This is a genomic window from uncultured Idiomarina sp. (assembly GCF_964010655.1).
Classification (GTDB): domain Bacteria; phylum Pseudomonadota; class Gammaproteobacteria; order Enterobacterales; family Alteromonadaceae; genus Idiomarina; species Idiomarina baltica.
Genome location: NZ_CAXGLS010000020.1, coordinates 1 through 41,936, shown reverse-complemented (window position 1 = coordinate 41,936; position 41,936 = coordinate 1). Strand labels below are relative to the sequence as shown.

34 protein-coding genes are annotated in these 41,936 nt (G+C 46.9%); 17 read left to right on the top strand and 17 right to left on the bottom strand.

The features are described from left to right. From ABNS04_RS06800 to ABNS04_RS06790, 3 genes are all read left to right on the top strand, one after another. Nucleotides 1-481 (top strand): ATP-binding protein (locus ABNS04_RS06800; protein ID WP_272977481.1); only part of this gene is annotated, 481 nt, incomplete at its 5' end. After that, nucleotides 478-1,098 (top strand): hypothetical protein, encoded by a 621-nt coding sequence (locus ABNS04_RS06795; RefSeq protein WP_006955436.1) that lies wholly within the window; start codon nucleotides 478-480, stop codon nucleotides 1,096-1,098. The genes ABNS04_RS06800 and ABNS04_RS06795, both read left to right, overlap by 4 nt. After that, a complete protein-coding gene (locus ABNS04_RS06790; RefSeq protein ID WP_272977482.1) occupies nucleotides 1,099-2,358 on the top strand; it encodes a hypothetical protein in 1,260 nt (419 codons plus the stop codon). Nucleotides 2,359-2,370: 12 nt separating this feature from the next. On the opposite strand, the gene ABNS04_RS06785 is transcribed toward ABNS04_RS06790, so the two are convergent. The 5 genes from ABNS04_RS06785 to ABNS04_RS06765 all read right to left on the bottom strand — a co-directional run bounded on the left by ABNS04_RS06785 (nucleotide 2,371) and on the right by ABNS04_RS06765 (nucleotide 7,925). Then, on the bottom strand, nucleotides 2,371-3,105 hold the full coding sequence (locus ABNS04_RS06785; RefSeq protein WP_272977483.1) for a 3'-5' exonuclease: 735 nt from the start codon (nucleotides 3,103-3,105) through the stop codon (nucleotides 2,371-2,373). Nucleotides 3,106-3,111: 6 nt separating this feature from the next. Continuing rightward, nucleotides 3,112-4,965, bottom strand: a complete 1,854-nt coding sequence (locus ABNS04_RS06780; RefSeq protein WP_272977484.1) for a DUF294 nucleotidyltransferase-like domain-containing protein — start codon at nucleotides 4,963-4,965, stop codon at nucleotides 3,112-3,114. 68 nt (nucleotides 4,966-5,033) lie between these two features. After that, entirely contained in the window at nucleotides 5,034-6,698 is a 1,665-nt protein-coding gene (locus ABNS04_RS06775; RefSeq protein ID WP_006955432.1) for a BCCT family transporter, read from the bottom strand. 147 nt (nucleotides 6,699-6,845) lie between these two features. Beyond that, nucleotides 6,846-7,223 (bottom strand): YchJ family metal-binding protein, encoded by a 378-nt coding sequence (locus ABNS04_RS06770; protein WP_116287543.1) that lies wholly within the window; start codon nucleotides 7,221-7,223, stop codon nucleotides 6,846-6,848. 57 nt (nucleotides 7,224-7,280) lie between these two features. Continuing rightward, nucleotides 7,281-7,925 carry an outer membrane beta-barrel protein gene (locus ABNS04_RS06765; protein WP_272977485.1) on the bottom strand — a complete coding sequence of 215 codons (645 nt, stop codon included), beginning with the start codon at nucleotides 7,923-7,925 and terminating at the stop codon, nucleotides 7,281-7,283. A gap of 181 nt (nucleotides 7,926-8,106) precedes the next feature. Here ABNS04_RS06765 and ABNS04_RS06760 point away from each other — a divergent pair, with 181 nt between their 5' ends. Continuing rightward, nucleotides 8,107-8,514: a DUF393 domain-containing protein gene (locus ABNS04_RS06760; protein WP_272977486.1), complete on the top strand. Its 408-nt coding sequence runs from the start codon at nucleotides 8,107-8,109 to the stop codon at nucleotides 8,512-8,514. Between the two features lie 7 nt (nucleotides 8,515-8,521). Here ABNS04_RS06760 and ABNS04_RS06755 read toward each other — a convergent pair whose 3' ends face one another. Next, nucleotides 8,522-9,127, bottom strand: a complete 606-nt coding sequence (locus ABNS04_RS06755) for a methyltransferase (RefSeq protein ID WP_006955428.1) — start codon at nucleotides 9,125-9,127, stop codon at nucleotides 8,522-8,524. A gap of 171 nt (nucleotides 9,128-9,298) precedes the next feature. Here ABNS04_RS06755 and ABNS04_RS06750 point away from each other — a divergent pair, with 171 nt between their 5' ends. Continuing rightward, the gene (locus tag ABNS04_RS06750; RefSeq protein WP_272977487.1) at nucleotides 9,299-10,510 is read left to right on the top strand and encodes a Xaa-Pro peptidase family protein; all 1,212 of its coding nucleotides are present in this window, start codon (nucleotides 9,299-9,301) and stop codon (nucleotides 10,508-10,510) included. Here ABNS04_RS06750 and ABNS04_RS06745 read toward each other — a convergent pair whose 3' ends face one another. Further along, the gene (locus tag ABNS04_RS06745; protein ID WP_272977488.1) at nucleotides 10,511-12,139 is read right to left on the bottom strand and encodes a serine hydrolase domain-containing protein; all 1,629 of its coding nucleotides are present in this window, start codon (nucleotides 12,137-12,139) and stop codon (nucleotides 10,511-10,513) included. It lies immediately after the preceding gene. A 214-nt stretch (nucleotides 12,140-12,353) separates the two neighbouring features. Between ABNS04_RS06745 and katG the strand changes: the two genes are divergently transcribed. Beyond that, entirely contained in the window at nucleotides 12,354-14,528 is a 2,175-nt protein-coding gene (gene katG / locus ABNS04_RS06740; RefSeq protein WP_348671256.1) for a catalase/peroxidase HPI, read from the top strand. 62 nt (nucleotides 14,529-14,590) lie between these two features. On the opposite strand, the gene ABNS04_RS06735 is transcribed toward katG, so the two are convergent. Genes ABNS04_RS06735 through ABNS04_RS06725 form a run of 3 tightly spaced genes read right to left on the bottom strand, consistent with a single transcriptional unit; the run spans nucleotide 14,591 to nucleotide 18,301 of the window. After that, nucleotides 14,591-15,589 carry a LacI family DNA-binding transcriptional regulator gene (locus ABNS04_RS06735; RefSeq protein ID WP_272977491.1) on the bottom strand — a complete coding sequence of 333 codons (999 nt, stop codon included), beginning with the start codon at nucleotides 15,587-15,589 and terminating at the stop codon, nucleotides 14,591-14,593. A gap of 1 nt (nucleotide 15,590) precedes the next feature. After that, nucleotides 15,591-16,916: an MFS transporter gene (locus ABNS04_RS06730; protein ID WP_006955423.1), complete on the bottom strand. Its 1,326-nt coding sequence runs from the start codon at nucleotides 16,914-16,916 to the stop codon at nucleotides 15,591-15,593. Continuing rightward, complete coding sequence (locus ABNS04_RS06725; protein ID WP_272977492.1) at nucleotides 16,910-18,301, bottom strand: GH1 family beta-glucosidase; 1,392 nt, start codon at nucleotides 18,299-18,301, stop codon at nucleotides 16,910-16,912. The genes ABNS04_RS06730 and ABNS04_RS06725 overlap by 7 nt, the downstream gene beginning before the upstream one ends. Nucleotides 18,302-18,423: 122 nt before the next feature. Here ABNS04_RS06725 and ABNS04_RS06720 point away from each other — a divergent pair, with 122 nt between their 5' ends. Beyond that, entirely contained in the window at nucleotides 18,424-19,698 is a 1,275-nt protein-coding gene (locus tag ABNS04_RS06720; RefSeq protein ID WP_272977493.1) for a sugar MFS transporter, read from the top strand. Continuing rightward, nucleotides 19,698-22,217, top strand: a complete 2,520-nt coding sequence (locus ABNS04_RS06715) for an exo 1,3/1,4-beta-D-glucan glucohydrolase (RefSeq protein ID WP_272977494.1) — start codon at nucleotides 19,698-19,700, stop codon at nucleotides 22,215-22,217. Before ABNS04_RS06720 ends, ABNS04_RS06715 begins: the two co-directional genes overlap by 1 nt. A gap of 118 nt (nucleotides 22,218-22,335) precedes the next feature. Here the strand turns inward: ABNS04_RS06715 and ABNS04_RS06710 are convergent, their stop codons facing one another. The 4 genes from ABNS04_RS06710 to hexR form a co-directional block, all read right to left on the bottom strand. Next, nucleotides 22,336-25,299: a TonB-dependent receptor gene (locus ABNS04_RS06710; protein ID WP_272977495.1), complete on the bottom strand. Its 2,964-nt coding sequence runs from the start codon at nucleotides 25,297-25,299 to the stop codon at nucleotides 22,336-22,338. A 30-nt stretch (nucleotides 25,300-25,329) separates the two neighbouring features. Next, complete coding sequence (locus tag ABNS04_RS06705) at nucleotides 25,330-27,966, bottom strand: glycoside hydrolase family 16 protein (RefSeq protein WP_272977496.1); 2,637 nt, start codon at nucleotides 27,964-27,966, stop codon at nucleotides 25,330-25,332. A gap of 87 nt (nucleotides 27,967-28,053) precedes the next feature. Then, entirely contained in the window at nucleotides 28,054-29,112 is a 1,059-nt protein-coding gene (gene gap, locus ABNS04_RS06700; RefSeq protein WP_272977497.1) for a type I glyceraldehyde-3-phosphate dehydrogenase, read from the bottom strand. Nucleotides 29,113-29,124: 12 nt separating this feature from the next. Continuing rightward, nucleotides 29,125-29,985 (bottom strand): transcriptional regulator HexR, encoded by an 861-nt coding sequence (gene hexR / locus ABNS04_RS06695; protein WP_006955416.1) that lies wholly within the window; start codon nucleotides 29,983-29,985, stop codon nucleotides 29,125-29,127. 128 nt (nucleotides 29,986-30,113) lie between these two features. Here hexR and zwf point away from each other — a divergent pair, with 128 nt between their 5' ends. The 6 genes from zwf to ABNS04_RS06665 all read left to right on the top strand — a co-directional run bounded on the left by zwf (nucleotide 30,114) and on the right by ABNS04_RS06665 (nucleotide 36,521). Next, nucleotides 30,114-31,577, top strand: a complete 1,464-nt coding sequence (gene zwf / locus ABNS04_RS06690; RefSeq protein ID WP_272977498.1) for a glucose-6-phosphate dehydrogenase — start codon at nucleotides 30,114-30,116, stop codon at nucleotides 31,575-31,577. After that, a complete protein-coding gene (pgl, locus tag ABNS04_RS06685; RefSeq protein WP_272977499.1) occupies nucleotides 31,570-32,274 on the top strand; it encodes a 6-phosphogluconolactonase in 705 nt (234 codons plus the stop codon). The genes zwf and pgl overlap by 8 nt, the downstream gene beginning before the upstream one ends. 9 nt (nucleotides 32,275-32,283) lie before the next feature. Continuing rightward, entirely contained in the window at nucleotides 32,284-34,107 is a 1,824-nt protein-coding gene (gene edd / locus ABNS04_RS06680) for a phosphogluconate dehydratase (RefSeq protein WP_272977500.1), read from the top strand. Next, the gene (gene glk, locus ABNS04_RS06675) at nucleotides 34,108-35,124 is read left to right on the top strand and encodes a glucokinase (RefSeq protein ID WP_272977501.1); all 1,017 of its coding nucleotides are present in this window, start codon (nucleotides 34,108-34,110) and stop codon (nucleotides 35,122-35,124) included. It abuts the gene before it with no gap. 8 nt (nucleotides 35,125-35,132) lie between these two features. Further along, nucleotides 35,133-35,693 carry a bifunctional 4-hydroxy-2-oxoglutarate aldolase/2-dehydro-3-deoxy-phosphogluconate aldolase gene (locus tag ABNS04_RS06670; protein ID WP_272977502.1) on the top strand — a complete coding sequence of 187 codons (561 nt, stop codon included), beginning with the start codon at nucleotides 35,133-35,135 and terminating at the stop codon, nucleotides 35,691-35,693. Nucleotides 35,694-35,819: 126 nt separating this feature from the next. Next, nucleotides 35,820-36,521 carry a dUTPase gene (locus ABNS04_RS06665; protein ID WP_272977503.1) on the top strand — a complete coding sequence of 234 codons (702 nt, stop codon included), beginning with the start codon at nucleotides 35,820-35,822 and terminating at the stop codon, nucleotides 36,519-36,521. Nucleotides 36,522-36,550: 29 nt separating this feature from the next. On the opposite strand, the gene ABNS04_RS06660 is transcribed toward ABNS04_RS06665, so the two are convergent. After that, the gene (locus ABNS04_RS06660) at nucleotides 36,551-37,393 is read right to left on the bottom strand and encodes a restriction endonuclease (RefSeq protein ID WP_272977504.1); all 843 of its coding nucleotides are present in this window, start codon (nucleotides 37,391-37,393) and stop codon (nucleotides 36,551-36,553) included. Nucleotides 37,394-37,654: 261 nt separating this feature from the next. On the opposite strand from ABNS04_RS06660, the gene ABNS04_RS06655 reads away from it, so the two are divergent. The 3 genes from ABNS04_RS06655 to ABNS04_RS06645 all read left to right on the top strand — a co-directional run bounded on the left by ABNS04_RS06655 (nucleotide 37,655) and on the right by ABNS04_RS06645 (nucleotide 39,563). Then, entirely contained in the window at nucleotides 37,655-38,839 is a 1,185-nt protein-coding gene (locus tag ABNS04_RS06655; protein WP_272977506.1) for a GGDEF domain-containing protein, read from the top strand. 128 nt (nucleotides 38,840-38,967) lie between these two features. Continuing rightward, entirely contained in the window at nucleotides 38,968-39,375 is a 408-nt protein-coding gene (locus ABNS04_RS06650; protein WP_006955407.1) for a hypothetical protein, read from the top strand. Further along, nucleotides 39,372-39,563, top strand: a complete 192-nt coding sequence (locus ABNS04_RS06645; RefSeq protein WP_272977507.1) for a helix-turn-helix transcriptional regulator — start codon at nucleotides 39,372-39,374, stop codon at nucleotides 39,561-39,563. Before ABNS04_RS06650 ends, ABNS04_RS06645 begins: the two co-directional genes overlap by 4 nt. A 44-nt stretch (nucleotides 39,564-39,607) precedes the next feature. Here ABNS04_RS06645 and ABNS04_RS06640 read toward each other — a convergent pair whose 3' ends face one another. Continuing rightward, nucleotides 39,608-40,606 carry an NADP-dependent oxidoreductase gene (locus ABNS04_RS06640; RefSeq protein WP_272977508.1) on the bottom strand — a complete coding sequence of 333 codons (999 nt, stop codon included), beginning with the start codon at nucleotides 40,604-40,606 and terminating at the stop codon, nucleotides 39,608-39,610. A 782-nt stretch (nucleotides 40,607-41,388) separates the two neighbouring features. Then, entirely contained in the window at nucleotides 41,389-41,556 is a 168-nt protein-coding gene (locus ABNS04_RS06635; RefSeq protein ID WP_272977509.1) for a hypothetical protein, read from the bottom strand. Nucleotides 41,557-41,936 lie beyond the last annotated feature (380 nt).

Below are 41,936 nucleotides of genomic sequence, written 5' to 3'. Positions count from 1 at the left end.
GGGAATGGTCGCCGATATTTTGCGAGCCGATCAAAAATACAGTATCGAATCATTATTGAAGATTGAGTTGTTCTTAACCGAAGCAGGCAATGAGCTTGTGATTCGGAATGATCGCCAACTCGCTGAATCGTCGAGCCATGGAATGGCTTATCTGATCTTGTGTAAATTCTTATTAGCCTTCACACGTTTGTTACGCACGGATAGCGAGGCGATAACGCTCCATTGGCCGATTGACGAAATCGGTACGTTGGCCTATCACAACGTCGAGAAACTTTTTGATGCGTGTGATAGCAATCACATTCAAATTGTAGGCGCCTTTCCTAATCCTGAGTCTGATGTTTTGATGCTATTTAAGCATCGTTACTTAATTGAGGCACATCCAGACAAGGTGGGAAAAGGACAGTTGAAACGCATTCAACCAAAGGTTTCTGGATTATCTGAGAAGCTGGCTCACCTTGTTCAACAGGAGCACCACGTATGATGACATTTGGTCCCATTATCGAGACGCTACTGGCTGGCGAGTTTATTTGTAGTCAACGTTTCCCAGAGTATCATCGACAGTTACAAGATGAGACATTACAAAATCAGATAAATGATTATTTGCGTCCGTTAAATCGCACCGTGAGCCAGGCGGCTGACGGGAGCGTTTTTTTCTTAAGCTATCAGACGCTTGATAAATCGGGTCGTGAGCATTTACGTCAACAGTTTATTCAGACCCTTGCTACACTGATGCCGTTACTCGAATGGCTCACTCTGACACAAGAAGCGCTCGGCCACGATAGTACATTGGTGCCTGGCGACACGATTAAGCTTCCCGAGTGGGTTGTTGCCTGTGAGGACAACCCAAGTCTAAAACAACGCCTAGCAAATTTAGCACGTGACCGCTTTTTTAACTCGCAAGCCGAAACTGTCGATGCCCAAATAAAGCAAATTGCTAAGCGGTTGGTAGAGCATGGTTATTTTATCCAGCCTCACACGGACAGACCGTATTTTATTGTGACAGGAAAAGTGGATTATTTGATGGACGTGATCCGCTTTATTCGCGACGAAGAAAACCTTCCCGTTGAGGAGACACCTGAGCAAGAGGCGTTATTGTAGATGACTGATGAGCAACTCAATGTTTCCGATCAGCGGCTTGAGCAAGGTGAAAAGCGACTCAACCTGATAGGTCGACATGCAGGTATTTTGATGCAGGCGTATCAAACGGGGGAGCTTGATGCTTTGTCTGTTAATGAAGGAATACTGCGTAACCTCTTAAATGCACGGATTATTTATCAGCCGGAGCACGGTCAAGGGTATCGTTTGCGAGCGCCTATTGCACAACTCATTGCTAATTTAGTTGTGGATGAACGGCGACGGTCGATCCAAGCCGATGTTGCGGACAAGCTGGACTCTATTCGCAACCAGGTCGATGTGTTCAGAAAGGCGCACCAGCGCAGTGATATGTATCTAGCAGAGTTAAAGTTACATATTATTGAAGAGCGTGTTTATGACTTAGTCTCTGAGTTTGATGAAGCAATTCACAGTTTATGGAATCGATTGAATACCGATTTTGGCTTTGCCGCCAGTTTGGATGAGAAAATGGCTGAAAACCAGCGGGCACAAAACCAAATCGAGCGATTACTCGACGGACTTTCAATGGTCGATTACGAGGAGTGTATTGCGCTTGCCGATGGTCATGTAAAGCTACGCCAACTACTGGTTGTGCAACTACAGCGCCGGACAAGCTTACAACGTGCAAGTATGCTCGAGATTCAACATCGAATGATTGAATTAATGAGCCGGTTTCGTGAACAGCAGTCGCGTAGTCTATTGGTTAATAATATGGCGCAGTTTCTGCGTCAACATCCCGAGCTTAAGGTCAGTGATTATACTGAACGCAGTGAAGTCCCCGAGTTGTTTAACCAAGCCTGTGGTATTCGTGCGGGTGCTCACGCGGATGTGCGTATTGAGAGTACTCAACAACAAACGTTAGACGTGCTGCATGAGGCGCTACATAAAACGCGTCACTTACGTACTGAACAAACTTCATCGAGTGAGTCAGCAAAAGCCATGGCGCAGTTTAGCGACGCGGTACTCGAAACTGAACAGCGACAGTTAAAGCAAGATGTTGATGAGTTTTTTATCGATGCAGCTCAAAGCCAGTATCCTCATTCCGCACTCGACTATCTAGTCAACAACGAACTGCGTTGGCAGCCAGAAATTTGGTTATTTCAGGTACTCAGTGAATACCAAACGCTAACGAAAAGTGTGCAAGTAGAATTACCGCTGCAAAGGCGCGAACGCGCCGTAAGCAAAACTAATGAGGTGCATATTATTGAAGATTTAATTGTGCAGCCACCTAAACGAGTCGCCTAACAATATCTTTCACTAGGGCAACCAAATATCTTGCAGCGGCGAATCCAGACTGTAGCGATGACGGATTTGCGCTTGTAAGAGCTCAGCACATGCAAGCGCATCGGTGAGCGCATCATGGGGTGCGTAAAAGGGCAAGTTATAGCGCTCGCGACTATCGGCAAGACGAATAGATAGGGGACGCTTACCCATTAACCTTGACCAAAACGAACGACGTTGACGGTGAAAGCGTGCTTCAATGGCCATGGTATCGATGACAGGAAAATGGATATGTTCATTGAAACGCGCATCCATTGCTTTTTGTAGGAAAGGGCGCTCGATTCCGTTGTAATGAACGACCCAAATCTTGCCCGCGACTAAATCCAATAGCTCAGGCAAAATAGCCTCGATATCAGGAGCGGATTGAATATCAGAGTGAGTAATACCGTGAATAACGACAGATTCGTCCGTTAAGTCTTGTCGCGGTTTGACCACCCATTGCCGCGCTTGCGACATAAAGATCCGTTGAGCGGACATAGGTACGACAGCAATACTGACGATGCTATTACGTTGACAATCTAAGCCTGTGGTCTCGAAATCAACGGCGACCATCGGAGCGTCTTTAATCAAAGTCTCTTTGTTAACCATGCCTTGTTCAAAATAGTGTTTAAACATCGGGGTGCTGACATGGGCAGCCCATGCCGAGAAGTCCATTGACCAATCACGCTCAGCATCCGAATTAATCACCTCACGCGGCTTTAAATAAAACATGCCGGCTTAGCCTCCTGCATAGCGATAGCGTAAGTATTTCTGTGCATTACTGAGGATCTGAAAAGCATCTTTTAGGTTTTTGCGTTCAAAATCCGATAGTTGCTCGGGCGCGACATTATTGTCGGGCGTGTCGCCCTCCGTTAGGGCAATCGCCTGGTGTCGAATGCGCACCATTGAGATTAACTCGAGGGCGTCACGTAAATCCGGTCCCCGACCTTTGGGCAGTATGTTTGCCTCCATGATATCCTCAAGGCGAGCAAACGAGTTGCGCTGCGTCGAGCCGACCGCGAGCGCATGTACGCGAATCAGATCAGCCACCGGTGCTGTGCCGCGTCGTTTCGTATTGATACTGTCGCGGTGCTTACCATCCTTTTCCATCACGAAATCTTTGAAAAAGCCCAGCGGTGGTGTTCGGCTCAACGCATTACGCGCCATAGAGCCTAAGAAACGCTTATTATTTTTGGCTTTTACACGAATTAATTCATTCAGTTGTTTGGCAAAGCTAAACTCACCCCATACGCCGTCTAAGTCAAAAAAGATAGAGGAGTGCAGTAAGCGTTCGGGAGAGGGGTTATCAATCCAGTCGGTGAAGTATTTCTTCCAAACGCGCAGCGGTTGTCGCCACTGGTTATTGGTTGCCATAATACCACCTGTGCAATACGTATAGCCGCATTCATGCAAACCGTCCGAGACAAACTTAGCCAAAGCTTTGAAATAGGCATCGTGTTCTTTAGGATTAAAGTCGTCGTGTAATACCAGTGCGTTATCTTGGTCGGTTACGATAGATTGTTCATCACGCGCCATTGAACCAAGTGCGAGAAAGCAGTAGGGAATGGGGGGTGGACCTAATTCGATTTCCGCTAACTCCAAAAGGCGTTGCTTGAAGCTACGACCGATGGTGGCCATCGCTGAGCCAATCATTCGTGAATTAGCGTCTTCGTTGACCAAACGCACAAAGCTTGCTTCTACACTTTCTTTTAACTGCGCCAACTCTTCAAACGTATTTTGTTTAAAGATACTACTGACTACGTAAAGACTTGATTTCGATTCGTGACGCACGACGTCAGATAAGGCAATAACACCAATCAAGCGCTGCTTTTTTAATACAGGTAAGTGATGCAGGTTAGTCCTGAGCATGGTTAACATCGCTTCAAATATGCGTTGATTATGCTCAATATAAACTAAGTTCGAGGACATCACGTCACGTACGGGATCGCTGGGAGCACGTTCAACGGCGAGTACACGCTTGCGTAAATCTTTGTCGGTAATAATACCGAGTACGTCATCAGGGTTATCACCACAAATGAGTAATGACGAAACTTGCTCGTCAGTCATCTTTTGAGCGGCCTCTATAATACTGGCATCAGACTCGATAATAACAGGCTGGCGGCTCAACAATGTTTCGACGGTTTCAATAAATAAATCGTTACGCTGCTCGCGTTCGCGCACGGCTAAATTAACGCGTTGATGTTCTTCAACCTCAACCGCATCCGCAAAGGCGTCGTATTCGTCGTAAAGCCGATTAAATAGGGCACCCGGTACATAGTAAATCAGGCTGTCTTCTAACGCTTTTACAGGATAACGTACACGGCCTTTACGTAATAAGCCGGCTTCACCGAAAAAACCTCCGGCACTTAAGCGATTAAAAAGTTCGCCGTTGCGCTTATACGTTTCTATGGCACCGCTACGAATCACATGGAGATCAGAAATAGGTTGGTTGTAATCAAGCACCTGATCACCCTTCTGAAAATAGCCGACCTCGATTTGTTGTGAGATCGTTTGTAATTCCGCTTCGGGCAGAATAGTGAAGGGTGCATATTGTTTAATGAAATTTAGTATTTCGACGTGTTCGGCTTCCATGACATCACCTCAGGTACAAAAAAGCGGCGCTTAGTGCGCCGCTTTTGTTTGAAGACAACAGCTGCGTGTTATCCGTTTTTACCGATTCGTGGTTCAGAACGCAAGCCCTGAATAACGGCGACGCAGGCCGCCAACAATACGATAGTAAATGGTAGACCCGCAGAAACAGCCATTGCTTGTAGTGCGACAAGTCCACCACCAAGTATCAAGGCGATTGCGACCAATCCCTCGAAGGTACACCAGAAAATACGCTGGGGTACAGGCGCTTCAACTTTACCACCCGCACTGATGGTGTCGATAACTAAAGAGCCTGAGTCAGACGAGGTGACGAAAAATACGATGACCAGTATGATTCCGATGAATGAAGTCACTGACGCCCATGGTAATCCTTCAAGCATAACAAATAGTTTCAACGAAAGATCCGCGTCAACCAAGTCTTGTGCTCCGTTAATCACCTGTTCGATAGCAATATTACCAAATACAGACATCCAGAATACACAAGCCAGTGAAGGTACCAACAATACCGATACTAAGAATTCACGCACAGTACGACCGCGAGATACACGTGCGATGAACATACCAACGAACGGTGACCATGCAATCCACCAAGCCCAGTAGAACGATGTCCAGCCTTGAGTGAAGTTTAAGTCTTCACGTCCTACAGGATTAGATAAGGCAGGTAGGTTAGCAATATAGTTGACTAAGTTTTCGCCGAAACCAGTGATAATTGCGAGCGTGGGACCGACAATAATGACGAATAGAAGGAGTAGCGCCGCTAACGTCATATTGATCTGCGATAAACGCTGTACACCTGATTCTAAACCTGCCAGCACCGATGTGAGTGCGATGGCTGTGATACCCATAACGAGAAGAATTTCTGTCGTATCCCCTTTGGGTACATCAAACAGAAAGTTGAGTCCAGCGGCAGCTTGTGAGGCACCAAGCCCGAGCGAGGTCGCAAGCCCGAATAGCGTCGCTAAGATAGCGATGGTATCGATAATGTGACCTGGCCATCCCCAAACGCGCTCTTTCAAAATCGGGTAGAAAATTGAACGAACAGTCAGAGGCAAGCCTTTGTTAAATGAAAAGAGCGCTAGACCCAACGCTAGGATTGCATAAATAGCCCATGGGTGAAGTGCCCAGTGGAAGATAGTCGCTGCCATGCCTAATTCACGTGCAGCTGCTTCATTGCCGCCCGCAGCACCTAATGGCGCCCAGTCGGTACGCACTCCATTTTCCATGGAGATACCCCCGAGCGAAGACGAGAAGTGGGAAATCGGCTCAGACACACCATAAAACATAAGGCCGATACCCATACCTGCAGCAAACAGCATCGAGAACCAACCCATGTATGAGAAGTCTGGTTTGGCCTCTGTGCCGCCAATGCGAACGCGACCGAGTGGTGTAAAGATTAGGACCAGTGCAACCACGACAAAAATATTAGCCGCGCTTAAGAAGAACCAATCAAGATTTGATGTAAGCCAACCACGAATTCCACTAAATAATGGTTCAGCTTGTTCTTGGAAAATTAAAGCAAAGAGAACGAATGCAACAATTGCAAGGCCTGAAACAGCAAAAACCCGATTGTGGAAGTCTAATCCAAACGGGCCTAAATTCATCACGACGTTGTCTTGTCCAACTTTGTAATCGGTATTGATGGGGTTGACCTCCCCATCCGGGATCATCGGATCCTTCTCCGCCTTACTTTCATCTATATCCTTGTTTTCGCTCATGGACATCCCCTTTATTTGTTGTGATTAGTGAGTACATTCTGCAAATTTACACTTATTTTACCGAAGTTTAGAGTAAACAGTGTTACCCACGCGAGTAAAAACCCTTGTTTTTATAGCAAATGACAGAGGGTTTGAGTGATGAGCTGGCTATTTTACTTCTCCTGTTGTGTAGAGCCAGCATTCAGATAGCTTAACAAACTGACTTTGTTCTTCCATCCATGTGAGTTCATCCTGCGTATAATAGAATGCGCGAAAGTGAACGTAACCTCGGTTATTTGAGTGACTGTGAGATACGATTTGTAAACGGATGAATTCAGGTAATCCCTCAAGTGATAGGTCTGGGGGACAGTAATCTCGGTGCCATGTCTTGCGTATATAGGGCAAGTCGCCAATTACGTACGCCGTATAACGCGATCGCATGAGTTGTTCGGGTGTTTGTGCGAGTGTTCGATCACTCAATAACAAATGGCAGCAGTGTTTAAAACTCTTTTCGCTACCGCAGGGACATTGATGGTTAAGATCCATAGGGCATACTTGCCTCACAAAATGCCAAGTATGCCACGTTCAGATGGACAACCCCACTTAAAACCAAAAACGTAGGTTAAGAAGATAGTTGTCTTGTCGATAATCGGTATCAGAGGCAGTGCGGCGTTGATAGCTGACGCCAAGTGCAGTGCGTGGGTTCATCATGTAAAACGCGCCCAATTCGGTCTGCCAATAGCGCACATCGCGTGTGAGGCGGCTATAGCTCGCAGAAGCAAATAGCGTTAGCTGAGTTTGAGTTTGGTGTTCAATACCAAGCTCAATGCCAGGGCCCGTTTCTTGATCTTCTGTACGCGTGGTGCCGTCGTCAACTTCAACCGTAAGACGTTGTATGAATAACTCTGAAAACAACCGTGTGTTCGCTGATAAGAAATGTTGTGTGCCTAGTCGTATACTCATTTGGTCAGTGAGCATGTCAATGTCGTTATGGCTGACTTCGGAAAATTGACCTGAGACACCAACGTACCAATCATTTTGCCATTGCAGTTGAAGTTCAGCACGAGCGCCACCACCATCAAATGCATTTTGTGTAGAGCCGCCATCTAAGTCGGTTTCAGTACTTAAACCGCTAAATGTTAACTGGTTGAGGGATTGTGCGGGCATGGTAAATGCGCTTTGAGCAAAACTAGGAAAAGAAACTGATGCAATTAAGGCGAATGCTGAAATATTAAAAAAAACTTTCATAAAGACTCTCAGTTAAAGTGACTTTCGTTGACTAGATTAGTTCGAATTATCATGTTCGCTATCGGTAGAAAGCTGCAAACGATGTACGCTTTAACTGAGAAACGGCTCGACTCATTAATCGATAACTTGGAATAAATCGTATTTTAAAGGGAACAAATTGAAACCTAATTTGAGGTGTTTTGTGTCAAAAAGTAAACCAAAGACCAGTGGCAAGGTGCTCATTTTTTATGATGGCGGATGCCCTTTATGTGTGAAGGAAATGCGTCACTTAAAGCGTTTAGATACCAACAACAAACTGGCGTTTGAAAATATTAATGTGAAGGATTTCAGTGCGCGGTACCCCGACATCGATCCAGATGCCGCCAATCAATTTTTACATGGTATCAACGCCGATGGGAACGCAATATACGGTCTTGATGTCACTCACGCTGCTTGGCAGGCGGTTGGGAAGGGCGCTTATATCGCGCCCCTGCGATGGCCCGTGATCCGTTGGTTTGCTGACCGAGCTTATTTATTATTTGCCAAACATCGTAACCGTATATCACGCTGGGTTACCGGGCAAGCTCGCTGTGAACAGTGCAATTTATAACACTGAATTAGAGCCAACGCGGTGTCTTTTGCTTGTACTGGATATAGACGTCCCCATGGCTTTTTTCGAGCGCTATTTCTTCCTGACGAACTTGGAGACAAATCATAGTAACGCCCGTGATAAGGCAGACGAGTGTAAATAGTGAAGGGAAGGTCAAAAACAAACCGAGTTGACCGAGCAACACGCCCTTAAAGATAGGGTTGCGGGTTCGTTTAAATGGACCACTCACTAGCAGGGGGTGTTGCGAATCGTCATCAATGCCCGAACGCCACTCGGATTGCATGTAAGCGTGACTAAAACTTACTAAGAAAAACGAACAAAGCATCAGAATAACCCCAGAATAAACGGTTACGGGCTGATAAATCACCTCAATCACGCCAAGCTGGGTGTCAATATCCCACACTAAACGAGCAATACAAATGGCTAATATTGCCGAACGAAACATATTGAAGGTTTGTCTTATCCACCATGATGCGCTCAGAGCCTTGCCTACGTGCACTTGTGTTTGTTGTGTTCTTGCTTTTCGGCCAAGCGCAACACTACTGTAGTGAACGGCTATAATAGTAAAATAAATCGCAAGAAAATACTGACTCAGTATGTCAAAGTTGAACACACGATACCCCTATATTTTCGAATAAATATAGCATCTATTGTACTATTATTTTAAGTAATTGAAACCCTTCTGAGTGTGCATTCAAAAAGCAATGGTTTGCCTTTTGGTGTACGCCATGCGAGCCTTGCTGTTCAATATTTGAGTTTTCATTACTTAAGGCTGGAGTGCAGTATGACGCGTGGTATTGGTTATCAAACACAGAACGAAGCATTAAACCAATTGGTGAATAGGGCAAAGGGAGCTAAACCAATTGGTATTGACGAGTTTAATCAACGTATCGAGCGCGCTCAGACTCTCATGAAAGCGCAGGGAATCGATGCTATTTACCTTAATGCGGGTACGAATCTTGAGTACTTTACAGGGTTGCGTTGGTACCCGAGCGAACGGTTAGTGGGGGCAATTATCCCAGTTGAAGGTACACCGCGGCTTATTGCTCCGGCTTTCGAACTCGGTTCACTAAAGCAAGCGATGCAGGTCCCCCTTGAGCCATTACTGTGGGAGGAGCATGAATCGCCCATTGAGCTGATGGCAAGCACGTTAAAGGACACGTTCGGCGCTAAATTAAGGCTGGGCATTGACGAGTCAACGGCCTACAGTTTCGTCGCTCGACTGGAGGAATACGTCCCGGCACAGCAGTTATGTGATGCCAAAACGGTTATTGCTGAATGTCGAATGCACAAGTCAGAGGCCGAACTTGCACTCATTCAAACTGCCATGGATATGACGATTGCTGTTCATCGCGCGACAGCATCGATGCTGAAAGAGGGGATGAGTGCGACGGAAGTGCGGACATTCATTGATGAAGCACATCGTCGAGTTGGTGCTTCGGGCTCTTTTTTCTGTATCGTCCTATTTGGTCAAGCAACCAGCTATCCGCACGGCGTACAGCACGAACAGTACTTGAACGCTAACGACTGGGTGTTGATTGATACAGGTTGCAAGTTGCATGGTTATCACTCTGATATCACGCGTACGTACGCTTTTGGTGAAGCGACGTCTGAGCAACGTGAGTTTTGGCAATATGAGCGTCAATTGCAACAAGTCGCTTTTGACTCGGCGCATCTAGGCGAGCCATGCTCTAGCGTGGATGACGCAGTGCGGCAGGAGCTTGCTCGCTTATCCCTTAAACCGGATTATCAGCTACCGGGAGTGCCTCATCGAACAGGGCATGGTATCGGCATGGACTTACACGAATGGCCTTATCTAGTGGGCGGAGACGAAACACCTTTAGCGCGCGGTATGTGTTTTAGTAATGAACCCATGTTAATACAGCCAGAACAATTTGGTGTCCGGTTAGAAGATCATTTTTATATGACCGATGAGGGACCGAAATGGTTTACTGAGCCCTCTCGGTCGTTGGATGATCCGCTTAACCTAGAGTAATTAGTCCGCAGGTGCTAGCAGCAGCTGCTGACCTAACTGAGTAACTGGGCGTGCCTGGTTACTCAGTAGCACGACGCCGCGACGTCCATCTAATGTAAATCCAACATAACTGGTGAACCCCGCTGTTTGACCGTTGTGCCAAGCCCATTCTTGTTGGCCGTTGCGTTGAATTAACCAACCCAGTGCCTGTTGCGTTTGTTGGCTGAGTGATTCGCGCGGTGCTAACACGGTCGCGACGGTTTCTGTTTGTGAGTCGGGCGGTTGCATCATCAGCTTCAAATAAGCAACCATATCATCAACCGTGGATACCACCGCGCCAGCACCCGCCATCGCATCGAAATACCAGTGTGGTGCTGAACGACCATCAAACCGATGTCCTTGAGCAAGCGCGTGAATATGCGCTTTAACATGCTCCTCATTTTCCAGAGCAAGATAACTATGGTTCATGTTTAATGGTCTAAATACGGATTCAGTGAGCAGTGTATCGAGCGATTGATGATGAAAAGCAACCAATGTTTCGGCGAGCACGGAGTAGCCAAAGTTAGAATACTGATAACCTACGGGTGATGCTAAATCGGTGTTGCGAAGGGCGTCCGATAACTGATTGAGGTGATAGTCTGCATACGGATTCAGATCGTCGTCGACGTCGAGGTTGGCAGGTAAACGCGGTAAGCCTGAAAAATGGGTAGCAAGCGAAACTAAACTGATTTCACTGACCGGTTTTGATAACTCGTCCCAAATGTTACCCAACTGCGCATCACTCGCTAATACTCCATTTGCCAAATCCTTAGCCAGTAAAAACGCCACCATGGTTTTTGTCACTGAACCAATCTCAAATTGAGCATCCGCAGGTACTTGGTGAGTAAATCGTTTTATTTGCCAGCGGTCATTATTATAAGTGATCACCGCGCCATCGACGTTGAACGCGGCAGGATCTAACTGTTGTTGAGTCGAAGCGGTCTTCGTTTGCTCAAGACACAAGGTAAGAGGTAGTTGCCCGCCCTGGGAAAACTGTCCTTGATAGCAATCTGATGATTCATCCTTGGTCACGGTGCCTGTGTATGATGCGCCAATCAGGCTAGAGCTAAAAGTAAGTTGTTGGTCACCGATGTTAATTTGATTAATTGGAATGCCAAAGGACTCTTGGGCTGGGCTATCGAGGGTCGCTAAGTACCCATCGGCGACAACCGCAATGTTAAGTTGTAGGGGTAATGTTGTGCGACTATTTATCTCTAACGTGCCTTTGTAGGCCCCTTCAAAACGCAGCCGTTGTTTGTCTTGGTTGTTTAAACGCGTCAGTTTAATTGGCGTCGCTTGGCCTTGCTGCCATTCACCGCTCAATACTTGGTCATCAACTTGACCGACAAATTGAGCTTTGAGCTTGTCAACTTTAATGGTCAGCTGATTATTATTCACAGTGACTGAGGACGCTGGGAAATCGTACATGCCTTGATTGGGACTGTCGATAAAGACGCTAATCTCACCGTCTGTATCTTGATTGATATCAAACCCTAATACGATAGAAGCACCGCGCCCAACTTCAAGCTCACCGCGCCAAATACCAGCAAAATCGCTGGCTGATACGAGTGGGGTCACAAAAACAAGAAAATAAAGTAGAAATCGTTTCATAAGGCAGAGTGGGCTTGTAAAAGTAATCCGTATGTTATCATTTAGTTTGTTTAATAAATCAACAAAGATCAAGTATCCCTTAAACTCTAATCGAAAAAATCTTTTAAGGTGACCGTTTTAATAACCTTGGGCTATTTACCCTCTGAGTGCTATAAATCTAATCAGTAGAAAGGTTCGTAGTTATCTCAATACAACGAAAAGAGGGAAGCGACATATGAGTTCAGGTAAATGTCCAGTCATGCACGGCAGTATGACAAACACAGGCAAAACGAACACCCATTGGTGGCCCAATTCACTTAAGCTCGAGATTTTACGTCAGCACGACACCAAAGCGAACCCGATGGATGCGGGCTTTAACTACGCAGAAGAGTTTAAAAAAATAAACTTGGAAGAGTTAAAGGAAGACGTAAAAAAATTGATGACCGACAGTAAGTCTTGGTGGCCAGCCGACTGGGGTCACTATGGCGGTTTTATGATTCGTATGGCGTGGCACTCAGCAGGTTCTTATCGTCTAGCTGATGGCCGCGGCGGTGGCGGTACAGGTAACCAAAGGTTTGCTCCACTAAACAGCTGGCCTGACAACGTAAGTTTAGACAAGGCGCGCCGTCTGTTGTGGCCGGTGAAAAAGAAATACGGCAACAAACTGTCTTGGGCTGATTTGTTTATTCTTGCCGGCACCATGGCCTATGAGTCAATGGGGCTCAAGGTGTTCGGTTTTGCCGGGGGACGCGAAGATATCTGGCATCCAGAAGAAGATATTTATTGGGGTAGTGAGAAAGAATGGTTGGATGCAACTAAGAACCGTTATGACTCCGATCAAGAGCGTGAGTCACTCGAGAATCCGTTAGCCGCCGTGCAAATGGGTCTTATCTATGTCAACCCAGAGGGTGTTGACGGTCAACCCGATCCGTTGCGTACTGCGAAAGACGTGCGTGAAACGTTCAAACGCATGGCTATGAATGATGAGGAAACGGTCGCTTTGACAGCCGGTGGTCACACGGTTGGTAAATGTCATGGTAACGGAAAAGAAGAGAATTTAGGCCCTGAACCTGAAGCAGCCGATGTGGAAGAGCAAGGCCTAGGCTGGCGCAACAGCGCTGGCAAGGGTATGGGACGTGACACAATGTCGAGCGGTATTGAAGGCGCTTGGACAACTCATCCTACTCAGTGGGATAACGGCTACTTCTACTTGTTATTCAACTATGATTGGGAACTTAAGAAAAGCCCGGCAGGCGCTTGGCAGTGGGAACCTATCGACATCAAAGAGGAAGACAAGCCCGTTGATGTAGAGGATCCTTCGATTCGTCACAACCCAATCATGACGGACGCCGACATGGCGATGATTAAAGATCCAGAGTATCGCAAGATTTCTGAGAAGTTTTACAATAATCCCGACTATTTTGCCGAAGTGTTTGCGCGTGCTTGGTTTAAATTGACGCACCGCGATTTAGGTCCAAAAGATCGGTATCTTGGAGCCGATGTACCTGAAGAGGATTTGATCTGGCAAGATCCAATCCCGAAAGTGGACTACAGCCTGTCTGATAGCGAAGTGGCTGAGCTCAAGAAAAAGCTACTTGAAAGCGGTTTAACCGATTACGAGTTGATTTCTACGGCATGGGATAGTGCACGTACATTCCGTGGCTCAGACTATCGTGGCGGTGCTAATGGCGCCCGCATTCGTCTTGCTCCACAAAAGGATTGGCACGGTAATGAGCCCGAGAAATTACAACGTGTGTTGGCGACGTTAGAGCGTGTTCGAAGCGAACTCGACAAGCCTGTAAGTATTGCTGACTTGATTGTTTTAGGTGGCACGGCCGCAGTCGAGAAAGCTGTGCACAAAGCAGGATACGATTTCACTGTCCCGTTCACGCCAGGGCGCGGTGACGCGACCGACGAGTGGACCGACGCTGAGAGCTTTGAACCACTTGAGCCCTTACACGACGGGTACCGCAATTACTTGAAGAAGGACTACCAAGTTCCAGCAGAGGAGTTGATGCTCGACCGTACTCAACTGATGGGGTTAACGGCACCTGAGATGACAGTGCTCGTCGGTGGTCTACGCGTACTTGGCGCGAACTATGGTGAATCCAAACATGGCGTTTTCACTGACCGTGTGGGCACATTGACCAATGACTTCTTTGTCAACTTGACTGATATGGAAAATGTCTGGAAGAAAGCGGGTGATCATTATGAAGTCCGTGATCGAGCGACTGATACGGTCAAGTGGACAGCCAATCGTATCGATTTGGTATTTGGTTCAAACTCAATTTTGCGTGCTTATTCTGAGCTGTATGCGCAAGATGATAACCAAGAGAAGTTTGTAAAAGACTTCATCGAAGCTTGGGTTAAGGTAATGGATGCTGATCGGTTTGATGTTAAAGCAGCTTAGTCTGCTTTAACCGCTCAGGCGTAAAAAAGCTCGTGCGTGAAGCACGAGCTTTTTTTATGCGTTTAAATACTGTGAACTGAATCGCGTTCGATCACCCGAGGCTCAAACACGGTCTGGATATTATCGAGTTTTTGTTGATAAATGTGTTTTAGTACCCAGCGCGCCGCCATGACGCCCATGCCGCCAATGGGATAATCAATGGTGGTCAATTTAGGGTACATATAATGTGAAAAATTCACATTATCAAACCCGATAATTGATAAATCCTCGGGCAGTCGCAGGCCCTGTTCGCGTGCCGTTGTGACAGCGCCTGCCGCCATTTCGTCGTTCGCACAAACGATAGCGGTGATGTCAGCATCAGCATGTAGTAGTGCAGCAACGCCTTTAACGCCACCGAGTTCATGAAAGTCGCCTTCGTAAAATAAGCTACTTTTGGATTCAATACCGTACTCGGCGAGGGCGCGCAGGTGACCAAGATAGCGCTGCTCCGCATCGTTTTTCCACATAGGACCCGATATGTAACCAATTTTACGGTGCCCGTTGCGAAGCAAATGCTGAGTGGCGAGGTAACCGCCGTGCTGATTGTTCAAAGTGACACAGCGATCGGACATGCTTTCGACAAATCGGTTGAGAATTACAAATGGCGTGCCGCCCTCATTAAGCTGGCGTAAGTAATCATCTGAGACCGCTTCAACGTGTAAAATAAGTGCGTCGCAGTTGCGACTTTTTAGAAAGGCAATACTTTCTTTTTCCAAACGTTCATCGCTGTGACCCGCAGCGATAATGACATGCTTTCCTGCACGTCTGAAAGCGGCCTCAATATCACTCAACAAAGTTCCAAAAAATGGACCGTTGAGTTCTGAAACCACAATACCAATGGAATTGGAGCGGCTCGAAGCCAAGGACTGAGCAATGGAGTTGGGGTGATAGCCTAGTTTATCCATGGCTTCAAGTACTTTGACTCGAGTTGCTTCACGCACCGGCGTATTATTATTAATCACGCGTGATACGGTTGCTAAAGAAACACCCGCCAGTTTAGATACTTCGTAAATGGTCGCCATATTATGAGTATTGCTCCAAGGCTTCTGAAATTTGTTGTACGCGTTTTTGCTTCAAGGTGTAGCGTAGCATGACCGCTGCCACCAGCAACGAAGCCAAGGCAGGCAAAATGGTAAAGGCGAGTTGAATGCCATGTTGTGCCTCTTCACTTTGAATTTGATTGGGGGTATAGCCGTAAAAAGCTAACCACCAACCACTAATGGCGCCACCTAGTGCAAGACCAAACTTAATAAAAAAGACGACCGATGAATACACCAAACCTGTGGCTCTTACGCCGGTCTTCCAATATCCGTAATCTGCAACATCTGCTATTTTTGCCCATAACATAGGCGTACCCATTTGCAGGAATAAGCCCCATAAAAAATACATGACAAAAGCGGCAACCAACTGTTCGGGACTCACCCAGAAGGCAGCAATACAAACAATAGCAGCGAGTATCTGAATACTAATGTAGGCATTGACTTTATCCATATATCGACACACATACTGGGCTAATGCGCAACCCATGATATTACCGACCATACCAGTGCTTACAAAGGCGGTCACTAGATCATCGCGCACAAGGTAATACTTAACATAGTAAACAGCGAGTGTATTTTTTAAAGCGATACCTGTCAGTACAAGCGCTGCTGCAACGGATAGTCGGCGCCATTGTTCATTCTGCCATAAGGTCCGAAGCGCCTGTCGAAACGAAAGATGTTGTTGCTTTGGTGGTCTGAGACGTTCTTTTGTACCCAAAAAGCATACAACAAAAAGTATCATTCCGAATATGCTCAACGTGACGATAGTGAGTTGATAGCCAATGACTGGACTACCATCGCCGAACCAATCGACCAGAGGCAACGTACAAGTGGTGACTAATAAGCCACCTAACATGCCAAGTACAAAGCGATACGATTGAATTGATACACGTTCCGATGGATCTTCCGTTAATACGCCACCAAGTGCGGAATAAGGAATATTGATCGCCGTGTAGGCCAACATGAGTAACGTGTACGTAATGTATGCATAAATAAGTTTACCGAAACCGTCTACTTCGGGAGTAGTAAACGCCAATACGCTGAAAACTGCAAAGGGTACTGCCATCCATACTAGGTAAGGGCGGAACTGACCGTGATGCGAGCGTGTCTTGTCGGTAAGTAAACCCATGAGTGGGTCGGTGACGGCATCGATAAGTCGCACAACGAGGAACATACTGCCCACAGCGGCGGCTGAGATACCAAAAATGTCTGTATAAAAAAAAGCCAGAAACAACATAACCGTTTGGAAAATGATGTTACTGGCTGTGTCACCTAAGCCGTAGGCTATTTTTTCGGTGCGACTTAGCATATATCCTCCACAGCGTGATGCTGTGATTGTCTAGCTAAGAAGAGTTTCTGTAAAGCTTTTGCACTGTTTTTAAATGTGCGCTGTTGTGTATTGTAGTCGACATAGATAATCCCAAAGCGTTGTGTATAGCCCTCTGCCCACTCAAAGTTGTCCATCAGGCTCCAGGCAAAATAGCCCCTGATATCCACACCGTGATTAATTGCGTCGTGAACCGCCAATAAATGGCTTTGAAAATAATCGATACGCATCACATCGTCAACTTCACCTTTATTACAGCTGTCGGCGGTCGCAATACCGTTCTCGGTAATGTAAATCGGTGGTAGGTTGTCATATTGGCGATCCAGTGTGAGCAAAATTTCAGTCAGCCCCTTCGCATAAACTTCCCAACCCATGGTGGTTAACCCGTCGCCCGATGCCGGCACATCACTGAAACCATGTTGTTGGTTGGCCTTAAATACGGTTCGGGTATAGTAGTTTACACCGAGAAAGTCGAGTGGCTGATTGATGATCGCCATATCGCCGGCATTTATTTGCGGACGATCCGTAACAGCCAATTGCTCAATAACATCGGGATAAGTACCGCTAAGCATTGGTTGTAGATACCATAAATTGTGGTACTGATGAGCAAATTCAGCAGCGTCGCGATCGGCTTGCTGCGAAGTCAGCGGATGACACGGGCTAAAATTAAGTACCACGCCTAACGCCGGCGCTTTACCATCAGCGAAGCTGTCGCGCAGGGCTTGTAATGCTAAACCATGTGCTAAAAGCAAATGGTGAGCAGCTTGACGTCCTTGTTTGCGACGTGAAGCATCACCTGCTTGAGGGCCTGGAGCATGAATACCTGCCTCATAACCTAAATATGCACTACAGAAAGGCTCATTCAGTGTTGCAATACTTGATACTTGGTGACCGAGTGCATCGGCTATCACACGCGCGTAATCAGCGAAACGATAGGCAGTTGCGCGATTTAACCATCCTCCTTGATCCTCCAAATACTGAGGTAGATCCCAGTGGTATAGCGTAATGTGAGATTGGATTCCGCGCTCCGCGAGTGCCTCAACGAGCTTGATATAAAAGTTTAAACCGCTTCGATTAATTTCACCATTGGCTTTGATTACACGCCCCCAAGCGATGGAAAAGCGATATGCATCAACGCCCAGCTCGCTAATTAGTTCAACATCTTCTTGCCAACGGTGAATGTGATCGCAAGCCACGTTGCCGTTACTGCCATCTTTTATCGTGTTCGGTTGCTCACAAAAGCTGTCCCAGATACAGGGTTCGCGGCCAGCAATATCGCCCTCAATTTGAAATGATGATGTAGCAACACCAAACGTGAAACTCGGATGGTTTAGTCGTGACTGATAAGGTAGCGTTATTTTTTTCATAAGAGTTCGCTCGCCAGGCAGGTTTTAATTGCCTTTGAATTAAATTATGCTATACATGAAAGCGCTTACATAATATTAGATGGTCTGATGGCTATCGTCAAAAAATAAAGCAAGAGGGAATTATGACAACTCCACAAACCTCAGCGTTACACGGGAGTGAACAACCGACCAACTATCGGTTTGCTCTGACTGCGCTCACATCACTATTTTTTATCTGGGGCTTTATTACCTGCCTCAATGACATTCTTATTCCATATTTGCGTTTGTTATTCGATTTAAATTACGCGCAGTCTATGTTGATCCAATTCTGTTTTTTTGGTGCTTACTTCATCATTTCAGTACCGGCAGGGTTGATGGTGGGTCGAATCGGATATAAGTCTGGGATTATCGTTGGTCTACTAACCGCGGGGGCAGGTTGTGTGCTGTTTTATCCCGCCGCACAGCTAGAAATTTACGGTTTATTTTTAGGTGCCTTATTTATTTTGGCTTCCGGGGTTACGATTCTACAAGTCGCAGCGAATCCCTATGTCACACGGTTAGGTCCAGAAAAGACCTCATCCAGCCGCCTAACGATGACACAAGCCTTTAACTCTTTGGGCACAACGGTAGCGCCGTTCTTTGGCACTTGGCTTATTTTTGGTGGTGTAGCCGATCCCGAGGTATCCGGTGTGTCAAAGGATACCGTTTCGTTACCTTACTTTATCTTAGCGGCAACACTCGTCGTTATGGCGTTGGTTTTCGTTCGGTTGAAGCTCCCCGCGATGGGCAAAGTCGACCAAGCGGCACCACTTCCAACTGGAGGCGGTGCATGGGGTCAAAAGCACTTGGTATTAGGAGCGCTGGGGATTTTTGTCTATGTCGGCGCAGAAGTCGGTATTGGCAGCTTTCTAGCGATTTACTTGTCACAAGACCACATTGGCGGAATGACGACATCGCAAGCCTCTCATTATATATCTTGGTATTTTGGCGGTGCTATGGTTGGACGTTTCATCGGAGCCGCCGTCATGCAGCGTTTTGCTGGCAATCGAGTGCTATTGTTTAACGCAACATGTGCGATATTGCTTGTTCTTACTACCATCTTGAGTTCAGGTGCCATCGCAATGTGGTCGATTCTATTTGTTGGATTGTGCAACTCAATTATGTTCCCAACGATTTTCAGTCTTGCATTACAAGGCTTGAAAGAAAGCACGGGTCAAGGCTCTGGCATTTTGTGTTTAGCTATTGTCGGTGGCGCGGTGTTGCCACTATGTCAAGGAGCGTTGGCTGATGCGGTAGGCGTGCAAACAGCCTTTATTGTGCCCCTTATGTGTTATGCCTACATCGCATACTACGGTTTCGCTGGCTATGTACCCCGTGCCTTTAAAAAAGCAAAGCAAACAGCTGAGGTGGCAGAATAATGAGACAAAAAAAATGGCTATTGGCTGCGTTACCCGCAGCCATTCTTTCGGCCTGTACGGCAGACACAGCAGCACCTACGAGTGAGGACTCAGTTTGGCCACAGTTGGATATTCCTGTTGCTCAAAAGCCAGCAATGGAACAACGTATTGATGCATTACTCGCCGAGATGACGCTCGAGCAAAAAGTGGCGCAGATGATCCAGCCTGAAATTCGTGACATTACTGTCGAAGACATGCGTCGTTACGGTTTTGGTAGCTACCTAAACGGTGGTGGAGCTTTCCCAAATAACGATAAATATGCCACACCGCAGGATTGGGTTGCTCTTGCAGAGTCAATGTATCAAGCTTCTGTTGATGATAGTGTCGATGGTATTGATATTCCTACGATGTGGGGTACTGATGCGGTGCACGGTCATAATAATGTATTGGGCGCAACCATCTTCCCTCATAATATTGGTTTAGGAGCCGCACGCAACCCGGCGCTTATCGAAGCTATCGCTGAAGTAACGGCGACCGAAGTGATGGTCACCGGGATAGACTGGGTGTTTGCGCCGACTGTTGCAGTGGCACGCGATGTGCGCTGGGGGCGCACCTACGAGAGCTACTCTGAGGATCCCGCGGTAGTGCGCGATTATGCAGCCTCAATTGTGCGCGGATTGCAAGGCCATGTGGATGGCGACTTTCTTTCAGAAAAGAATGTCATTAGCACGGTAAAGCACTTTATTGGTGATGGTGGTACGACCGACGGTATCGACCAAGGTAATACAGAAGTCGATGAGCAAACCTTATTTGATATCCATGCTCAAGGCTATGTGGGAGGCCTCGAGGCTGGCGCACAAACGGTGATGGCAAGCTTCAATCGGTGGAATGGTGATAAGATTCACGGTAGTAAATACCTGCTGACTGATGTCTTAAAAGAAAAAATGGGCTTTGATGGTTTTGTCGTGGGTGACTGGAACGGTCATGGACAAATTGAAGGCTGCACCAATGATAATTGCCCGCAAGCAGCAAATGCAGGGCTTGATGTCTATATGGTGCCAACCCAAGCTTGGAAACCGCTATACGAAAACCTCATAGCACAGGTAAAAGATGGCACTATTGCAGAATCTCGTATTGATGACGCAGTGCGCCGAATTTTGCGTGTAAAAATGCGTGCTGGGCTATTTGATAAGCCGTCACCCGCTAACCGTCCATTGTCGGGTAAAACCGAACTCATTGGTGCTGAAGAACACCGCGCAATTGCTCGTCAAGCCGTGCGAGAGTCTTTGGTGTTACTGAAGAACAACAACAACGTGTTACCGATAAAGCCGAACCAACGTGTGTTGGTTGCTGGACCGGCAGCCGATAATATTGGTCAACAGTCCGGTGGCTGGACGATAAGCTGGCAGGGTACGGGTAATACCAATGAAGACTTCCCAGGTGGCACGTCAATCTACGATGGCATCGCTGATGCTGTAAAACAAGCAGGCGGCGAAACTGAGCTTGCTGTTAATGGTGAGTATCAAGAAAAACCTGATGTTGCAGTGGTCGTTTATGGTGAAACACCTTACGCCGAAGGTAATGGTGATATTGACAATGTAGATTATCAACGCGGTAATGCGGTTGATCTTGAACTGTTAAAACGTCTTAAAGAGAAGGGTATCCCTGTTGTTTCGGTGTTTATCAGTGGTCGACCCATGTATGTGAACCCGGAGCTCAATGCTTCTGATGCCTTTGTAGCGGCGTGGTTACCTGGTAGCGAGGGCGCAGGCGTCGCGGATGTACTTGTGACAGATGCCGAAGGACAGACACGTTTCCCAATCTCTGGTCAACTGCCTTTTTCTTGGCCTAAGACGCCAACTCAGGGACGCTTAAACGGTGATGAGGCAAATTACGATCCACTGTTTAAACTCGGCTATGGTTTGAGTTTTGACGATAATGTAACCCTTGATCCGTTAAACACCGACTTTGCGACTGGCGACCAACCGTTAGAAATGGCGATCTTTGAGCGCTCGCCACAAGCGCCTTGGCGCTTGATGATAGGCAATAGCGCAAAGCGTATTGAAGTGACAAGCAGTATCCAGTCACTGAACGGCGTAAAAACTGAAACGTTTGATGATCAAGTTCAAGAGGATGCCCGACGCTTTATGTTTGAAGGCGAGGGTGCAAACTACTTTAGTTTTGTAAGTCCTTTCCCACGCGATTTGCGGGCGTATAGTGTCGAGGATGGCGTGTTGAGTGTGACGGTTAAAGCGAGTCCAGATAAGCCGCTGACATTGTCACTGAACTGTGGACCTGATGCCTGTGAGTTTAGTCAGAACATTGAAGCGTATCTAAATGAAGACTCAGCGCAACAATGGACCACGTTAAATTTCTCGGTTCAATGCTTGGAACAAGCCGGCGTAGACACGGCGAGTACGGGTGAAGTACTGCGTCTGGGAAGCTCTGCAGACAGCCATGTCAGTATTCGCGATGCGCGCTTGCAAGTCACCAAAGCCATAAACGATGAAGTGCTATGTTTGTCGGAAGACGTTAATTAGTTCGCTCATTAATCGGTGATAGGGCAAAAGCAAAGGCCAGCTAATAACTTAGCTGGCCTTTTTAATGGGTGTTGCTTGTTGGTCCAGGGAAGACAACAAGCAACTGAGTTACGCAAGCTTAGAAGGTGTAACGTGCACCGACTGCGTAACGCGGACCGTATTGACGTGCGAATAAGAACTGCTCTTCGTAGCGTCCGTAACCTTCTTCGGTTTCGTTGTTGAGGTTAATACCTTCAAAGAATACCGTTAGCTTTTCAGTCACGTCATAGTTAACACTTAAGTCCCACTGTCCATAAGACTTAGCGAATTGTGGTGGCGCATCAGAAGAGCCCTGTGCCTGACCAACACCAATCAGGTAGCTATCACGCCACGCGTATGTAGCGCGGATAGACCAACCATCTTTCTCGTAGAATGCTTGGAAGTTAGCTGAGTCACTTAAGCCTGTAAGCGGTGCTTGCTGCTCAAGGCTGGTTACGTCAAAACGCACATCGCCATCGACGAACGTTGCGTTAGCAGCTAAACCAAATCCAGAGCGTCCAAAGAGGTGTTGCGCCGCAATTTCGAAACCGTCGACGCTCTTACTATCGGTATTGCTTGGACGGCTAATACTCCACACAATTAACGGGTCGTCTGCGTTCGGCTCAATAGCACCATCCGCATTGCCGTAACCGTTGGCTATCATTTGCTCAAAAATCGCCGTGCTGGTGGCTTGCTCACCGCGCGCTTCAACATCAGCGACAGCTTGCTGATAGCGAGGCCCTTCAAAGATGTCACGCAAACCTTCTACCGTCGTTTCGGTGATGGTGGTTTGAACAAAGTTATCAACATCCTTCTTAAAGTAACCAACCGATGCATAGCTACCTTCGCCATAATAATATTCAATGGCTAAGTCGAGGTTGGTTGACTCAAATGGCAACAGGTTAGGGTTACCTGAGCTACCTGTGCGAGCACCCGGTTTTGGACTTGCTGATAAACTGCGACCACCGGCTAATGCGCCTAATGGTGCACGAGAGATGGTTTTGCCTGTTGAGAAGCGACCAATCAATTGATCAGTAAAGTTGACCTTCAAATCGAGCATTGGCAAGAACACGTCGTGTTCACCGGTTTGCGTCAAGAAAGTCGCATCACCTTCTTCATATTGCATGATCCACTCTGAAGCACTGACCCAGTTGACTTGCTGTTCTACTCGTTGACGCACTGTACTGGTAACATCCGTTGTTTCATAACGAACACCGACATTGAGCTCCGTTGGAAACGCACCGAGCGAGAATTCCCATGATGTTTGCAAGAAGATAGCATCTGTTTTCTCACGTACGTAGCTTTGGCTATCAATACCGTCATAGTAGGCATCGGCTACAAACTCATCAGCACCCATGAGATCTTCGGTCAAATAGGCCACATGACGCGCAAGCGCTTCGTTGTAATCGTAGGTGTAATAATAGTTTTGCGCGAGGTCAGAACCGCCACCTTCAAATTCGTCTAGGAAACCACTGGTGTCATGGTATTCGAACATACCGTCTGGGAATATTTCGGCGAAACTAGGACTGAAGCCGGGCCCACCGCGTAAACCACTCCAAGCTTCGTAACCGCTCATATCTTGGTCGGTGCGTGAAATACCCGCTTTCACAGAGACCAGAGGAATATCCAACACCGAATTATACCAAGTACCTTCAATCTGATACTGTTTTACGTTGGATTCGCCTGGAGAGTGGATGAATTGACCAAAGTTAGAGCCAATTTCGTTGGGTGCTAGCACCGAAGTCCCATTGTTCCAAAGTACGCTCGCTTGCGGAATTTCGCCGTTGCGATAATCGTAGAATTTGGTTTGCAACTGGTCAGAACCCATAATGATTTGACCATTTGAACCGAGACCGGGATCTGCACCGTTGTCGATGCTGTTGCTTGAGTCATGGGCATCGACCCAAAGTCTAAAGTCGGGCGTGATGTCCCATGTCAGGTTTAAACCGACGGAATCCGCCTCGATTTCAGTGGTATCCCAGTTTGCGGTAAATGAGGCATCATTACCTGCGATATCGGCATAAACCGCTGTACCGTTCTCATCTAAGATATAGGAATTGATGTTACCACCAAATTCGTTCCATATACCCCAGCCAAAGCCGACGCGACCCGACGTTCGGCGTGAACCGGTGTAGTCGGCAGTCAGTACCATGGTATCGGTCGGTGCAAACTGTAGCGTCACTTGACCGTTAGTACGTTCGTTTTGAACGTCGGTAAAGCCATAGTTCATATCTTTAGGAAAGAAGTGGTTGCCGATACGCTCACCATCCTCGCCGATGGGGCGAGGATCAACATAGTCCCCTTCGTCAAGGTCAGGTAAACCGACATTCGCCTGCCAACCTTGTATATTGGCGTACTGTTGGCGGAAGTCACGGCGTTGCTGGGAAACCGAGAAAGCGATACCGAACGTATCATCGGCAAACGTATTACTGTACACCGCAGCCAGTTCTGGCGTCACGCTATCGCCTTTTTCGACTGAGCTATCGTGCAGGGCTTTGCCCATGATTACGAACTTTTGTCCTGAGTGCTGGAATGGGCGAGTAGTAACAATATTTACCGTTGCTCCTAAACCACCACTGGGTGTATCAGCCCGTGCAGTTTTATACACTTCAAGTGCTGTAACTCCCTCAGACGAAAGGGCTTCCATATTGTAAGAACGACTAAAGCCAGTGCCTGGCATTTGCCGGCCATTGAGGGTGATCAAGTTAAACTCTGGGCCAAAACCACGTACGGTTATTTGGCTACCTTCGCCATCATTGCGACTCACCGAGACACCGGTAATACGCTGCAGTGATTCTGCCAAGTTGGTATCTGGGAATTTACCCATTTCCTCAGCAGAAATCGCGTCGACAACACCGCTTGACTGGCGTTTAAAGTCAGTTGAGCGTGCTAAGCTACCGCGAATACCACTGACATTAATGACTTCAATGGATTCATCTTTGGCTTTTTCTTCGTTATCTTGTCCTTGATCTTGCGCATATACAGGAAACGCCAGACCCGCGGTCAGTACGAGAGACACTGCCGTCGCAACAGGACTTATGCTAAACGTCATTGGTTTTTTCATTGTTCTATCCATTTCTGTTTGTCGTACTGCTTAGAAGTTATCGATGACTAAGTTATCGACTTGATACTCAGCACCGAGCGACTGACCCCAGGTCGGGAAAATCATAATGGTTTTGATATCGCTAATATCTAAACCTGCGTCAAACAGTGATTGCAGGGTAAAGTTATATGTCGCCCATTCACCTGCTACTGGCTCTTCGCCGTAGTTACCGCTGGCCAGAGGCACTTCCACGAATATTTTGCTATCGCTCGATTCAACTTTAAATAACCACTGTGCGTCAGCACCTTCCGGCTGACTCATAACCCGAATATCAAAACTGATTGCACCGTTAGCTAACATCGCTGAAGCGTCAAAAGAAACCTCGTCCTTCGCTTGGAAACCAAGTACCGTATCAGGGGTACTTTGAATGACGAACTCAGTGACTTGTCCATGATCATCGCCACTATCGACGACGCCAGGTTTGGAACCGGCACAGCAATCAAACAGGTTCCAGTCTTCGTTCAAGGACTCTTCGAATATCGCCAAACCTTCTTGCCCAGCACTAGGATTATAAATGCGTGCCTCATCAACACGATAGACAGCGCCTTCACCGGTGTCCCAAGCAGGGTACATCATGACAACGTCAATGGCAGAGAGGTCAAAACCTTGATTGGCGATTTCTTGCAAACTAAAGGTATAGGTTTGCCATTCACCCACGACCGGCTCTGCGCCACCGCTACCCTCAGTGAGGTCAAGTTCAAGCGCTGATTTCGCGTTGTTGGATTCAATCTTGAATTTCCAAACAGCGTCAGGATTAGAGGGTGACTCGACGACTTTTAAATCGAACTGAACCACACCTTCGACCATTAGGGCGCTCGCATCAAACTTGATACCTGAATCTTCCGGTGGCTTAAAGCCCAATACTGCGGGTTCCGCGCCAACAGAAAACTCCGCGACATTGCCACGTTCTTCATCAGTAACAACAATGGGCGTCGTACCGCCACAACAGTCCCACATGGGCCAGTCAGGGTTTTCGCTGTCACCGAATAAAACCAGTTCAGGCGATGCCGCTTCTGGTGATACGATCTCGGCGTTAGTAACAAGGTATTCAGCACCATTACCCATATCCCATGTCGGGAAGATCATTAACACATCGATTGCTGAGGCTTCTTTTAAGCCGGCGTCGACCAATGCTTTAATTGGGAAGGTATAAGTTTGCCATTCGCCGACTGTTGGAGCGACACCTTCTTCGCTCGCAGTTAGCGGCAGTTGTCCTGCGTATTGACCGTCGTTGTTTTCAACTTTGAACAGCCATTCTGCGCCGCCGTTACTGGGTGGCGTTACCACTTTTAAGTCAAAGGTGAAATAGCCTGAATCGATGATTTGTGAAGCATCGTAAGGTTGTGGCGAAACGGTTTCGTCTTCAATAAATGCTTCGCGACTTACAAAGCCATTTACAGTCGGTGTTTCGTTGACCACAAACTTGTAAACATCACCTTTGTCGGCATCACTGATCAACTCGGGGGTTGAACCACCACAGCAATCCCATGCAGGCCACGCTGGATTAGGCGTGCCGTCAAAAATGGTTAACGTGTCGGGGATAGTTGTACTTGGAGGTACTGGAATAGGGGCTTTACCTGTGACAAGGGTTTCTTCGTCTTTATAACCCGCACGAACGGTTTCACAACCTTTACCCGTATCCGGGTTTTGTGAGCATTGGAATACGCGAATATAGTCGATTTCTAACGTTTGACCTTCTGCGAAAGCGCTTTCATCTATGCCCGTGTTATTCGTATTTTCTGGCCAGTCTCCGCCGACTGCAAGATTCATGATGAGGTAAAAACGTTGGTCAAATGGCTCAGGACCATAGGCAACTTCCAGCTCACCTGTACTCTGATTATAAAACTCGGTATACCAACCTTGATGATTCAAACCAATGGCTTCACCTTTGCTGTTATAGCGAACCGTGGATTCCATTTGAGTTGCATACAGATAATCGTCTACGTACCAACGAATTTCGCCTTCTTGCCATTCGATAGCATAGGTGTGGAAAGCATCTGCTGGATTACCTTCTACCGCGTATGACTTGCCCGAAGAATCGTTATCAGGCCATTCGCTACCATAATGAAGGGTACCGTGGACATTGTTCTCAACGTTACCTTCTTCGTCGGTCGTTTTGAGGTTAACGGCTTCGACAATATCGATTTCGCCAGATTTCGGCCAAGTACCATAGACTGAATCGGTTGGCATCATCCAGACTGCGGGCCAACTACCTTGCCCGGACGGCATTTTTGCACGTACTTCGATACGGCCGTACTTGAAGTCACCTTTCATTTTGCTGTTTAAACGTGCTGATGTATATGGTTTCTCAGCACCTTCTCCAGCGGGTAGGGCAACTATTTTCAAAGTATCGTCGGAAACATACGCATTGTCAGGACTGTCGGTGTAGCATTGTTGCTCATTATTGCCGCCACCTTGGCAGTTGACTTCAAAGTTCCATTTACGTTCGTCAATACTGTTACCGTCGAACTCGTCACTCCAAACAAGTTCCCAGTCCTCAACGGGAGCAGTAGTATCAATTTGGGTGTAGTCAGTGTTGGTTTCGACACTGTCGCCACCACACCCCACTAAGCCGAGCGCTACGAGCGCTGCGGCAATAGGGCGTAATTTTGTTGTTATCGGGTTCATAATTGAATTCCTGATTCATCGTTCTTGTTGTACGGCTGCGTAGAAAATGTAAGCGCTTTCACAAATTAGAACAAAAAATTAACAACGTCAATGTGTGGTATTAACTTCTTGTTTAGAATTTGTGACAACCTTTTTGGACGCCGCATTCATCAGAGCTATTGTATTATCAAGCATACGATTACTAAAGCCCCACTCATTGTCGTACCACGCCATCACTTTAACTAACCGTCCATTGACCCGAGTTTGGCGCGCATCAAAAATACTCGAATGATCATTATGATTGTAGTCAGAGGAGACCAAAGGTAACTCGTTGATCGCCAAGACCTGGCTCATAGGCGCTTGGTTTGTAGCGGCTTTAACGATAGCGTTCACCTCTTCTACGGTTGTATCACGTGCTGCGATAAAGTTGAGGTCCACTAAAGACACATTCGGGGTCGGGACACGCACAGCCAAACCATCAAAACGACCCTGTAACTCGGGAATAACGAGTCCAACCGCGGCAGCTGCGCCTGTTTTTGAGGGAATCATGTTTTGTGCAGCTGCTCGGGCACGTTGTAAGTCGCTGTGATAGGAGTCAGTTAAGCGCTGATCGTTAGTGTATGCATGCACGGTGGTCATCAAACCGGACTCAATACCCAGGGATTCGTGCAGTATTTTCGCCACCGGTGCCAAACAGTTAGTTGTGCAGGAGGCGTTCGAAATAATATCCATGTCTGCTGTTAGTATTTCATCATTAACACCGAACACGACGGTCGCATCAACGTTTTTGCCTGGTGCAGAGATAATTACTTTTTTTGCGCCAGCATCAATGTGTGCTTTGGCTTTATCGCGTTCCGTGAATAAGCCTGTACATTCTAGTACAACATCAATGTTTAGTGCCTGCCAGGGTAGCTGGCTCGGATCACGCTCAGCGTAAACACTGACAGTATGGTTATCTATCGACAAGCTATCGATGCCAGCTTGCACTTGCGCAGCAAATCGACCGTGCACCGTGTCAAATTGAAGCAGATGTGCAAGTACATCGGGTGAGCCAAGGTCGTTAATCGCGACGAGCTCGATATGGTCAGTCAGACCTCGTTCATAAAGAGCGCGTACAATATTTTTTCCGATTCGTCCAAAACCATTAATTGCTATACGAATGGGCATAACTACTCCTAACTATTCTTTTGTTGTGGTTTGTTTGCTGTAACGGGAGCCCTTGAGACCCTCTTTTACACGCGCGAGTTTTTCTCTAAATTTAGGGCCTCGTTGCAATGTGTAACCGGCAATGATCGCGTCAATGAGTACCAACTGAGCGATACGAGAGGCCATTGGCATATATTGGTCGGTATCTTCGGGCACGTTTGTCGACACAGTAAATTGACAGTTTTCGGATAGCGGGCTATTCGGTGCCGTTATACCGATGACCGTTGCCTTGTTGTTGTGTGCTATGGCGGCTATTTCACAGAGTGCCTTGGTGCGGCCCGTGTGGCTTATGCAAACAAGGACGTCATTAGGTTCGCTATTAATAGCCCACATACGTTGGACCAGTGGATCATCTGAAAACACCGATGGCGTATCAAATCGGGCAAATTTGTTCTGTGCGTCGTGGGCGACAGAGGCGGACGCACCGAAACCAAAAAATGCGATTTTTCGAGCACTCACCATGGCTTCAACGGTGGCAGCAATAGGGCGGCTATCCAGCGACTGCCGCGCAATACTCAACGCATTTAATGTTGAGTCAAAAATCTTCTGTGTGATTTGATCAACATTGTCGTTCTCTTCGATATCGCGGTTCACGTACGGCGTACCTTGCGCCAGACTTTGTGCTAGCTGTAACTTAAAGTCAGGATAGCCTTTGCATCCCAAGCGACGACAAAATCGATTGACGGTCGGTTCACTGACACCCGCCAGAGCCGCCAAACTGGCAATGCTTCGGTGGATGGCCTGCTCGGGCTCATGCAAAATCAGCGCAGCCACTTTGCGTTCAGACTTGCTGAACTGACTCTGCTCTGACGAGATACGGTTAATCAAATCCATATGTTTTACGACTCATTATGTAATTTAGTTACGAAATTATTTGTTATATTGACAAAGTTATCACCCTTAAACTAGTCTAAATGTAGTAAAGTTACAAAAACAAGCAACTAAAATTAATCGAGGCATGCATGACAGACAGTTTGCAACGCAGTGATTTAGTGTTATTCGGGGTGCTGGGTGACCTGTCACGGCGCAAATTAATTCCTGCACTTTTTCAATTAGATCGCAGTGGGTTATTGCATCAAGAGAGTAAAATTATTGGTGTCGCCAGAGAGGAATTAAGTGCCAGCCAGTTTGAAGAGCGCGTTAAGGAAACGCTGCAAACGTTTGTGTCTAGTGATGAATTAGTTGACGATGTGTTGGCACGTTTTTGTAAGCGCTTTCATTATGTTGAAATGGATTTTTCTCAAGATGAAGCTTACCAAGCACTCAAAGCCTCGACCTCCGACGAGGTCGATCGCGTGTTTTATCTCGCTACGCCACCTAGTCTGTATGCCACGATTTGCGCCGGCTTAAGCCGCCAGTCACTGATTCATGACAGTACGCGGGTTATTCTGGAAAAACCTATCGGTCACAATTTAGCTTCTTCACAAACGATTAACCAAGCGGTGGCGCAGTACTTTCAAGAGAGTCAAATCTATCGAATCGACCATTACCTCGGTAAAGAAACCGTATTAAATTTGCTCGCGCTACGTTTTGCCAATGCACTATTTGCTTCCAACTGGGACAACTCGGCTATTGACCATATTCAGATTACGGCTGCCGAGAAAGTGGGTGTCGAAGGGCGTTGGAGCTATTACGATGACGCGGGTCAGTTACGTGACATGGTGCAGAATCATCTACTGCAAGTGCTCTCGCTCATAGCAATGGAGCCACCCTCTCGGCTTGATGCAGAGAGTATTCGTGAGGAGAAGTTAAAGGTCTTGAAAGCTCTACGACCGATTGATACGTCAAACTGCAAAGATGTTTCGGTACGAGGTCAGTATCAAGGTGGTTTTATCGGTGAGCAAAAAGTACCGGGTTATTTGCAGGAAGAGGGCGCTCGCGAGAATAGCGATACAGAAACCTTTGTCGCCCTAAAAGTCAATATTGATAACTGGCGTTGGTCAGGCGTTCCATTCTATTTGCGTACAGGCAAGCGCATGCCAGAAAAACGCAGTGAAGTCGTCATTACATTTAAGAAACAGCCTCACAACATCTTTAGCGATACAACCGCAGATTTACAGCCCAACAAATTGGTTATTCGCCTCCAACCCGACGAAGGTGTGGAAGTGCAAATGTTGAATAAGATCCCGGGCCTTGGCAAACAAATGCACCTAAAGGCGACCACACTGGATTTAAGTTTTGATGAAACGTTCGAGAAAAAGCGTATTGCCGATGCTTATGAGCGACTCATGCTCGAGGCAATGCAGGGTAACCAATACCTATTTGTGCACCGTGACGAGGTCGAGTATGCATGGCGTTGGGTCGATGGCATTCTCGCTGCATGGGAACAAAACGAACAACCACCAAAACCTTATCACGCAGGCACCTGGGGACCTGTATCCGCCGTTTCTTTATTAGCGCATGACGGAAGACAGTGGGATGAATAAAATAGAGGGAATCAACGTGAATACTTTTGATAGTAATCAGGCATTATCGAGTTCATTGAGTAAACGTATCGCAGAACTTCTTTCACACGCGATTGAAGAAAAGGGCGAAGCGACCTTAGTGGTATCCGGTGGACGCACACCGAAACCTTTATTTGCTGAGCTTAATGAACAGTCTATTGATTGGTCAAAGGTCACTATATTGTTGGCTGACGAACGCTGGGTGCTACCCGATTCAGACGACAGTAATGATAAGCTGATAAAAACCTGCTTGTTAAAAAATAAAGCGGCGGCTGCTAAGTACGTTAGCCTGTTTACAGGCCATGATCACGCTGAAAATGCTGCTAAAGCATTAGAAACCAGAATAGCGAGTTTACCCACATTTGACGTGGTAGTGTTGGGCATGGGTAACGACGGGCACACCGCTTCACTCTTTCCATGTTGCGAGCAACTTGAAGCTGGGTTAACTCAGCCGCAGGCACTGATTGCGACGCAGCCAACAACGGCACCTTATACACGACTGAGTTTAACCAAACAGCGCCTGTTGAACAGTCATAATGTGTTTTTCCACATTACGGGCGATGATAAATGGTCGGTATTGCAAACAGCGCTTGAGCAACCTGATCCGAAAAAATATCCGATTAGTGATTTTGTTCACGCGGGAACAACGCCTATTAATGTTTACTATTCAGCCGCGTAAGAGGTGCTTATGAATCCGGTAGTAGAACGCGTAACGCAGCGTATTGAAGCGCGCAGCGAAGCAACACGTCACGCATATCAGGAGCGCATGAAACATGCGCGGCGCAAAGGTCCGCATCGTAGCGCTTTGTCATGCGGTAATTTAGCGCATGGATTTGCTGCTTGTGGGCAATCGGACAAAAGTGAGCTGCGCAGCTTGACGAAAGCTAATATTGGTATCGTGACAGCGTATAACGATATGCTATCAGCTCACCAGCCTTACCATGATTATCCGGAAAAGCTAAAAAAGGCGATTCGTGATGTTGGCAGCGTCGCACAAGTCGCAGGCGGTGTGCCCGCTATGTGTGACGGGGTTACGCAAGGACAACCGGGCATGGAGTTGAGCCTACTGAGTCGCGACGTCATTGCCATGGCAACCGCAGTGAGTTTGTCACACAACATGTTTGATGGCGGCTTGATGCTTGGCATTTGCGATAAGATCGTACCCGGTCTTTTGATCGCTGCATTGAGCTTTGGTCATATGCCATTTATTTTCGTACCTGCCGGTCCCATGCCGTCGGGTATTTCTAATAAAGAAAAGGCGCGTATCCGCGAGCTGTATGCGGAAGGTAAAGTTGATAAGGAACAGTTACTTGACGCTGAATCTGCATCTTATCACTCGGCGGGAACGTGCACGTTTTACGGCACCGCCAACTCGAATCAGCTGGTCATTGAGATGATGGGGTTGCACCTGCCCGGCGCGTCGTTCGTGAATCCTGGCAGTGAACTGCGTGAGCAATTGACTCGTGCCGCTGCGCAGCACGTCACGCGTATCACCGATCTGGGAGCCGATTATCGGCCTATCGGCGAAATTGTGACGGCTAAGACTATTGTAAACGGGATCATTGGTCTGTTGGCAACAGGCGGCTCGACCAACCACACCATGCACCTTGTAGCGGTAGCAAAAGCCGCAGGTTATCAAGTCGATTGGAATGATTTCGCTGAATTATCCTCGGTTACGCCGTTATTGACCCGAATATATCCCAATGGACAAGCGGATATTAATCACTTTCAACGCGCCGGCGGTATGCCGTTCTTAATTCGTGAACTATTGCGAGCCGGTTTATTACATAACGACGTTGAGACGGTTGTCGGCCACGGGCTCGACAAATATCAGCAGCGCCCAACGCTCACCGAAGAAGGGCAACTGACCTGGGTCGATATTGCTGAAGAATCGCTCGACGAAGACGTTTTACGACCGCACACCCAAGCATTCAATAAGCATGGAGGCTTAGAGGTCCTGTCTGGTAACTTGGGTCGTGCGGTCATCAAAACATCCTCTCTACCTGAGGGCATCAAACCGATCACTGCACCGGCAGTGGTGTTTACCAGCCAGCATGAACTGGTTGATGCATTCAAAGCGGATAAGCTCAACAAAGATTGTGTAGTCGTTGTGCGTTATCAAGGACCCAAAGCTAACGGTATGCCTGAGCTGCATAAGCTAACGCCATCACTGAGTGTTCTACAAAAGCGCGGTTACCACGTGGCTTTAGTCACGGATGGGCGTATGTCAGGCGCATCAGGGACAGTGCCTGCGGCTATCCACGTAACGCCTGAAGCGGTCGATGGAGGGGTGATCGCGAAGATCAAGGATGGTGACTTGGTTAGCGTTGACTTTGAAAATGCCCGTTTAGAGGTCCTTGTTGACGAGAATGAACTCAATGCGCGTGATATAGTCGCGCCAGATTTATCAGAATATCAATTTGGCATGGGACGAGAGTTGTTTGGCAACTTTCGAGCTAATTTGAGTGGCGCTGAGTCAGGCGCATCCGTGCTCTTTAGGGAAGATCAGTAAATGGTAAATGACTCACAACTCGACCTAAGCACGGAATTTGCCGTGGTCGCAGATATTGGTGGTACCAATGCGCGTTTCGGTCGTATCAACTTAAAAACCTTTGAACTCGATCGCATACAAGTGTTTCCTTGTGCGGATTATTTGAATCTAACCGATGCGCTCATTGCTTATCGTGAGCAACAAGACGTTGCGTTAGAACATGTAGCGATTGCCATTGCTTGTCCGGCAGAGGGTGACTCGATTCAAATGACTAACCACCACTGGCAGTTTTCCGTGCGTGGTACGCGTGAAGCACTGGGATTAACCAGTTTTATCGTATTAAACGATTTTGCGGCCGCTGCGATGAGCTTGCTGACACTCGATAAAAGCGAGATGAAGAAAATCGGCGGCGGTAAAAAGGTGGAAACGGCTCCCTGTGCTGTACTTGGCGCAGGTACCGGTCTCGGTGTGGGACATTTGGTGCACATGCCTAACGGTGATGTAATGCCGTTGCCGGGTGAGGGCGGGCATGCGGATTGGGCGCCACTTAACGAAAAGGAATGGGCGATTCACGAATTTCTGGCACGTCGTTTTGATGGTCGGGTATCAGCAGAACGTCTTCTTTCCGGCCCCGGCATTGAAAACCTTTATCAAGCCATTGCGCACTACCACGACAGAGCAGTACCGCCGTTGCGCGCGAAGACAATTGGAGCGCGCGCTTTAACTAACTGCGATGCGATAGCGACAGAGACCGTCAATCAGTTTTTTGCCAGCCTGGGTAGTTTTGCAGGCAACCTTGCGCTCACCCTTAACACTCGCGGCGGTGTGTATATCGCAGGAGGCGTGGTACCCAAACTACTGCCACTCATGGCCGCTTCCGAATTTAGAACACGATTTGAACAAAAAGGTCGTTTCTGTAATTTAGCCGAGTCGATTCCCTGTTATGTGATAACCGCCGAACATGCGGGCATGCGCGGCGTGGCACAGTACTTAAAACAAACATTGCGTAAAGCACCAGCGACAGCTGATATCGATTGAGGACTCTGATGAACTATTCTGCTAACGATATTCTTAATGCGTCGAGCGTTATACCTGTGATTGTCATTGATGACATTCAACAGGCTGTGCCGCTCGGGAGAACACTCTGTAAGCAAGGCTTTAAAGTGTTGGAAGTAACCTTAAGGACGCCCGCTGCGTTACACGCGATTGAGGAAATGCGCCGCGAGCTCCCCGATGCTATTGTTGGCGCGGGTACCGTTACAAACATCACTCAGCTGACCCAAGTGCAAACGGCCGGTGCACAATTTGCGATAAGTCCAGGTGCCACGCCCGCTTTATTAGAGGCAGGCAAGGGCGCTGATATTCCATTGATTCCCGGCATTGCAACCGTATCCGAATTAATGATGGGGATCGAGTACGGCTATGATCGGTTTAAGTTGTTCCCGGCTGAAGCCGTTGGCGGCGTAAAATTATTGAAATCGATTCATGGACCGTTCCCTGACATTCGCTTTTGCCCCACAGGCGGTATCAACGAGAGCAATTACCAAGACTACCTCGCGTTACCTAACGTAAGTTGCGTGGGTGGCTCATGGATCATGCCTAAGTAATGTTGCAACTGGGTTATCTGTATTCCAGGTAACCCACATCTATTGACCCTTCCTATTGCATGGGCAACCTACGAACCGCTACTATAAGGTACGCTTTTGCCCTATTCGTCAACCAAGGACGTATTCATGCCCGCCGATACTCAATTAACGGTCAAACAAGCCCAACAAATTGCTAAGTTACAGACTCAATTTAATCAGGGCCTCGATGCACACTGGCCGATAGCGCCAAAACTGGCCCGTGATGATTTCGCGGCTGTCATTGTGGAGCTTGGTGAACGCTATGAACACCTTGGCTACAAGTGGTGGAAAAAGCAAACCGTCGACCACGCCCAAGCCAATATGGAGTTGATTGATGTGCTGCACTTCGCGGTGTCTGACGTTATCGAAATTTTGGTAGAAGATGACAGTGCCAGTCCAGTTGAGACAGCCGCACTTAAGCTCGCTGAAGCGAGTATTCGCGCACATGCTGATGAAGCTCGAGACGCCCGGTGGTTGTTGCGTCAAACTGCGTTAGAAGGACGCCCAGACTTAAACCGTCCGTTGTGCTTTGGTAATGAATCATTGACGCAACTATTTAGCATGTTATATCAAGCCTACGGTAGTGCGGAAGCTGTTTATATCAGTTACGTAGGGAAAAATGCGCTGAATCATGTACGCCAACAACGGGGCTATAGAGAGGGCAGTTACATTAAGATGTGGCGAGAGGAGGAGGATAACCAAGTGATGATGCGTTTGCTACTCGACAGTGCTGACATCCTGAAGAGTGATTCACCGCTTGACGATGCAATATCCCTTTTACTCAATTACTATGACACCCATGTTGCGTAGGCCGCGCATCATACGCGATTAACCCAGCACTATGGGCGCGTGCCATAACATTTTGGAAACCGCTTGCAACCCCAAAAAGATTCGCCCCTATTGGGTCCACGACGGGCTATGCGTTTTACCATAGGCCCTTCACACTTGGGGCAAACCTGTGTGGTTGGGCGTGTGTTTGGGCTTGGGGGAAATCTAACAGCGGCTTTTTCGCGTTGTCGCACAAATCGATGGAAGGTTTCGCCATTGATAATATGTATGGGTTTTCCCTTTGCGAAAATGTGCGCGTCATGCGTCAGCTCGCCAGACGTTACGATAAAGCCACCAGCGGCGCCTTCTGCTATGACAACACCGAATAGTTCCCTTACGACTGAAACAGGTACTTTACGATATTTCCACTGTTTACATTGCACCAAATACAACTGACCGTTTCGTTCGATCCTTAAATCAATTCCACCATCGGGTCCAGTAGGTGTTGGCTTCACATGATAGCCCTCGCGGCTAAAAAATTCGCCAACGAGTTGCTCAAAATGCTCCCAATCCACGGTTTTTAATACGGCAGGCTCGGACGATTGGATAACACGTTCATAGCGTTGTTGGTTCGATAAAGCGTTTATTAATGAAACGATACTGGCCAAAACGAGAAGTGCAGGGAGCGCAAATTGCAATAGAGGTAACAGCAGTTGCCCCATGAAGTGGGCCATATAAGCGGTCATGCTGGTGGGATCATTAATGTCTATTTCAACGGTACCCCATGTATGCGACTGAACAATGAGATTGATACTAAAGTAGGTAATGGGGGCAAGAAAAAGACTGATATACCAAGGCCAAGTTGAGAATAAGTCGAGCAACCCCTCGATTAATGATTTACTTCTACGCGGCATCACGGCTCCTCGCTACCGTTAACTCAACGCCTACCGAACTCACATTGCAGATAACATACAAGCGAATCGCTATGACATTTAAAGGATACTTATTTTTAACATTGTGCTATGAATATATATTTGTGTCGCACTTAAATCAATAGATTCGTCATGTGCCGTGTCTATTTTCTCGGCTTGAGCGTATTTTATTTGTTAAACAGTTCTGCGTGAATTACGATATCGGTGCTCATCATCATAACTTATGTACAAGGACTTTCTCGCTTGTCATTACAACAAAAATACAATGACATTAATTGGCTAACGGGGCAGTTTAGGGATTCACGGCTCGAAGCAAGCTATCGCGACTCGATAAAATTACGGGTTAGGCATGACTCTCGCTTAGCACTGATGCTGGTTTCCCTTATTTTCGCGATGTTTGCTGTCACCGACTATAATCTGCTCGGTCATTCAACTGATTTTTTTACCTTAATATCGATGCGAGCGGTCGTGGTTTCAAGTTGTGTCGTGTTGGCATTAATTCTTGGACGGGTTGGTAACTTTTCTCGAAAACCACTTCTTCATGCCTTGCCGTTATGGGTTCTTGCCGCGGGTATTATCTCGATCGTGCCTTTAAGACCCGAAAGCCTTTATACTCAAATTACGGCGGTTGTTGTCGCCATCATGGCGTTTTACCTACTCATTCCAAGTTTATTAACCATTGCCAGTTGGGCGAGTGGATTTCTCAGTGTTGGATTTATAGTAGCTTCAGTAGCTTATGCCGAGGTCTCCGTACCAACTGCCACGCGTCTCGTTCTTCTTCTTATCATGGCTAATATTGTCGGTTATTGCGCGTTGTTAAGACTTGAAATACTCCAACGTAAGCAGTTTTCTTTATTAAATGAAGAGCGCGACCAGAATTTAGCCTTGCAACGAGAAGTAGAACACCGAAAGTCTCTCGAAGCACAGTTAAGAAGATTAGCCGAACGGGATACCTTAACCGAGCTTGATACGCGCAGTCATTTCATTAAACGTGCTGAAGCTTTATTAGAAAGAGCTTTACGCGAAAACACGGCATTTTGCTTACTTATGATAGATGTCGATCACTTCAAGCAAATTAATGATACTTGGGGTCATACGCGGGGTGATGAGGTACTTAAGCAGGTTGCTAAAACCATTCGTCAATCGCTTCGACGTGTCGATGTGGTGGGTCGTTTTGGTGGTGAAGAGTTTATCGTGGCGATGCCGAACACGCACCATAAAGAGGCGGTCAAGTTAGCTCAGCGATTAACCGCTAATGTTAACGCAATCGAGTTACCATCTCCCTTAAATCAAGTTTCGGTCAGTATCACCGTCGGTATCGCAATGAAAAGCAATGAGCGCAGCTTGGATCTGCTCATTCAGCGCGCTGATGAGATGCTTTACAAAGGAAAGCGAAACGGTCGAAACCGAGTTGAGTTGGCGCGCTGAGGAACTCACCAGCAATTACTCATTAGCCATGTCAAATAAACTTGACTTTATTCTTTGTGCGGCTACTATGGTAAAGTGTATTTTACATTATGACGTGTTTTATTTACTTTACTAAATGGAGAACAAAAATGACTGAACGTAACGAGTGGCAGCAACAGCAGTGCCGATCGAATAAATTACTGGCGGTTTGGACAGGGTTATGGGTACTTACGTTGGCGCTGGCGAGCTTCGGACCTAAGCAATGGTGGGACAGTTCGACAATGACTTATGTAGCTAGCGTAGTAAACATCATTATGGGTGCTGCCATGATATGGGCGAACAAACGTCACTTAGACCATCAAGACGAGCTGCAACGAAAGGTTCAGCTAGAGGCGATGAGTTTAGCGCTTGGCATCAGTGTGGTTTTAGGCCTTGCGGCGACATCGCTAACGCAAAATAGCTTGTTGGGCTTTGATTTTGAGATTTCACACTTGATGATGGTTCTCGGCGTCACTTATATTGTTGCGCTTTTATTAGGGATGAGGAAATACCGATGAAAAACCGACTCAAAGTGTTAAGAGCTGAGAGAAACTGGACTCAGAATGATCTTGCGCAGGCATTGTCGGTTTCACGTCAAACAATCAATGCGATTGAAACAGGAAAGTTTGATCCGAGCTTACCGCTAGCATTTAAAATTGCCAAGGTATTCCAATGCACTATTGAAGACATTTTTTCTGACGACTAGTGGGTAAAATGCCACTTGCGTATACAACGCAAGTGGCTCAGTTATTAGAGTTTGACCAATAATTTACCTTGGTTCTCACCACTTAGAAACATGTTAAGTCCTTCAATCGCCGACTCTAAGCCTTCAAGTACGTGAGCCCGATATTTGATATCCCCATTTGCCACGTAAGGCGTTAATTGTTTCAGTAAGGTGGGGATTTGATCAAAATGATCCGGCATCGTGAAGCCCTGAATTGTCAGTCGCTTCTTGATGATTGGAATCCAGCTCGGTCCAGGGCTTGGTTGCTCTTTATCGTAATCCGCAATCATGCCACAGACAACAATGCGTCCATGTGCATTCATGCGTCCCATGACCGCATGTTGAATCGGACCGCCGGTATTCTCAAAATAGAGGTCAATGCCATTTGGCGTTAATTCAGCTAACTTGGCGGGAATGTCATCAGTCTTGTAGTTGACTGCGCCGTCAAACCCAAGTTCGTTAACAATCCACTCTGCTTTTTCGTCTGAACCGACTACGCCAATAACCGAGAGGCCATCGGCTTTCGCCATTTGACCAACGATCGAGCCGACGGAACCGGCTGCGCCTGTGACTACCAACGTTTCACCTTGTTTGGGTTTCCCCACGTTTAATAGACCTTGTGTTGCGGTAAGGCCGGGAAGAGCAAACACCGAAAGCACCATTTCATCGGGCGCATCTGTTTGCACTTTATTAATTCCTTGACCATCGCTGAGCGCATACTCCTGCCAGCCCATCATTCCCATGACGCGATCGCCTTCGGCAAAATCGGGGTGTTTACTTGCAACGACTTCACCGACACCTGAACTGCGCATCACAGAGCCGAGTTCAACCGGTGGAATATAACTTTCTTTGTCTGGGCTCATCCAGCCAAACATGGCGGGATCCAATGACATGTGGGTTTGTTTAATCAGTATTTGACCGTCGTCGACGCTGGGACGATCGAGTTCAACGATCTCGAAAATATCCTTGGAGACAGGACCAGGCTGAGGACGTTTGACTAGTTTAATTGCTTTATATTGGCTCATGAAGTTCCTCGCTACAGGTAAGTGTACTGACGATGCAGATTAACTATATGCGAAACTTACGAATAGAGCAACTTGAGCGGATCAGAGGGTATAAAAATAAAAATTGTTAAATTTAAGGAAGTGGTGCGTCCGAGTAGACTCGAACTACCGACCTCTGCCATGTCAAGGCAGTTACGGGTATATCACTTTAATTCTTACTAATCTACATTAATATACACCCCTTGTAAATATTGGCTTTTAGTCAAATTTCTGCAATGAGCAATTTAAGTACATAGAGGTAAATCAGGGTGGTCAATTTAATCTATGGTCACAAAAAATATGTACTAAATTGGTCATTATTAAGGCCGGAAACGCTGTCTCAGATGAATCTTTATGCAGTTTTAGCCAACCCTTGCGCGTGTCATAAAGCTGGTTATAACCATTCATAATGTCCTGTGCATCACCTGCTGATTTCCATTGACTCGCCTTACACTCTGTTACTAACTCTGCTGGCTTGAAGCATGTCGGTGATGACCAAAAGCTGGGTGCTCACCAACTGAAATATTTGGAGCTCAAATATGGCGGTTTATTGCTGTTGGAGGACATTAGAAAACTAAAAGAAAATAACGCTATCAATAAAAGCGACGGCCTCTTTGTCATCAAGGTCAGTCCTGGTTATTATCAGATTTACGTTCGTTATAAAACAAAGAGTATGCTGTGAATGATATTGATAGGACTGGAGCTAAAGCAAACGCAAAAGTTGCTACAATATCTGATATCTGAAAACTCCTGTTTGTCGTTGATTAACGTTTGCTCTCTCCCTCGACCAAAGAACCGTTAAGCCAGCGTTTGTCTTCAACGCTTAAAACAAAGTCATACTTAGAGCTTTTGGATAGCAGTTGATCGAGGCTGTACTCTTTAGTCGTCTTTTTTTGACTTAGTTTTCCCAGTGGCTTCTTTTTACATTTCATCTGCCTAACCTTTTCGTGTTGCTTGGATCAGTTCTGACTCATCTGTATGACTGGTAAACTCGTTTCTCAAAAGCAGATGGACATGCTCCTTATATTAAGCTCAAACTCTTTCTTTGCATGAATAACTAGTTTGGCTTGTCATCTCTTACGAAGCGAATACTGGTAGGTGCTATGGTAAAAATTGTTCGTAACTGTCAGCGCCAAAATTCCAAGTGGCCTGCATTTCTAATTATGATATAACGCCGATAATTTAGCAAAAATAAATGGTCATATGCTAGTTTTAGAGACGTTAAATTTACTTAATGATTTTTGCATTAGATAAAGGAGTGTAGTGGTCAACAAAACCCGGACACCTTTTTAGCTAATTTCTCTGCTTTTGC

What these genes read in the sequence shown, in the direction of transcription:
- ABNS04_RS06795 (WP_006955436.1), top strand. Translation starts at nt 478, where the DNA reads ATGATGACATTTGGTCCCATTATCGAGACGCTACTGGCTGGCGAGTTT.
- ABNS04_RS06790 (WP_272977482.1), top strand. Translation starts at nt 1,099, where the DNA reads ATGACTGATGAGCAACTCAATGTTTCCGATCAGCGGCTTGAGCAAGGT.
- ABNS04_RS06785 (WP_272977483.1), bottom strand. Translation starts at nt 3,105, where the DNA reads ATGTTTTATTTAAAGCCGCGTGAGGTGATTAATTCGGATGCTGAGCGT.
- ABNS04_RS06780 (WP_272977484.1), bottom strand. Translation starts at nt 4,965, where the DNA reads ATGGAAGCCGAACACGTCGAAATACTAAATTTCATTAAACAATATGCA.
- ABNS04_RS06775 (WP_006955432.1), bottom strand. Translation starts at nt 6,698, where the DNA reads ATGAGCGAAAACAAGGATATAGATGAAAGTAAGGCGGAGAAGGATCCG.
- ABNS04_RS06770 (WP_116287543.1), bottom strand. Translation starts at nt 7,223, where the DNA reads ATGGATCTTAACCATCAATGTCCCTGCGGTAGCGAAAAGAGTTTTAAA.
- ABNS04_RS06765 (WP_272977485.1), bottom strand. Translation starts at nt 7,925, where the DNA reads ATGAAAGTTTTTTTTAATATTTCAGCATTCGCCTTAATTGCATCAGTT.
- ABNS04_RS06750 (WP_272977487.1), top strand. Translation starts at nt 9,299, where the DNA reads ATGACGCGTGGTATTGGTTATCAAACACAGAACGAAGCATTAAACCAA.
- ABNS04_RS06745 (WP_272977488.1), bottom strand. Translation starts at nt 12,139, where the DNA reads ATGAAACGATTTCTACTTTATTTTCTTGTTTTTGTGACCCCACTCGTA.
- katG (WP_348671256.1), top strand. Translation starts at nt 12,354, where the DNA reads ATGAGTTCAGGTAAATGTCCAGTCATGCACGGCAGTATGACAAACACA.
- ABNS04_RS06735 (WP_272977491.1), bottom strand. Translation starts at nt 15,589, where the DNA reads ATGGCGACCATTTACGAAGTATCTAAACTGGCGGGTGTTTCTTTAGCA.
- ABNS04_RS06730 (WP_006955423.1), bottom strand. Translation starts at nt 16,916, where the DNA reads ATGCTAAGTCGCACCGAAAAAATAGCCTACGGCTTAGGTGACACAGCC.
- ABNS04_RS06725 (WP_272977492.1), bottom strand. Translation starts at nt 18,301, where the DNA reads ATGAAAAAAATAACGCTACCTTATCAGTCACGACTAAACCATCCGAGT.
- ABNS04_RS06720 (WP_272977493.1), top strand. Translation starts at nt 18,424, where the DNA reads ATGACAACTCCACAAACCTCAGCGTTACACGGGAGTGAACAACCGACC.
- ABNS04_RS06715 (WP_272977494.1), top strand. Translation starts at nt 19,698, where the DNA reads ATGAGACAAAAAAAATGGCTATTGGCTGCGTTACCCGCAGCCATTCTT.
- ABNS04_RS06710 (WP_272977495.1), bottom strand. Translation starts at nt 25,299, where the DNA reads ATGAAAAAACCAATGACGTTTAGCATAAGTCCTGTTGCGACGGCAGTG.
- ABNS04_RS06705 (WP_272977496.1), bottom strand. Translation starts at nt 27,966, where the DNA reads ATGAACCCGATAACAACAAAATTACGCCCTATTGCCGCAGCGCTCGTA.
- gap (WP_272977497.1), bottom strand. Translation starts at nt 29,112, where the DNA reads ATGCCCATTCGTATAGCAATTAATGGTTTTGGACGAATCGGAAAAAAT.
- hexR (WP_006955416.1), bottom strand. Translation starts at nt 29,985, where the DNA reads ATGGATTTGATTAACCGTATCTCGTCAGAGCAGAGTCAGTTCAGCAAG.
- zwf (WP_272977498.1), top strand. Translation starts at nt 30,114, where the DNA reads ATGACAGACAGTTTGCAACGCAGTGATTTAGTGTTATTCGGGGTGCTG.
- pgl (WP_272977499.1), top strand. Translation starts at nt 31,570, where the DNA reads ATGAATAAAATAGAGGGAATCAACGTGAATACTTTTGATAGTAATCAG.
- edd (WP_272977500.1), top strand. Translation starts at nt 32,284, where the DNA reads ATGAATCCGGTAGTAGAACGCGTAACGCAGCGTATTGAAGCGCGCAGC.
- glk (WP_272977501.1), top strand. Translation starts at nt 34,108, where the DNA reads ATGGTAAATGACTCACAACTCGACCTAAGCACGGAATTTGCCGTGGTC.
- ABNS04_RS06670 (WP_272977502.1), top strand. Translation starts at nt 35,133, where the DNA reads ATGAACTATTCTGCTAACGATATTCTTAATGCGTCGAGCGTTATACCT.
- ABNS04_RS06665 (WP_272977503.1), top strand. Translation starts at nt 35,820, where the DNA reads ATGCCCGCCGATACTCAATTAACGGTCAAACAAGCCCAACAAATTGCT.
- ABNS04_RS06660 (WP_272977504.1), bottom strand. Translation starts at nt 37,393, where the DNA reads ATGCCGCGTAGAAGTAAATCATTAATCGAGGGGTTGCTCGACTTATTC.
- ABNS04_RS06650 (WP_006955407.1), top strand. Translation starts at nt 38,968, where the DNA reads ATGACTGAACGTAACGAGTGGCAGCAACAGCAGTGCCGATCGAATAAA.
- ABNS04_RS06645 (WP_272977507.1), top strand. Translation starts at nt 39,372, where the DNA reads ATGAAAAACCGACTCAAAGTGTTAAGAGCTGAGAGAAACTGGACTCAG.
- ABNS04_RS06640 (WP_272977508.1), bottom strand. Translation starts at nt 40,606, where the DNA reads ATGAGCCAATATAAAGCAATTAAACTAGTCAAACGTCCTCAGCCTGGT.
- ABNS04_RS06635 (WP_272977509.1), bottom strand. Translation starts at nt 41,556, where the DNA reads ATGAAATGTAAAAAGAAGCCACTGGGAAAACTAAGTCAAAAAAAGACG.